The sequence below is a fragment of the Aeromonas sp. QDB31 genome, assembly GCF_027707605.1.
GTDB classification, from domain to species: domain Bacteria; phylum Pseudomonadota; class Gammaproteobacteria; order Enterobacterales; family Aeromonadaceae; genus Aeromonas; species Aeromonas media.
Map to the genome: position 1 here is coordinate 1 of NZ_JAPCIX010000018.1, position 57,671 is coordinate 57,671.

The following is a 57,671-nucleotide window of genomic DNA, read 5'->3' on the forward strand; positions in this document are numbered from 1 at the left end:
TTGGTGCCCAGAGACGGAATCGAACCGCCGACACGGGGATTTTCAATCCCCTGCTCTACCGACTGAGCTATCTGGGCGTGGGCGCTATTAAACGGATTTTAGGGCAGGTGGTCAACGGGAAATTTCACTTTTCGTCTCGTTCGTCTCTTTTTTGCGCAGCATCACTCATTTTTATCACTTCTGTGGGGGAAGCCGCTCCCCGGCGGCCCCAGAGCCGGGATTCCTCGCCCCTGAGCAGGCGGGTGATGTTCTCGTGATGGCGAACCAGAATGAGGCAGGAGAGCAGGGAGACCGGCAGGGTATATTCCGGTTTGAGCAGGTAGGTAAAGAGTGGCGTCAGCAGCACGGTAACGATGGAGGCCAGTGAAGAGTAGCCGCTCACCAGCAGCACCAGCAACCAGGTGGCGATCGCGGCGCCCCCCATGGCAAAGCCGATGGGCAGCATGGTGCCGAGCGCCGTGGCGACCCCCTTGCCGCCCCGAAAGTGGAAGAAGATGGGATACATGTGACCCAGACAGGCGGCGACACCGATGAAACCGAGATAGACGGGCTTGATCTGCAGATACCAAGCGAGATAGACGGGAGCCATGCCCTTGAGCACGTCGAGCAACAGGACGATGAGTGCCGCCATGCGCCCACCGAGGCGCAGCACATTGGTCGCCCCCGGGTTGTGGGAGCCATGGTCGCGGGGATCCGGCAGACCCGTGAGGCGGGAAACCAGCACGGCACTGGACAGCGAGCCGCCCAGATAGGCCAGAATAATCATCAAAATCGTCAGGGCCGTCATCTTGGTCGTTTTTACCACGATATGAATGGGGTATGATGTGGGCCACATTCTCTGGTCTGGGCTTGCCCGAAAGCGTGTCGCCCAAACCGGCCGCCAGCGGCAATCGGCTTGCCAGGCCTGCATCCCTGCGCTGTTTTCACAGCTCATCAAGAGTAAAGAAGAAGTACTGTCATGGACAAGGTGTTTATTCGCGGACTCGAGGTTTTGACCACCATTGGGGTATATGAGTGGGAGAAGGGCATTCGCCAGAAGCTCTGTTTCGATCTCGAGATGGGGTTCGACAACCGACCCGCCGCCGCAACCGACGATATCAATCTGGCGCTGGATTACGCCACCCTCTCCCGCAAGATCTGTGATCACGCCCAGAGCAAGGTAGTGGAGCTGGTCGAAACCATGGCCGAGCAAGTGGCCGCCCTGGTGCTGGACGACGAGCGGGTGCAGTGGGTCAAGGTCACCCTGACCAAGCCGGGCGCTGTACCCAATGCCGCCGGGGTCGGGGTCGAGATCCTGCGTCACCGCACCCCGGCCGCGAGCGCCAGCTGATGACCCGCATCTATATCAGCCTGGGGTCGAACATAGAACGGGAGCACCACATCCGAGCCGGACTCGACGCCCTGCAGGCGGAGTTTGGGCAACTTGCTGTCTCCAGGGTATTCGAGAGCGAGGCGGTGGGCTTCAATGGCCGCCCCTTCTATAACCTGGTGGTCGGCGCCGACACTGACCTGCCGCTGGCGACCCTGTGCCAGCGTCTGCGTGCCATGGAGTTCGCCCACGGCCGCGAGCCGGATGCCAAGAAGTTCGCCCCCCGCACCCTGGATCTCGATCTGCTGCTCTATGGCGATCTGGTCTGCGAGGCACCCCTGGTACTGCCCCGCGGCGAGATCCTCACCAACGCCTTCGTGCTCTGGCCGCTGGCGGAGCTGGCCCCCGCCCTGCGCCATCCCGTCGATGGCCGCCCCCTGGGCGAGCTGTGGCATATCTACGACAAGGCCTCCCAGCGGCTCAGCCCCATTCCCTTCCACTGGGATGCGGTCGAACTGCAGCCGCACTGATCGACAAGGGCACCTCGGTGCCCTTGTCGCTTATCCGCCATCAGAAAGGATGATTGGGCCCGGGCCGGAGCGGCTGGCAGCATGACCCTGACACAGGAGACCCCCATGCCACTCGACACTATCCATGACTTCAATTGCCGGCTGCTGGCCGAGCTGCCCCACCAGCGCTATGAGCACGAACCCATCCTCGATTACGCCACCGACGAGCGGGTCAAGGCCCGCCTCGGCTGGCAGGCGGAGTTCAGCAAGACCCTGTTTCTCAAGTTCAAGGATGGCCGCTTCGCCCTGTTGCTGACCCACAGGGAGGGGCGGCTCGACAGCAAGGCGGTCAAGGCTATCCTCGGTGCCAAGCCCTCCATCTGCAGCGCCGAGGAGATGCAGGCGCAGATCGGCTGCCTGCCGGGGGCCGTCTGCCCCTTCCTGCCCCACGCCGATATCCCGCTGCTGGTGGATCCGGCCCTGTTGGCCCATCACGCTTTCACCTGGACCCCGGGCCACCCCGAGCTGACCTTGCTGCTGGCTACCGAACATCTTGCCAGCCTGCTGGCGCGTCTGCCCTGCCAGGTCAGCTACCTGCCCGCCCAGGCCTGACATCTACCTCTGGCTTTTACTCCCTGCTCTCCTTCCTCGCCAGTTGGGCAAAGATCAGCACCGCCAGCATGGACATCAGACCGATGCACAGATAAGTGAGGTGGAAGCCGCCGAGCCAGCGCTCGCTATCCTGGGCCGGCAGTCCGGCGGAAAAGAGCCCGAGCAGGCTGGCGGCGATGGCCACCCCAAGACTCATGGAGAGCTGCATTACAACCGACAACAGGCCGTTGCCACTGCTGGCGTGCTCGGCGCTCAAGTCTTGCAGTGTAAGCGTGTTCATGGCGGAGAACTGCAGCGAGTTGATGGCGCCGAACACCGCCAGCCAACCCAGCAACACCCCGTAGGGCACCTGGTTGTCGATGAGGGAGAAGCTGGCGATCATGGCCCCGAGTGCCATGGTATTGCCGATCAGGATGCGGCGATAGCCGATGCGCGGGATCAACCTGTTCACCAGCGTCTTGGTCAGCATGGCCCCCAACACGGTGGGGATCATGGTCATCCCCGCCTTGCTCGGCGAGAAGCCGAGCCCCAGTTGCAGAAACAGCGGGGTGAGGAAGGGCATGGCACCGCTGCCGAGGCGGGCAAACAGGTTGCCCCAGATGCCGATGGCGAAGGTGCTGGTCTTGAACAGCGCCAGACTGAACAGCGGCTCCTCGGCATTGGCGGCATAGAGCCAGTAGCTGGCCATGGCGGCCAGACCGAACAGCAGGGCAAACAGCGCCCAGCCGGTGGAGATGCTGTGCTCCCCCAGCCCCTGCAAACCCACCGACACCAGCACCATGCCGGCGCTGAACATCACAAATCCCTGCCAGTCGAACGTGGCCGTGCCTTGCCGCAAGTCCGGCATGAAGTACCAGCTCGCGATAAAGCCGAGTATTCCCACCGGCAGATTGATGAGAAACACCCAGTGCCAGCTCGCCACTTCCACCAGCCAGCCCCCCAGGGCCGGGCCGATCAGCGGCCCCACCAGGCCGGGAATGGTGACGAAGGACATCACCCGCAGCAGTTCGTGCTTGCTGTAGACCCGCAGCACGGCAAGGCGTCCTATGGGCATCAGCAGGGCGCCGCCCACCCCTTGCAGCACCCGGGCAGCCACCAGCATCGGCAGGGTGTTCGCGGCCGCACAGGCGAGCGACCCCAGGGTAAACAGCAGGATGGCGGCCAGATAGATGCGGCGAGTGCCGAATCGGTCCGCCAGCCAGCCGGAAGCGGGAATGAGCAGGGCCACTGTCAGCATGTAGGCGATCACCACCGACTGCATCTGCAGCGGGCTCTCCCCCAGGGTCTCGGCCATGTTGGGCAAGGCGGTGTTGAGGATGGTGCCATCCAGCGTCTGCATGAAGAAACCGACCGCAGTCAACCAGGGCAGCCATTTGCGTTGGGCAGGGGTCACCATCTGTGCGCTTTCAGGCATGAGCTGTCACCTCTTCTTCAGATAGAAAAAGACCCGCACTCAGGTTTGCAGACTGGGCGGGTCAGATCAGCATATCAGGCATCCGGCTGGCCGAGCATGGCCCTGAGTTGCTCTTCCAGGCTGGGCTCCGGGGCCTTGAGAGTCTCCATGAAGAGTCGCTCTATGCCCGCCTTGTCCTGACTCTTCACGATGAACACCAGCCTGGACTGGGCTTTGCCCTCCGGCCACTCCCCCAGCGCCTGCAACGGATAGAGCTGGCCGTGGACGCCGTGGATCACCACCGGCTGGCTCTCTCCCTCCAGCTGCAAAATCCCCTTGAGCCGCAGCAGGGCGTCGCCATACCGCCCCTGCACCGCATCGATGGCAGCCAGCAGGCGGGACGGCTTGAGCGGCTCGCCGATGCGCAGGGAGAAGCTCTCGATGTTGCCATGCTCGAAATGGGTCGGCGCAGCGGTACCCACCTTGGCAGCGAACGGCTTCATCTTTGGCTGCATCGGCGAGGCCAGCCCCTGCTTGGGGGCTTCTGTGCGCAGCCAGGCCAGCAGCTGGCGCATGTCACGCCCCGCCGCCTCGTTGTAGGCGCCAAGCTTATCCAGCACCGCTGGCGACAGCTCGCCATTGGTTACCTGCTGGATGGGGGCCGCCGGGTTGAGGGCCGCCAGCTGGCTTTCGACCCGAGCCAGCTGCTCGCCGTCCACCAGATCCCCCTTGCTCACCACCAGCAGATCCGCCAGCGCCACCTGCTTGACCGCCTCGTATTGCTGGCCGAGCTGCTGCTCGATATGACCGGCATCCACTACTGTGACGGTGCCATCGAAGCGGTAGCGCTGGGCGATAAAGCCCTCTTCGCGCAGGGTAAAGAGCACGGGAGCCGGATCCGCCAGACCGGTGGTCTCTATGATGAGTCGTTTGAAAGGCTTAATTTTCCGTTGGATAGCCTTCATAAACAGCCCCTGCAGCGCCTCCACCAGGGAGCCCTGCACCGAGCAGCAGATGCAGCCGGAATCGAGCAACACCACCTGCTCATCCACCTGTTGTACCAGGTGATGATCCAGCCCCACCGAGCCGAACTCGTTGATCAGCACCGCGCACTCGCCGAGCTCCGGCTGCTTGACCCAGTAATTGAGCAAGGTGGTCTTGCCGCTGCCGAGAAAGCCGGTCAGCAGGGTCACGGGGATTCGGGTGTCTTGCATATCTGTCATCTCGATGACTCCCTTCTGAGCGGCAGGGTGATGAGTACGCGGGTGTCTTGCATGTCGGTCATGTTCAATCCTTACCGGTTGGCAAACAGCTCGCCGAGCCAGCGATTCTCGAAGCGGCCGAGGGGGTCGAGCTCGGCCTTGAGGGCCAGGAAGTCGTGCCAGCGCGGCAGCAGGGCCGGGAAGTCATAGAGATCCATCGCCAGGTGCTTGCCAAAATGCGGCGTACCGCCGAGCGGCACCAGCAGTTGTTGCAGCTCGCGCATCTGCTCCATGGAGCCCCCCACGAAGGTGCCGTCCGCCGCCAGATAGACCAGGAACCCTATCCAGCAAACCGACTTGCCATAGGCGGCGCTGAGCCAGGCCTCGGAGGGGCCGGTGCAGCGCAGGATAAAGGGGTAGTGCAGCGCCCCCGGGTTGCGCTCCTGCCAGTGCTGCAGGATCGCCAGCGCCTCCTGCATGCGCTCGAGGGGCACGGCTACCTCGCAGTTGATCTGGGGCGCCGGTATCCCCTTGCAGAGGATCTGGTAGACGTTGCCCACCAAATCAGAGGCATCCTTGAAGCGGCGCACCGTCTCGAAATGCTCACCGCAACGCCCCTCGTCCTTGGTGTCCAGCGCCATCTTCTGCAGGGTGGCGTCTATGGTGTCATTGAGTGCGGCGCTCATGGCGCTGTCAACGTCTCCCTCCAGCAGCAGCGGCTCGCTGCCACCCGCCCGATAACGGGCCACCTCCTCCTCGGAGGCGGGATCCACCAGCCAGATGTGGCTCTCGCCGGTCCAGGCGAACCACCAGCTCTTCACGAAGCCGTGCTCGCGGTTCAGCCGCTCGTTGTGTTCCAGCAGGAAGGGATAGTCGGTGGTGAACTTGGTGCAGCGCATGATGCGGTTTGGCACTGTGCGAAGGCGCACATCGAGCAGCACGCCAAGCATGCCCATGCCCATCACGAAGGCACCGAAGCGTGGATCCGTGCGATCCACGCCAATGATCTCCCCGTTGGCCAGCATCACCGTCATCGCCTCCACCGCATCGCACAGGGCGGACTGGTGCAGCCCCTGGCCGTGAGTGCCGGTGCTGAGCGCCCCCCCCAGGGTCTGGATGCCGATGACGCCGGGGGACGCGGGCAGCATGCGATCCATGGCGATGAGATCCCCATAGACGGTATCGAGGGGCGTACCCGCCTGATAGGTCACCGTATCGGCGGTTTTGTCCAACTGGCCGCGCAGGTGGTGCAAGTCCACCAGCAGCGCCTGGCTGCCCTCGGCATAGACGCTGTGGATGGGTTCGAAGGAGAGGCCGGAGCCGATGAGCCGCAGCTTGCGCTCGGGGTTTTCCCGCAGCAGTTGCTGCAGTTCGTCACGGCTCTTCGGGCGCCACACCTGATCCAGAGCGCCGAGGGGATTGGTCCTGGACCAGTTGAACAGCACCTCCCGATTGCCAATCGCCTTGATGCTGTGAAATGTCTGGAACCTGACCGTCATACCGCGCCTCATCTGACTTCAAAATGAGCGGCAATTCTACCGAAAAGCGAGCGCCAAGGCATGAAAAACAAGCCCCTACAGTCGAGGGTGGATAAGGGAGCCAGCCCCCTCCCCCTCAGCGCGAGGGCTGGGTCAGCGCCAGCAGCATGCCGAATCCCACCAGCAGACCACCAAAGATCCGATCGATCCAGTGGCGCACCGCCAACAGGCGGGACCGTACCGACGCGCTGGAGAAGAAGAGCGCCACCGCGCTGAACCAGAGGGCGTGGGCCAGCACGATGAAGGCGCCGTAGCCGAGCTGGACCGCCAGTGGCGTCTGCGGCTGCACCACCTGCATGAAGAGGCTAACGATGAAGATGGTGGTCTTGGGGTTGAGCACATTGGTCAGAAAGCCGGTACGCAGCGCCCCCAGGCTGGAGAGGGCTGGCTGACTGGCCAGCTCCTCCCCGGTCTCGGGCTGGGCCCGCAGCATCTTGATGCCGAGGAAGATGAGGTAGGCCGCCCCCGCCAGCTTGATGAGGTTGAACAGCCAGAGGGACTGCTGGATCAACAGACCCACCCCCAGCAGGGTGTAGCTCACGTGGACACAGACCCCGGCCGCGATGCCGAGCGCCGTCAGCACGCCGGTACGACGGGAGAGCAGCAGGCTGTTGCGCGACACCATGGCAAAATCCGGGCCCGGGCTGATGACGGCAAAGAAGGTAATGGCCACTACGGCTAACAGTTCGGTCATGAAAATAGTCCTGATCACATGGGATATCGGCTATTTTATTTGGAAATAACCCCCATGACGAACGATGATTTCTGACATGAACGGTGAGAAAAATTCACATAAAACCCTCTCGCTTCCCTCCCTGACGGCCCTGCGCTGCTTCGAGGTGGCTGCCCGCACCGAGCACTTCGGTCGCGCCGCCGACGAGCTGCACCTCACCCATGGCGCCATCAGCCGGGCGGTGCGCCTGCTGGAGGAAGACCTGGGAGTCAGTTTGTTCGAGCGGCGCCAGCGCCGGGTCTTCCTGACCGAGGCGGGCGACCGGCTCTATCAGGCGGTCAGAGAGGGGCTGGGCCAGATCCGGGAGACGGCCCAGGCGCTGCGCCAGCAAAGCCGCCACCAGTCGCTGGTGCTCTCCTGCGAGCCGACCCTGCTGATGCGCTGGCTAATCCCGCGCTGGCCCGCATTTCAGGCCCTGCACCCCGAGCTGGACGTCCATCTGATGGCGGGGGGCGGCGCCCTCAGCTTTGGCAGCGGCATCGATCTCGCCATCCGCCGCAATGACTTCGACTGGCCCGAGGATCTGCACAGCCAGCTGCTGTTCGAGGAGCTGACCGGGCCTGTCTGCCAGCCGGGCAAGGTGGCGCAGTTCTTCGCGCAAGAGGAGGCCGGCCTCGCCCTGCACCATGCAGCCCCCCGCCTGCACACCAAGACGCGCCCGGACGCCTGGCAGGCGTGGCTGCAACATGCTGGCCAACCGGCAAGCGACGAGGGGGCCGGGCAAACCTTCGAGCACTTCTACTTCAGCCTGCAGGCAGCGGTGGCGGGCCTTGGCGTCGCCATCGGCCCTTACCGGCAGGTGTGTGATGACCTCGAGGCCGGCCTGTTGGCGGCCCCGCTCGGCTTCATTCAGGACGGCACCGGCTACCATCTGCTCGCCCCCGCGCCGCCCGAACCCGGCAGCGCCCACGAGACCCTGGCGAACTGGTTGCACGGTCTGGTGCGCTGAGCTGCATCAAGCCTGGGTGGCGCGCTCGACGGCGGGAGTGTATCTCTCCGCCGTCGTCAGTTTCCGGCAGAACTGGCGCAGTGGCATGGGGCGGGCGAACAGGAACCCCTGCAGATACTGAACCCCCTTGCCCCTGAGGTAGGCGGCCTGTTGCTCCGTCTCCACTCCTTCGGCTACCAGGGAGAGGCCCAGCCGCCGACCGAGGTCGATGACGTTGTCGACGATATGCTCGGACAGCGACTCGGTCCCGATGCGACCGATGAAGGAACGATCGATCTTGAGATAGTCCACGTGGAACTGTTGCAGGTAGTGAAGGCTGGAGTGACCGGTGCCGAAGTCATCGATGGAGAGCCGCACGCCCATCTCGTCGAGCTGGCGGAACAGGGAGAGCGTCTGCGGATTGGTCACCAGCAGCTCCCGCTCGGTGAGTTCCAGCACCAGCACCACCCGCCCCGGCACAAAGTGCGCGAGGAAGGCGCGACACTCCGCCAGCAGGGAAAGATCCCGGCAGTGGGCGGCGCTGATGTTGAAGCTGATGTGAAAAGCGTCAGGCAGCCGGGTTTGCACCTGCTTCAGACGCTGGGCCACGACCTTCATGAGATGAGTGGTCATGGGCACGATCAGCCCAGACTCTTCCGCCTGGGGGATGAAGAGATCGGGGCGGATCAAGCCAGATCTCGGGTGGCGCCAGCGCATCAGCACCTCCGCTCCTACCATCCTGCCGTCGTCGCTGGCCATCAGGGGTTGCAGGTAGGGGACAAACTCCCCCGCCAGCAGCCCGCGCCTCAGCTCATCCGTCTGGGAACCCGGACGACCCAGCACCCACCATACCAGCAGTGCGAGCAACACCGAGGTCCCTGCCAGCCACAGCAGGGCCAGATGACGAGCCTCCCACAGGGTGTGCCAGTAGAGCGGCATGGCATAGCCTGCATGGATGGCGAAGGGGTAGCGGTGAGAGGAGAGTTCAAGGCTGATCTTGCTGTACAGCCTGGGGGGCTGGTTCTGGTGATGTCCGGATTCATCGATCCAGTCCGACTCCACCTGCAGGAACAGCTCGCTGGTATCACTGCTCATGGCGAGCATGAAGCTGAGCTGGGTGCTGTCGATGGCGCTCAGCGCCACATCGTGCCCGCGCTCATGGCGCACCACCAGCAGCGGATGATCCAGGCGCACCTTGTTGCCGTTCATCAGCAGCAGCTTGTTTCCGGTGTAGATAGTGCCGTCATCCACTTCATGGACGGGGCCAAACAATGAAGAACAACGGATCACACCACCGCGCGCCAGGTTGACTGAGCGCAGGAAAGGCTCGAGGGCCACTCTCTTGCGCAGCAACAGCAGATTGTCGACGCAGGGGCGGTTCACCAGCGACAATGCCTCCAGATTGGCCTGTTCGGCCTGATCCAACATGCGCTCCAACAAGGTCTTGGCCTTGTGGGCAGAGGCGCTGGCGTCCGCCTTCAACTCCTGCTCGTAGCTGCCGTGTACCATCCAGCCTCCCGCCAGCAATGGCAGAGTCAATACCAGCAGGGTGCAGCCAAGGCGCCATCTCGTACGGGCCAGATCAATCCGGAACAGAAACATAGAAACCACGCCGCAATTCGCAGGCTTGCCCCGGCAAGCGCCACAGTGAAATAACGCCCACTTCACACAGAAGACAATGGGACCATCCAGGCCAGACAACCTAACGCAGCGCACTGGTAAATGCATCGACGACGCAGTGGCGGGAGATTGGCTGCCCATTATTGCGCAACCGCCATAAATGGAAAATGCCGCGTAGAGACGCGGCATTGTTTATATCGGGTGGAGAGTCCAACCAGTCAGTCCTTAGACCGCCTGTTGCAAAATCACCGCATCGGCTTTCTTGGTGTAAGAAGCGATCTCGTTGAAGTTGAGGTAGCGGTAAGTATCTGCCGCCGTGGCATCCAGGGTCTTGGCGTACTGCAGGTACTCCGCCACGGTCGGGATCTTGCCGATGATGGCGGCAACCGCAGCCAGCTCGGCGGAGGCCAGATAGACGTTGGCGCCCTTGCCCAGACGGTTCGGGAAGTTGCGGGTGGAGGTGGAGACCACGGAGGCCCCTTCCGCCACGCGCGCCTGGTTGCCCATGCACAGGGAGCAGCCCGGGATCTCGATGCGGGCACCGACCCGGCCGAAGATGCCGTAGTAGCCCTCTTCGGTCAGCTGATCCTTGTCCATCTTGGTGGGCGGGGCGATCCACATACGGGTCGGCAGCTCACCCTGATACTTCTCGAGCAGCTTGCCGGCGGCGCGGAAGTGGCCGATGTTGGTCATGCAGGAACCGATGAATACCTCATCGATCTGGCTGCCAGCCACGTCGCTCAGCAGGCGAGCGTCATCAGGATCGTTCGGCGCACAGAGGATGGGCTCCTTGATGGTGGCCAGATCGATCTCGATGATTTCGGCGTACTCGGCATCCTTGTCCGCTTCCATCAGCACCGGGTTGGCCAGCCACTCTTCCATCCCCTTGATACGACGGGTGATGGTGCGCACGTCGCCGTAGCCTTCGGACAGCATCCATTTCAGCATCACGATGTTGGACTTCAGGTACTCGATGATCGGCGCCTGATCCAGCTTGATGGTGCAACCGGCGGCGGAGCGCTCGGCGCTGGCATCGGCCAGCTCGAACGCCTGCTCCACCTTCAGGGTCGGTAGACCTTCGATCTCGAGGATGCGGCCGGAGAAGATGTTCTTCTTGCCTGCCTTCTCGACGGTCAGCAGCCCCTTCTGGATGGCGGCGTAGGGGATGGCATGAACCAGGTCACGCAGGGTGATGCCCGGCTGCAGCTCGCCCTTGAAGCGCACCAGCACGGATTCCGGCATGTCCAGCGGCATCACGCCGGTGGCGGCGGCAAAGGCCACCAGACCGGAGCCCGCCGGGAAAGAGATCCCGATGGGGAAGCGGGTGTGGGAGTCACCACCGGTACCCACGGTATCCGGCAACAGCATGCGGTTCAGCCAGGAGTGGATGACACCGTCACCCGGACGCAGGCTCACACCGCCGCGGTTCATGATGAAGTCCGGCAGGGTGTGGTGGGTCTGCACGTCGATGGGCTTGGGATAGGCCGCGGTGTGGCAGAAGGACTGCATGGTCAGATCGGCGGAGAAACCGAGGCAAGCCAGATCTTTGAGCTCGTCGCGGGTCATGGGGCCAGTGGTGTCCTGGGAGCCGACCGTGGTCATGCGAGGCTCGCAGTAGGTGCCGGGGCGAATGCCCTGCACGCCGCACGCCTTGCCCACCATCTTCTGGGCCAGGGTGTAACCCTTGCCGGTGTCGGCCACCGGTTGCGGGCGACGGAACACGGTAGAGAACGGCAGGCCCAGGGCCTCGCGGGCCTTGTCGGTCAGGCCGCGGCCGATGATCAGCGGAATACGGCCACCGGCGCGCACTTCGTCGATCAGCACCTCGGTTTTCAGTTCAAAGCGGGCCAGCACCTCGTCGGTGCCGTGACGGGTGATCTTGCCCTCATAGGGGAAGATGTCGATGACATCGCCCATCTCCAGTTTGGAGACGTCCACTTCGATGGGCAGGGCGCCGGCATCTTCCATGGTGTTGAAGAAGATGGGGGCAATCTTGCCGCCGAGGCAGACGCCGCCGGCGCGCTTGTTCGGCACGAACGGAATGTCGTCGCCCATGAACCAGAGCACCGAGTTGGTGGCAGATTTGCGGGAGGAGCCGGTACCGACCACGTCACCGACGTACGCCAGCGGGAAACCGGTCTGCTTGAGCTCTTCGATGGCCTTGACGGGGCCGATGACGCCGTCCTTGTCCGGGGTGATGCCGGGACGGGCGTTCTTCAACATCGCCAGGGCATGGAGCGGGATATCGGGACGGGACCAGGCATCCGGTGCAGGGGACAGATCGTCGGTGTTGGTCTCACCGGTCACCTTGAACACGGTGACGGTGATCTTCTCGGCCAGGGCGGGGCGGTTCAGGAACCACTCGGCATCGGCCCAGGATTGCAGCACCTGCTGGGCGTGGGCATTGCCCGCCTTCGCCTTCTCTTCCACGTCGTGGAAGGAGTCAAACATCAGCAGGGTGTGGGAGAGGCCCTTGGCAGCAAGAGGAGCCAGCTCGGCGTCGTCCAGCAGATCGATCAGCGGCTGGATGTTGTAACCACCCTGCATGGTGCCGAGCAGCTCGACCGCTTCGGCCGCAGTCAGGATGGGAGAGTGAGCCTCGCCCTTGGCGACGGCGGTGAGGAAGCCGGCTTTGACATAGGCCGCTTCATCAACACCCGGGGGAATGCGGGAGGACAACAGTTCTTTCAGAAAATCATGTTCACCGGCGGGGGGGTTCTTGAGCAGTTCAACCAGGGCGGCGACCTGCTCTGCATCCAGAGGTTTGGCAACCACGCCCTCGGCGGCACGTTCTGCGACGTGTTTACGGTATGTTTCAAGCACGACTAATTCCTCTTTGGTCTTTTTTTGGGGTTCGCCCAAGCTCGCGGCGATCGTCCTTGCGGGACACCCGTAGGGTGCCCCCCACTATATAAGTTTTAACGACTAATTAAAATCCAAACCCTGTGCAGTTATTCATCAAAGCAGCATAACCATATAAGCCAGTTAGATTTTTTTAAACTGACAAGACACACAACACAGACAAGTTAACAAAAAGTCAGCATTTCACCCTTATTGGAACGTAGTGCCCAATTGCAGATAGAACATGTCATGCCCCCCCTCCGCCACGCCATAGCCGAGGAAGATGGGGCCGAGGAAGCTCTCCACCCCCACATAGACGGAGCCGGCAGTGTAGGAGGACTCCAGGCTGATGTCGGCTCCCTTGTCCCAGACTCCGCCCTGTTCGAGAGATCCCCCGAGGAACAAGGGTGCCTTGATGGCACCGAAGTCGTTGTCCGCCACCCGGTAGATGTAGCGCAGACCGCTGAACAGACTGTAGCGGCCGCTCAACTGGTAGTGCTGGAAGCCGGATAGCCGGAACAGGCCGCCGAGATCCTGCACGAACAGCGGCACCTCTTCCTCCGAGGAAGAGCCGCCCCCTTCCAGCATCAGGTTGAGGCTGTGCCGTCCCCATGACCAGGGCTTGATCATCGCCAGGTGGTAATTGAGCCCCTCGGTGTTCTCCGTCGGCTCGCCGGTCGGCTCAATCTTGATATGGGAGTAGCCTCCCTTGATGTCCCAGTAGATTCCCTCGTAGGGGAAGTAGCGGCTGTCGAGGGTGTCGTGCTCGAAGCGAATATAGGGCCCCCAGGCGGTGGCATCCGCACTCGCGTCGGACAGGTTCTGGACATCGACGCTGCCCACCTGGCCTTCCAACCCCAGGGACACCCTGCTCCAGGGCTGCCGATTCCAACCGACGGCGAGATCCACGCTGGTGAAGCTGTACTCCGAGTCCAGGTAACGGACTCCGGACAGCTGCACATCTTCCTCCGGGAAGAAGACCCGGCGCTCGGTCTTGTCATAGGCCAGGCTCGCCTCGCCATAGAAAGTCTGAGAGGGCTCGAGTGGCGTATAGAAGTCGGTCTTGAGGTGCTTGGCCGTGCCGAGCGACGCCTCGGTCAGCCACTCGGCGCCCCAGTCGTTGACGTTGGTCAGGGTATAGGACATGCCGACGTTGTAGTTGGAGCTGCTCTCGAAGTCATCGGAGAAGCCGAGCTGGAAGTTGAGATAGCCAGGTCCCCAGTTCTTCTCGCTGGCATCCACCACCAGCACGTTCTCGCCGTCCCGCTCCACCACCTCGTAGGTAATGCGGTCGAACGACTCCAGGGCGTAGAGTCGGCGAATGCCGGCCTCCAGGCTCTCATAGGTCTGCACCTTATCCGGGCGCACCTTGAGCATGGCCCGCACCGTCTCGTCGGAGAGGCGCGACTTGTTGAGGATCTCCACCTTGTCGATGTAGTAGGCCGGTTGACCGCTACGCTCGGCGCGGCGACTCAGCTTCTTGTTGCGGTAATCCGCGTAAGCGTCGGGGGAGAGTGACAGGGCATCGAGCTGGGCAGCGGCGCGATTGGCCACCGCCTCCCCCTGCTTGATCCCCTCCGGCATCCGGGCAAAATCGGCGATCCCCATGTCTCCGAACTCAGGGCTGAGCAGCACATCCTTGGGCCCCAGCAGCGCCTTCTGCTTCTCGGTGCCGACCTGGGTCATGTAGGTGGTGAGCTGGTCGATCATGGCCAGCCCGGATTTGAGCGACTCCCGGGTGCGCAGCTTGGCGCCGATGTCCACCGCGATCACCACATCGGCCCCCATGGCCTTGGCCACGTCAACCGGCATGTTGTTGACTGTGCCGCCGTCGGCCAGGATGTGCCCCTCCCACTCCACGGGCTTGAGGGCGCCGGGGATGGACATGGAGGCCTGCATGGCCTTGGCCAGGCTGCCATGGTCGAGCACGAAGGGGGTCACCGTCTCCATGTCGGTGGCCATGGCGCGGTAGGGAATGGGCAGATCGTCGAAGCTCTTCTGCGCCGGCAGGTTGGAGGTGGCATGGCGCAACAGGCTGGCCATGGATTGGCCCTGGAAGAAGCCGTCCGGCAGCTGGGTCTGGTCACCGTTGACCCCGATGTCGGTGCGCAGCTGGTACTTCTCGCTCTGCTGCTTCTTGCGCAGGGAGAGCTCGTCACGACCGACCTTGTCCTGATAACCCTTGTTCCAGTCGATGGCGAGGGTCATCCGCTCCACCTCCTCGGCACTGAGCCCCATGGCGTACATGCCCGCCACGTAGGAACCCATGCTGGTGCCCACCACGATGTCGACCGGGATGCGCTTCTCTTCCAGCACCTTGAGCACCCCGATGTGGGCCGCCCCCTTGGCGCCGCCGCCGCTCAACACCAGGGCTATCCTGGGCCGATCCGCCTTGGTGCCACCGCCTTGCACCTGAGCGGCATCGCTGGCCTGGGCCGCCCCCGTCCATGGCAGGGTCGCCATCAGAAGCATTAGCAGTTGGGTCCATCCCCAATGAAAGATGCGCATATGAGTGTCCATTGATCCGTGCGAGTCGAGTGAGCTGTCCGCCGACGTGAGTGCCGCCAGCTATGAGTTGAAGAACTTTAACTGCAACCGGCCGCGCTGGCGAGATGTCATCGTCCCGTGGTTGCACTGCAGAGCCAGGGAGGAATAGTGTCAATCCAGTCCCGGCCTGATGTGAGCGCAAACGTTAATCGGCAATAAACGCCACCACCACCTCAAGAGCCCGCTCGGTCAGCCGTTAATATGTACTCAACCTTAGGCCCACACTCCCGAGTCACCCTTATGTTCGCAAGCCTGACACTCAAACAGAAAATTCTGGCCACCGTCATCCTCGCCGTGGCTCTCTCCTGTCTGCTGGTGGGCTATTTCAGCCAGCGCTCGGCCCAACAGCTGATCGAGACCCGCATGTTCGAACAGGAGCTGCCCAACCTCACCCAGCGCATCGGCAAGGAGATCGAGAAAGACCTCACCTCGGTCGCAAGCGCCGCCAGGCAACTGGCCAATGACCGCTTCGTGCTGGACTGGGTGGCCCGCGGCATGCCCAAGGAACAGGAATCCATCCTCATCGATCAGCTCAAGGACATGACCAGCCAGTATGGCCTGGTCACCGCCTCCTTCGCCGATCGCCAGAGTGCCGCCTACTACAACCAGGACGGCTTCCTGCGCATCCTGAACCATGAACAGGACAACTGGTTCTACGACTACACCAAGAGCGGCCAGGACCTGATGCTCAGCATCTTTCGCGAGAGCAATGGCGAGGTGAAGCTGTTCGTCAACTTCCAGCAGCTAGACGGGCGCGGCCTGGCCGGCCTCGCCAAGTCTCTCGACAGCATGGTCAGCATGCTCGCCAACTTTCGCATCGGCGACAGCGGCTTCGTCTTCATGACCGATGGCAGCGGCAAGGTGAAGCTACACCCGGACGCCGCCCGCATCGACAGAGACAGCCTGGGTCAACTGGCTGGCCCGGGCGCAGGCGCGCTGATGACCAAGCAAGCGTTCGCCGCCACTCATGCCGAGATCGATGGCCAGCCGGTGGTACTCGCCACCAGCTATATTCCCCTGCTCGACTGGTATCTGGTGGCCCAGGTGCCGGAGGCCGAGATCTATGCCGAACTGGACAAGGCGCGGCTGCACATAGTGCTGGTGAGCCTGCTCATCGCCGTAGGCATGGGGCTGCTCAGCGTGCTGCTGGCCGGCTCCGTCAGTCGCCCCCTCAACGAACTGGCTCGCCTGTTCCGGGAACTGGGCAGTGGTGACGGGGATCTGACCCAACGCCTCAAGGTGGAAGGACGGGACGAACTGAGCCAGGTCGCCACCGGCTTCAACAACTTCGTCGCCAAGATCCACGGTTCCATCGAGCAGGTGGCGAGCAACTCCCGCCAGCTCGCCGCCACCGCCAACGAGGTGGCCGCCAAGGCCCAGCTGACCCAGCACAACTGCACCGCCCAGCGGGATCGCACCGTCCAGGTCGCCACCGCCATCCACGAGATGGGCGCCACCGTCAGCGAGATCGCCGGCAATGCGTCCCTGGCCGCCGACGTCGCCAGGCAGGCCAACGATCAGGCCGATGCGGGGGCTCAGGTAGTGGCCCAGGCCCGCCACGGCATCGTCGGCCTCTCCGGCGAGATCGAGCAGGTCGCCGGGGTCATCGAGTCCCTGGCCAGCCAGACCGACTCCATCGGCAGCATCCTCGACACCATCCGCAGTATCTCCGAGCAGACCAACCTGCTGGCCCTCAACGCCGCCATCGAGGCCGCCCGCGCCGGTGAGCAGGGCCGCGGCTTCGCCGTGGTGGCCGACGAGGTGCGCAACCTCGCCAGCCGCTCCGCCGCCTCCACCGCCGAGATCCAGGGCATGATCAACCGGCTGCAGGAGCAGAGCGCCCGCGCCGTCAGCGCCATGGCCCAGGGCCGCAACCAGAGCCTGGAAGTGGTCACCCAGGCCGATGCGGCCGACGGGGCGCTCGGCCAGATCACCGCCCACATCACCCAGATCAGCGACATGAATATCCAGGTCGCCACCGCCACCGAGGAGCAGTCCAGCGTGGTGGGCGAGATCAACCGCAACGTAGAGGACATCAACCAGCTCACCATGGAGACCGCCGACATCGCCCACCAGCTGACCGAGTCCAGCCGCAGTCTGCAGCAGCTCTCCGGCGAGCTCGACAAGCTGGTCGGCAACTTCCGGCTCTGAGCCTTTTAGCCCTCCCACTCACTCAGGGAGCGCAGCCGCGCTCCCTGTTCTTCGACAACGGCAAGCCATGACGCAGCGGCGCCAACTCGACTCAGGATCTCGGCCGAAATGCCGCATAATCAGAGGAGAACCAAGGAGAACGGAAATGGGCAAACTGATGATGGTAATGGTACTGGGGGCGCTGTTGTCGGCCTGCAGCAGCGGTCCGGTGCGAGTGCACGGCGCCGATGTCAGTGTGGATGACACCCGGATCCGGGTCTACGATGGCCATCATGATGGCTATTACGATGATGACTATCATGGCGGCCAGCGGGGTCGTTTCTGTCCCCCGGGACAGGCCAAGAAAGGGCGCTGCTAGCGCCTTTTTTTATGGTCGCCATCTGCCCGCCGCAACCGGGTCTACTGCGAGGGACAGCTCCGGGTCACGCAGGCTCCCATTCCGGTATCGACCACCACCTCAGCCAGAATACACCTCTCCTCCTGTGCCTTGAGCGCCGCCATGGACTGCTCCTTTGATGCCAGGCCCGCTCAGGCCCGGCATATAAGCCATTCCATCATGCGGTGACGCCAACGTGTGGCGCGGCAATGAAACGACAGCGCCAGCAAGGGCACATCGCTGCAGAGCACGGTCCTCGCAGCACGCGTTCTACCCCATACTTGAGGGAACACCGCATGTTCCCGGTTATGTCAGCGGCAAGTCATGACGCAACGCCACCAACTTCCCCCGATGTCCAGGGGGAACGGCAGCATAATCAGGGGAAACCCTAGGAGGTTGTTATGGACAAGCGGATTCTGATGGTACTGCTTGGCGCCTTGCTCACCGCCTGCACCAGTGGCCCGGTACGGGTACACGACGCAGATTTCAGCGTGGACGATGCCCATATCCGGGTCACTGACGGCTACTACCGCTATCATGGGGGCCATTACTATCGCTATTACGATGACCACCATCACCACGATGGCTATTACCGCCGCTATTACGATGACCGCTACCCTGGTCGCTATTACTACCGCTATGACGATCACCACCATCGCCAGGGCGGCTATCGCACCTTCTGCCCGCCAGGGCAGGCGAAAAAAGGGCGCTGCTAGTACCTTTTTTGCGGTCGTACATCTGCTTGTCCGCCTGTTGCAACAGCAGTTCCAGATCGGGCGGCAGCAGCGGATCATAGTGGGCGACGCCGGTGGAGCAAAACAGTTGGTAGGGCTTGCCCTGCTCCCGGTTGAAGGTCGCCAGCGCCTTCTCGAAACGGGCCAGCACCCGGGACACCAGCGCCGATCCTATGCCCGGCAGCAGCACCACGAACTCGTCCCCGCCAAGCCGGGCGAAGATATCCGCATTGCGAAACACCCGGGAGAGCAGCAATGCCACCTGGCGCAGGGCATCATCCCCCACCTCGTGTCCCAGGGTGTCGTTAATCTCCTTGAAACGGTCGAGGTCGAGGAACAGCAGACTCGCCTCCCGCCCCTGCCGATGGGAGAGCTGCAGGCACTTCTGCCCCAACATGATGAAGCCACGACGGTTGGTGATGCCGGTCAGCTCGTCCAGGATAGCCAGTTGAATGGCGGCCAGCTCATGCTCCACCATGCCCGCCAGATCCATCAACAAGGCCCGCTGACGCTCATCCAGCTGGCGCGGCCTGCGATCGATAAGGCAGAGGGTACCCACCTTGTAGCCACCGGCGATATGCAAAGGCGTTCCTGCATAGAAACGGATGTGGGGGTCCCCCAGCACCAGGGGATTGTCGGCGAAGCGTGGATCCCGGGTCGCATCCTCCACCACGAAGATCTCTTCGCCGAGGATGGCATGGCCACAGAAGGAGACGTCGCGTGGAGTCTCCTGCGCATCCAGACCGCAGCGGGACTTGAACCACTGCCGCTCCTCATCCACCAGGGAGATGAGCGAGATGGGCACCTCGAACATGTTGCGCGCCATCCGGGTAATGCGATCGAAACGCTCCTCCGCCGTGCTATCCAGAATGGCGAGACGGCGCAGGCCATCGAGTCGCTGTCGTTCGTGTTCGGGTATGGCAGGTGCTTGCATGGGAAGAGCCGGCGGTTGATGACAGAAGCCTCAGCATAGCAAATGGCCTCGAGCAAATCTCATCCATCGTCGGGCAACAAAAAAGCCGCTCCTGAGAGCGGCTTTTCATCATGGCAAGAAGAAGAGGCTTACTTCTTCTTCTTGGCCTTGGCGTTCGGCAGGTCGGTGATGGAGCCTTCGAACACTTCGGCAGCCAGACCCACGGACTCGTGCAGAGTCGGGTGAGCGTGGATGGTCAGCGCCAGATCTTCGGCGTCGGCACCCATCTCGATGGCCAGACCGATCTCGCCCAGCAGCTCACCACCGTTGGTACCGACGATGGCACCACCGATGACGCGGTTGCTGTCCTTGTCGAAGATCAGCTTGGTCATGCCGTCGGCGCAGTCGGAGGCGATGGCACGGCCGGAAGCAGCCCAAGGGAAGGTAGCGACTTCGAAGTTCAGGCCCTGTTGCTTGGCTTCCTTCTCGGTCAGACCGACCCAGGCCATCTCTGGCTCTGTGTAGGCGATGGACGGGATCACTTTCGGGTCGAAGTAGTGCTTCTTACCGGCGATGACTTCGGCCGCCACGTGGCCTTCGTGCACACCCTTGTGAGCCAGCATCGGCTGGCCGACGATGTCACCGATGGCGTGGATGTGCGGAACGTTGGTACGCAGTTGCTTGTCCACTTCGATGAAACCGCGCTCGTTGACGGCAACACCGGCTTTCTCGGCGTCCATCAGCTTGCCGTTCGGCACACGACCGACCGCGACCAGCACGTTGTCGTAGCGAACCGGCTCGGCCGGGGCGTGCTTGCCTTCGTAGGAGACGTACAGGCCGTCCTCACGGGCTTCAACTGCGGTGACCTTGGTCTCCAGCATGATGTTGAATTTCTTGGCAACGCGCTTGGTGTAGATCTTGACGATGTCTTTGTCGGCAGCAGGTACCAGCTGATCGGCAAATTCCACCACGTCGATCTCGGAGCCCAGGGAGGAGTAAACGGTACCCATCTCCAGACCGATGATGCCGCCACCGATAACCAGCAGCTTGCCCGGTACTGTGGTCAGTTCCAGCGCATCAGTTGAATCCCATACGCGGGGGTCATCGTGGGGGATGAAGGGCAGCTTCACCGGACGGGAACCGGCCGCGATGATGGCGTTGTCGAAGGTCACTGTGGTCTTGCCGTCGGCACCTTCCACTTCGAGGGTGTTCGGGCCGGTGAACTTGCCGAAGCCGTTCACAACCTGGACTTTACGCATCTTGGCCATGCCGGCCAGACCGCCGGTCAGCTGGTTGATGACCTTCTCTTTCCACAGACGCACCTTGTCGATGTCGGTCTGCGGGGCACCGAAGACGATGCCGTGCTCGGCCAGCGCCTTGGCTTCTTCGATCACTTTGGCAACGTGCAGCAGCGCCTTGGAGGGGATGCAGCCCACGTTCAGGCAGACGCCACCCAGGGTGGAGTAACGCTCGACGATAACGGTATCCAGACCCAAATCGGCAGCGCGGAAAGCAGCGGAATAACCGGCAGGGCCAGCACCCAGTACTACGACCTGGGTTTTGATCTCTTTACTCATCATGACCTCTTTGTCGTTCTATATCCCCGGACAGCACAGTCTTATGCCAAAGAAGGCGGCTGCAGCCGTGAAAAAAACGGGGCAAGTTTATAATTTTGTTAATGAAATGAGAAGTGAAAAGGGCGAGCTCTGTGCTCGCCCTCTCATTTACATTTACAGAACCAGTCGACGAATGTCGGACAGCACGCCACTCAGGGTGGTGATGAAGCGAGCCCCGTCGGCGCCGTCGATGACGCGGTGGTCATAGCTCAGGGCCAGCGGCAGCATCAGGCGAGGCACAAACTCCTTGCCGTTCCACTTCGGCTTCATCTCGGACTTGGAGACGCCCAGGATGGCCACTTCCGGCGCGTTGACGATCGGGGTAAAGCTGGTACCGCCGATGCCACCCAGGCTGGAGATGGTGAAGCAACCGCCCTGCATGTCGGCAGCGGTCAGCTTGCCGGCACGGGCCTTCTTGGAGATCTCGGCCAGATCGCGGGACAGCTCATGGATGCCCTTCTTGTTGACGTCGCGAACGACCGGCACAACCAGGCCACCCGGGGTGTCAACCGCCACACCGATGTGGATGTACTTCTTCATGATCAGCTTGCTGCCGTCTTCGGACAGAGCGCTGCAGAAGCGCGGGTGCGCTTCCAGCGCCTTGGCGGCCGCCTTCAGGATGAACACCAGCGGGGTGATCTTCACGTCCAGCTTCTGCTTCTCGGCCAGGATGTTCTGCTCTTTGCGGAACGCTTCCAGATCCGTGGTATCTGCTTCGTCAAACTGGGTGACATGAGGGATCATGGCCCAGTTGCGGTGCAGGGCAGGACCGGAGATCTTCTGGATCCGGGTCAGTTCCAGCTCTTCGACCGGGCCGAACTTGCTGAAATCAACCTTGGGCCAGGCCACGACGCTCATGCCGTTGCCAGTGCCTTGACCCGCAGCCGGGGCGGACTCGGCACGCTTGACCGCATCCTTCACGTAAGCCTGCACGTCTTCTTTGACGATGCGGCCCTTGCGACCCGAGGCCTTCACCTTGGCCAGGTTGACACCGAACTCGCGCGCCAGACGGCGTACCGCCGGGGAGGCGTGGACGTAGGCATCGTTGGCCACGAAGTCGGAAGAAGCGGCAGCCGGGGCAGCAGCCTGAGCAACCGGGGCGGCGGCAGGAGCAGCGGCAACGGGGGCAGCAGCTTGCGCAACCGGAGCGGCGGCAGGGGCAGCACCAGCCACTTCGAATACCATGATCAGGGAACCGGTAGAGACCTTGTCACCGGCCTTCACCTTGATTTCCTTGACCACACCGGCGAACGGCGCTGGCACTTCCATGGAGGCCTTGTCACCTTCCACCGCGATCAGGGACTGGTCGGCTTCGACCTTGTCACCCACGGCCACCATGATCTCGGTGACTTCCACTTCATCGCCGCCGATGTCAGGTACGTTGACCTCTTTGGCACCGGCAGCAACCGGGGCAGCAGCAGCCACAGGGGCGGCAGCAGGAGCCGGAGCAGCCACGGTAGCGGTCGCGGCGCCCGCCACTTCGAACACCATCACCAGGGAGCCGGTGGAAACCTTGGCGCCGGCGGCAACCTTGATCTCGACCACGCGGCCCGCGAACGGCGCCGGTACTTCCATGGAGGCCTTGTCACCTTCCACAGCGATGATGGACTGGTCGGCTTCAACCATGTCGCCCACGGCAACCATGATCTCGGTCACTTCGACTTCGTCGTCACCGATGTCAGGTACGTGCACGTCTTTGGCAGCGGCAGCAACAGGGGCAGCCGGTGCGGCGGCAACCGGGGCGGCAGCCTGAGCCGGAGCGGCGGCAGCGCCTTCCGCTTCGAAGATCATGATCTGGGAACCGGTGGCAACCTTGTCGCCCACCTTGATCAGGATCTCTTTGACGATACCGGCGGCCGGAGCCGGGACTTCCATGGAGGCCTTGTCACCTTCCACGGCGATCAGGGACTGGTCCAGTTCGACCTTGTCACCCACGGCGACCATGATCTCGGTCACTTCCACTTCATCGGCACCGATATCCGGCACCATAATCTGTTTGGACATTGTGCTTTATCCTCTTACGCGTACGTTTATCGCGTTAACCTTGGCAAGAGCAGGTTCCGGCTCGTTGTTGCCGTCCGGACCCTGTGTGTCCTCTTACTCTTATGTCGCATTAACCTGGGCAAGGCCCTGTCCGGCACGCAAGTCCGGACAGGGCGCTCAATCCTCTTACGCGTACAGCGGGTTAACCTTGTCGGCATCGATGCCGTATTTAGCGATGGCGTCGGCCACAACCTGCTTGTCGATCTCGCCGCGCTTGGCCAGTTCGGTCAGGGCAGCAACGACGACGTAGAACTCGTTCACTTCGAAGTGACGACGCAGGTTGGCACGGCTGTCGGAACGGCCATAACCGTCGGTACCCAGTACACGGTAGTTCTCGGTCGGCACGAAGGCACGCACCTGCTCGGCGAAGGACTTCATGTAGTCGGTCGCGGCGATAGTCGCTTCGGAACCCAGTACGGAGGTGATATAGGGCACACGGGCGGCCGCAGTCGGGTGCAGCATGTTCCAGCGATCGGCGTCCTGACCATCACGAGCCAGCTCGTTGAAGGAGGTAACGCTGAACACGTCGGAACCCACGCCGTATTCACTCGCCAGGATCTGGGCGGCGGTACGGACGTGACCCAGGATGGAGCCACAACCCAGCAGCTGTACCTTGGCCTTGTTGCCGGCCACGGATTCCAGCTTGTAGATACCCTTGCGGATGCCTTCCTCGGCGCCTTCCGGCATGGCCGGCATGGCATAGTTCTCGTTCAGGGTGGTGATGTAGTAGAAGACGTTCTCCGGCTTCTCACCGTACATGCGACGCAGGCCGTCCTGTACGATCACCGCCACTTCATAGGCGTAGGACGGATCGTAGGAGATGCAGTTCGGGATGGTACCGGCCAGGATGTGGCTGTGACCATCTTCGTGCTGCAGACCTTCACCGTTCAGGGTAGTACGACCGGAGGTCGCGCCCAGCAGGAAGCCACGGGCTTGCTGGTCACCGGCTGCCCACGCCATGTCGCCGATCCGCTGGAAGCCGAACATGGAGTAGTAGATGTAGAACGGGATCATCGGGCAGTCGTTGGTGCTGTAAGAGGTCGCAGCAGCCAGCCAGGAGGACATGGCCCCCAGCTCGTTGATGCCGTCTTGCAGAACCTGACCCTGCTTGTCTTCCTTGTAGTAGGAGACGATGTCGCGGTCTTGCGGGGTGTACTGCTGACCGTGCGGGCTGTAGATGCCGATCTGACGGAACAGACCTTCCATACCGAAGGTACGGGCTTCGTCGGCCAGGATCGGCACGATGCGCTTGCCGATGGACTTGTCTTTCAGCAGCACGTTCAGGGAACGCACGAACGCCATTGTGGTGGAGATCTCGCGCGCCTGCTCACCCAGCAGCGGGCCAAAGGCATCCAGCGCCGGGATTTCCAGCTTGGTAGTGCTCTCGCGCAGACGGGTCGGTACATAGCCCTTCAACGCGGCACGACGGGCGTGCAGGTACTTGTGCTCTTCGGTACCCTCTTCGATCTTCAGGTACGGCAGGTTTTCCAGCTGCTCGTCGGTGACCGGCAGGCTGAAACGATCGCGCAGGTGACGCACCGAGCCCAGATCCATCTTCTTGACCTGGTGAGCGATGTTCTTGCCTTCGGCCGCTTCGCCCATGCCATAACCCTTGATGGTCTTGGCCAGGATGACGGTCGGCTTGCCCTTGGTCGCTGCAGCCTTGGAGAAGGCGGCGAACAGTTTGCGAGGATCGTGACCACCGCGGTTCAGGGCGAAGATCTCCTCGTCGGTCATGTCTTTGACCAGGGCGGCGGTTTCCGGGTAACGGTTGAAGAAGTGCTCACGCACGTAGCCGCCGTCACGGGACTTCATGGTCTGATAGTCACCATCCACGGTCTCGTTCATCAGCTGGATCAGCTTGCCGGAAGTGTCTTTCTTCAGCAGCTCATCCCACTTGCGACCCCAGATGACCTTGGTGACATCCCAACCAGCGCCGGCAAACAGGCCTTCCAGTTCGTTGATGACCTTGCCGTTGCCGACAACAGGACCGTCCAGACGCTGCAGGTTGCAGTTGACCACGAACACCAGGTTGTCGAGCTTTTCACGCACGGCAACGGTCAGGGCACCCTTGGCTTCCGGCTCGTCCATCTCGCCGTCACCCAGGAAGGCGTACACGGTCTGCTCGGAGCAATCCTTGATACCACGGTCGGTCAGGTACTTCAGGAAGCGAGCCTGATAGATGGCGGCGATGGGGCCCAGACCCATGGAAACGGTCGGGAACTGCCAGAAGTCCGGCATCAGTTTCGGGTGCGGGTAGGAAGGAATGCCCTTGCCGTCCACTTCCTGACGGAAGTTGTCCAGCTGCTCTTCGGTCAGACGACCTTCGGCGAATGCACGGGCGTAGATGCCCGGGGAGATGTGACCCTGGAAGTAGACCAGATCGCCACCGTCCTTCTCGCTGCGAGCGCGGAAGAAGTGGTTGTAGCAGACTTCGTAGATGGTTGCGGAAGAGGCGAAGGAAGACATGTGACCACCGAGGTCCAGGTCTTTCTTGGAGGCGCGCAGCACTATCATCATGGCATTCCAGCGGATGATGGCGCGGATGCGACGTTCCATCTCCAGGTCGCCCGGGTAAGCCGGTTCGTCGCTGGCAGGAATGGTGTTGATGTAGTCGCGATTCGCCTTCTCAGCCACGTCAACACCGCTGATGCGGGCTTTCTCGGCCAGTTGTTCAAGGATGAACTGAGCGCGTTGCGGACCCTCTTCACGCAGCAGGGATTCCAGAGAGGCAAGCCACTCCAGCGTTTCTATCGGGTCCACATCGTTCTTCAGGATATCAGACATGGCTGGTTCCTATTTTGTTGTGATTGCACGGCATTGCACGGCGAAGGGCGCAAGCATTCGACAATAAAGCCTTGTGGGATTAGTTTTCCTGCTGACGGATCCGACGCATGGATCGCTGGATCCGGCTGTCTTCCCTCTGCATATCCAACAAGGTGTCCTCGATAAAGGCCAGGTGCTCATGACAAGCAGCCCTGGCCCGCTCCGGAGCCCCCGACAGGATAGCCTCGATCAGGCTCGCACGATGGCGACGGATCTTGGCTACCACTCCCGGACGGCGATTCAAAATCTCGTTATTTCGTAAAATGTTCTGTTCGAGCATGGGGCCCATGGCCCGTAGCAGGTGCAGCAGCACCACGTTGTGGGACGCCTCAGCCACCGCCAGATAGAACTGGGTGACGGCGGTCGACTCGACCACCAGCGACCCCTGCTGACCTGCCTCTTCGATGGCGGACTGCGCCAGGCGGATCCGTTCGAAATCAGCCTCAGTCCCCCGCAGCGCGGCATAGTAGGCACAGATGCCTTCCAGCGCGTGACGAAACTCCAGCAGATCATACTGGGCTTCCGGGTGGGTACTGAGCAGTTCGAACAGGGGATCGGCGATCCCCTTGCTCAAGGCATTCTGCACATAGGTGCCGCCGCCCTGACGGCGATACAAGAGTCCCCTCGCTTCCAGGCGCTGGATGGCTTCGCGCAGAGACGGCCGCGACACCTGAAACTGGATGGCGAGTTCCCGCTCGGGGGGCAGCTTCTGCCCCGGCTGCAAGCTGCCTTCCAGAATCATGCTTTCCAGCTCGGCGACGATGGCGTCGGCCAGCTTGGGCTGAGTTATCTTGATATAGGGCATGAGGCTACTTTGTTAAATTGGTATTACCAATTCTATGGTTGGGGCGAAAATTAGCAGAGGGCTTGGAAAAAGTCCACCCAAAATATGATCTGCATCAAGAAGGAAGCTTGCCACTTTAGGGGTAAAAGAGCGGAATCATGATATAGCTCATAGAAAATGGTCTGACCAATATTATTGAGCTTGTTCACAGATAACATTTGGCCAACAGCATGAAAAACGGCCAGCCAAAAAAGGCAAGCCATTGATTCTAAATATACAAACTAATGTTTGGATTTTTTACTCAAAGTTGAGCATTCCGCGATAACGCTGCCATTCGAAACTGGTACCGGGATCCGTCTTGCGACCCGGCGCTATGTCGCAATGGCCGACGATGCGTGCTGCCGTCACCTCGGGATACTGGCTGGAAATGGCCCGACTGAGGCCTGCCAGCACCTCATACTGTACATCGCTGTACGGCAGCTCGTCGGTTCCTTCCAGCTCGATGCCGATGGAGAAGTCGTTGCACGCCTCCCGCCCCTCCCAGCTCGATACCCCCGCATGCCAGGCTCGCGCAGTGAACGGCACATACTGCACCAGTTCACCATCGCGGCGGATCAGGCAGTGGGCAGAGACCCGCAGCTGATGAATGCCGGCAAAGTAAGGATGAGCGTCGGGATCGAGGCGACCGAGAAACAGATCGTCGATCCAGGGGCCGCCAAACTCGCCTGGTGGCAGACTGATGCCATGTATCACCAGCAGAGAGATGTCGTCCGGACTGCTCCGCTCATTGTGATGGGGAGAAGGCACCTTGCGGGCCTGCTCACACCAGCCTGCGCGATCGATGGAAAAAATGGTTGTGGGTTCAGTCATCATCTACTCGACTCACAATGGGAAGAGGGACGCCATGGACAGTGCTAGCCGTAGCAAAAAACCGGAACCAAGCCTCTGAATCCATGGGTAAAGCTGTGTTAGGCTGAGCCATCACTTGCAAGGCACTGGATCCCATATGCACCCGATGGCACGCCGTCTCTGGCTGCTGGCCTGGCTCTCACTGCTGGGTCTGCTGACCCTCTACTTCTACTCCAGCGCCAAACCCAGCGTGACCGCCAGCGGCGAGCTGCTGCTCAAGGCCGATGCCAGCGGTCATTATCGTCTGGAGGGTGCCATCAACGACCAGCCGGTGCAACTGCTGCTGGACACGGGGGCCACCCGCGTCACCATCCCGCAACAGGTTGCCGATCGGCTCGGTCTGATCGCCCATGGCAGCAGCCAGGTCAATACCGCTGCGGGTCAGATCCGGGTCGGCAACGGTACTATCGAAACGCTGGCGATGGGGCCATTGACCTTGTACGATCTGGCCATCTTTATTAACCCGGCGGCAGACGGTGACGAAGTGCTGGTTGGCATGAACGCCCTCGGTCGGCTGGAGCTGGTTCAAAAAGAGCGGCAGTTGCTTCTCAGACCCTTGCAGGAATAAGGCATGTTACAACAGGACATCAGCCGCGCCGTGCGCGCCGCACTACTCGAAGACTTGGGCGATGCCCTCACCGCACTGGATCAACCGGATGCCAGCGCCGATATCACCGCCCAGTTGATCCCGGCCGATCGCATCTCGACGGCCCGGGTCATCACCCGCGAGGCCGGTGTATTCTGCGGTCAACCCTGGGTCGATGAGGTGTTTGCCCAGCTCGGTGGCGAGGTCAAGGTGGAGTGGAAGGTGCAGGATGGCGAGCGCCTCTCCCCCAATCAGGAGCTGTTCCGCCTCCACGGCCCGGCCCGGGTGCTGCTGACCGGCGAACGCAATGCCCTGAACTTCGTGCAGACCCTCTCCGGGGTCGCCACCCTGACCGCCCGTTACGTGGCCGAGCTGGAAGGGACCGAGTGTCGACTGCTCGATACCCGCAAGACCCTGCCCGGCCTGCGCAGCGCCCAGAAATATGCCGTCACCTGCGGTGGCGGCAAAAACCACCGCATCGGCCTCTATGACGCCTATCTCATCAAAGAGAACCATATCCTCGCCTGTGGCGGCATTGCCGAAGCCATCGCCGAGGCGCGCCGCCTCAACCCGGGCAAACCGGTGGAGGTGGAGGTGGAGTCCCTGGCCGAGCTGGAGCAGGCACTGACCGCCCGGGCTGACATCGTGATGCTGGACAACTTCGACGTGCCCATGATGCAAGAGGCCGTTCGCCTCAATCAGGGCCGCGCCAGGCTGGAGGTCTCCGGCAACGTCACATTGGAGACGCTGGCCGACTATGCGGCCACCGGCGTCGACTTTATCTCGGTGGGAGCCCTGACCAAGCACGTACGGGCGCTGGACCTCTCGATGCGCTTTATCGAAAGCTGAGCGAGTAGAACGAGTCCGTCTACCCCAAAAATATTGCGGGGCTCGAAACTTGCAAAAGGCGCCATAGGCGCCTTTTCTTTATGCAGGATCCCACGACATAAGGAGTGTGAAGATGGGCCCTCCCCAATCTTGAGAAGCCTCATTGGAAACCGATTAATCTTTGATTTTGCTATGATTTTCACTAAATGACAGAAAAGTGGCTAACAAGGGTGCTGCCTCTGTTGCCAACCCGAAGCGCTCGGATAAGATGCTGGAGTGTGGATAGAATTCCACCGGCACTGTTCAGGAACCATGGAAAAAAGGAAATTTGACATGAAAAGCAACATGAAAAAACAATCAGGGTTTACGCTAATCGAATTGATGATAGTGGTTGCGATCGTTGCCATTCTGGCCGCCATCGCCTTGCCGGCGTATCAGACCTATACCAAACGCGCAAAATTTTCTGAAGTAATTGCAGCTATAGGCCCAGCAAAAACAGCCATAGAGGTATGTGTTCAAGGAGCAAGTAATAACGCTGAAATTATGAATGCAACCACTGGCTGTGGGGCAAGGGCTTTTGCTGCTCTTTCTGCAGCGATAGACAATCAAGAGTACGTTAAGGCTCCCGTCTCAACCGATGTAACAACAGCTGGAGCAATTACAGTTAGATCCTCAGCTATTTTTGATTCTGCCAAAGAATCCACCTATACCCTGAGTGCAAGCCCTGCATTAACAACTTCTACAGTACCCGGAGAACAAATTAACTGGGTTACAACCGGATCTTGCAAGCAAGATGGTTATTGCTAACGCATGACCTCTAGCCTCAATAGCGGCCTGGCCACCAGCCTGGCCGCCTCTTCCCTCCTCAGTGAGCCGGACTCACAGCGCTATCTGAGCCAGGCCAGGGCGCAGCGCAAGCCCTTTGTCACCTTCCTGATCGAAAATGACATCCTCGACAGCAAGGCCCTAGCGGATTTCTGCGAGCTGGAGTATGGGGTACCTCTGCTGGATCTTGCCGCCTTCGATCTCTCCGAGATCCCGCAGAAGTACCTCAATCAGAAGCTTATCGAGAAACACCATGTGCTGCCCATCTACACCCAGGGCCACACCCTCTATATCGCCATGTCGGACCCGACCAATGTGTCGGCTCTGGAGGACTTTGGCTTCAGCTTCGGTCTGCATACCGAAGCCTTGCTGGTCGAAGAGGGCAAGCTGACCGCCGCCATCGGCAAGCTGATGGAAAGCGAGCAGGACACCCTGGGCATGGATCACATCGACGAGGCCGAAATCTCGGAACTCGAGGTCTCTGATGAGAGTTCGCGGCTCGACGACAACGTCAATACCGCCGACGACGATGCCCCCATCGTCAAATACATTCACAAGATCATGATGGACGCCATCAAGCGTGGCGCATCCGACCTGCATTTCGAACCCTATGAGACCAAGTACCGGATCCGCTTCCGGATCGACGGCATACTGCACGAAATCGCCACCCCGCCGGTCAATCTGGCGAACCGTTTCGCGGCTCGCTTAAAGGTAATGGCGCGGCTCGATATCGCCGAGCGGCGCCTGCCCCAGGATGGACGGATCAAGCTGAAGATCTCCCGCAACCGGTCCATGGATATGCGGGTCAACACCCTGCCCACCATGTGGGGAGAAAAGGTCGTCATTCGCCTGCTGGACTCGTCAGTATCTCGCCTCAACCTAGACCAACTCGGCTTCGACGAACGCCAGAAGGCGCAATATCTGCATGCGCTCTCCAAGCCACAGGGCATGATACTGGTCACGGGCCCCACGGGATCGGGCAAGACAGTATCACTCTATACCGGTCTCAACATCCTCAATACCAGCGAGGTCAACATCTCCACCGCCGAGGATCCAGTGGAGATCAACCTGCCCGGCGTCAACCAGGTGCAGATCAATCCCAAGGCGGGGCTCACCTTCGCCAGTGCCCTGCGCTCCTTCCTGCGCCAGGATCCTGACATCGTCATGGTGGGGGAGATCCGGGATCTGGAAACCGCCGAGATTGCCATCAAGGCCGCTCAGACCGGACACCTGGTGCTGTCAACCCTGCACACCAACTCGGCGGCCGAGACCCTGACCCGGATGATGAACATGGGGGTGCCCGCCTTCAACATCGCCTCCTCGGTGACCCTGATCATGGCCCAGCGCCTCGCACGCAAGCTGTGCGATCACTGCAAGGTGCCCGAGGCAGTGCCGGAAGCCGAATTGCTGGAGTTCGGTTTTACCCAGCAACAGCTGGCCGCCGGTTTGCGGCTGTTCAAACCGGTCGGTTGCAAGGAGTGTTCGGGAGGATACAGAGGACGGGTCGGCATCTATGAAATCATGCTGATGTCGGAGAACATCGCCAAGCTGATCATGCAGGGAGCAAACTCGCTGCAGATCGCTGCCATCGCCCAGAAGGAGGGTATGCGTACCCTGCGCATTTCCGGCCTGGAGAAGGCCCGTCTGGGGGTCACCAGCCTGGCCGAGATCAACAGGATCACGACCAACTGAATACATAATGTTCCAGTCATCAAGCCGGGTGAAGCCGATACAGTCACCCCGATGATGTTCTTCAAGCCAAGATGAACCGGACGGGCAGTGCCTCATCCGGCCACCGTCGCCCAATTGCAGGATGCAGTGATGGCAACATTAGCGCAAAAACGTAACACACCTAAAAAGGTCTTCTCCTTCCGCTGGCATGGATTCAATCGCAAGGGACAAAAGGTTTCCGGTGAGTTCCAGGCCGACAGCATCAACACCGTCAAGGCGGAGCTGCGCAAGCAGGGCGTCAATGTCACCAAGGTCAGCAAGCAGGGCCAGGGCCTGTTTTCCAAGGGGGGTGCTCGGATCAAGCCGATGGACATCGCCGTCATCTCCCGTCAGATCACCACCATGCTCTCGGCCGGTGTGCCGCTGGTGCAAAGCTTGCAGATCATCGCCCGCGGTCATGAGAAGGCAGCAGTACGCGAACTCATCGGCCAGATCGCCACCGATGTGGAAACCGGCACCCCGCTGTCAGAGGCGCTGCGCCGCCATCCCCGCCACTTCGATGCGCTCTACTGCGACCTGGTAGACGCGGGGGAGCAGTCCGGCGCGCTGGAAACCATCTACGACCGGATTGCCACATACCGCGAGAAGAGTGAGGCGCTGAAGTCCAAGATCAAGAAAGCCATGTTCTATCCCGCCATGGTCATCCTGGTCGCCATCATCGTAACCTCCATCCTGCTGCTGTTCGTCATTCCCCAGTTCGAGGAGATCTTCAAGAGCTTCGGGGCAGAGCTGCCAGTCTTCACCCAATTCGTCATCGGTATCTCCCGCTTCATGCAAGCTTGGTGGTATATCATCTTTGGTGGCACTGCCTTGGCCATCTTCCTCTATGTGCGCGCCTGGCGAAAATCCCAGAAGGTGCGGGACAACACCGACAGATTCATCCTCACCATTCCTGTCGTGGGCAACATATTGCACAAGGCGGCCATGGCCCGCTTCGCCCGTACCCTCTCCACCACCTTCTCCGCCGGGATACCTCTGGTGGATGCCCTGGTGTCAGCGGCCGGCGCCTCTGGCAACTATGTCTATCGCACGGCCATCCTGGCCATTCGCAACGAAGTGGTGGCCGGCATGCAGATCAACGTCGCCATGCGTACCGTGGATCTCTTCCCAGACATGGTGATCCAGATGGTGATGATTGGTGAAGAGTCAGGCGCCATCGATGACATGCTCTCCAAGGTTGCCGCCATCTTCGAGCAGGAGGTGGACGACATGGTCGATGGCCTCACCAGCCTGCTCGAACCCATCATCATGGTGGTGCTCGGGGTGCTGGTCGGTGGCATGGTCGTCGCCATGTACCTCCCCATCTTCAAGCTGGGCTCTGTGATACACTGAGCCCCTTCGGCAGAGTGACCAGCGGGCATGGCTCGTTCTGGTCCTCTGCCATCCTGATTCTCCACACAAGCGGTTGATTTATGGTGCCTCTGATCGAACTGGCCCAGGGCCTGCCCTGGCTCTATCTCTCCCTGATTTTTCTCTTCTCCCTGATGATTGGCAGCTTCCTTAACGTGGTGATCCATCGCCTGCCCATCATGCTGGAGCGGGAGTGGCATGCAGACTACCGTGATTACTTCGGCAGCGAGGTTGCCACTTCCCCCGCCGAACCTTACAACCTGATGGTACCGCGCTCTCGCTGCCCCCACTGCGATCACCCCATAAGCGCGCTGGAGAACATCCCCCTGCTGAGCTGGCTCTGGCTCAAGGGACGTTGCCGACAATGCAAGGCGCCAATTTCGGCCCGCTATCCCCTGGTCGAGCTGCTGACCGCCCTGTTGTCGGTCACCGTTGCGGCGACCCTCACTCCCGGCTGGGGAGCCCTGGCAGCCCTCGCACTGACCTGGGTACTGGTGGCCCTCACCTTCATCGATCTGGACAAGATGCTGCTGCCGGACCAGCTCACACTGCCGCTGCTGTGGGGCGGTCTGTTGTTCAATCTGGCAGGCGGCTTTGTGCCGCTGGCCGATGCGGTGATCGGCGCCATGGCTGGCTATCTGGTGCTCTGGAGTCTCTACTGGGCGTTCAAGCTGCTGACCGGCAAGGAGGGGATGGGTCATGGCGACTTCAAGCTGCTGGCGGCACTCGGTGCCTGGCTGGGCTGGCAGGCGCTGCCCATAGTGCTGCTGCTCTCTTCACTGGTCGGCGCCATCATCGGGATCGGACTTATCCTGCTGCGCAACCATCATCAGGGCAAACCCATCCCCTTTGGCCCCTATCTCGCCATCGCGGGCTGGATAGCACTGCTGTGGGGGGATAACATCACCCGCTGGTATCTGGACATCGTTCTCTAGCAAGGGGATCACAAATCTATGTATGTGGTAGCCATCACCGGCGGAATAGGCAGCGGCAAGACGACCATCGCCAACCAGTTTGCGGCCCTGGGGATAGAGGTGGTCGATGCCGACCTGATTGCCCGCGAAGTGGTGGCACCCGGAACTCCGGCGCTGGCCGCCATCGTCAACCACTTCGGCCCAGAGATCTTGACCGAGCAGGGACTGCTGGACAGGCGAGTCCTGCGCGAGCGGATCTTCAGCGATCCGGCGGCCAAGTCCTGGCTCAATGCCCTTCTCCATCCGATCATTCGCAGCGAGATGCTGCGCCAGTGCGCGGCAGTCAGTTCCCCCTACTGTCTGCTGGTGGTGCCCCTGCTGGTGGAAAACCGGCTCACCGAACTGGCCGATAGAGTACTGGTCATCGACGTGGATGAGGCGACCCAGATCGAGCGAACCTGCCGCCGGGACGGAGTCAGCCGAGAGCAGGCCGAAGCCATACTGGCATCCCAGGCGAACCGCAGCGAGCGCCTGGCGATGGCCGATGACGTGCTGGACAACCAGAGTGGCACGACTGAGACCATACGGGAGCGAATTTTAGCGCTGCACGAGACATATCTGGCATTTGCCTCTCAACAAGCCCCCCAAGTGTGAGTACACTAGGCCGGTTTATGGCTGGCCAGGATTAGGCATGATTTACGATTTTCCCCTCAACGAAAAAAGCCGGACCTATCTTCGTCTGGAGTCCCTGTTTTCCCAGATCCGCGACAATCTGGAGAGTGACCAGTCCTGGGCACACATCGCCTTCTTCAAGGGGTTGTTCGATTTGCAGGAGTTGCTGGAGCGCGGTGATCTGCGCGCCGATCTGATCAAGGATCTCGAGCGTCTCGGCCAGCGTCTGAGCCATTGGGCCAGCCTGCCGGACGTTGACCTCGAGCAGATCCAGCGGATGCAGCAGGAGAGCACCCAGCTTTCCCGCAGCCTGCTCAGCTCCCCTCGTCCTGGCGCCCGCCTGAAAGAGGATCGTCTGCTCGGCTCCATCCGCCAGCGCTTCTCCATTCCTGGTGGTCTATGCGCCTTCGACGTGCCACAACTGCACCACTGGCTGGTGACGCCGGCCGTTGCTCGCCATCAACAGATGCAGCAATGGCTCAGCGACATCAACCTGCTGATGAACGCCATCTCCCTGCTGCTGAGGCTGTGGCGTGAATCTGGCCACTTCAGCGATCAGGTAGCCACCAATGGCTTCTTCCAGGATACCGCCGAGGGGGCCGAGCTGATCCGCATCCGCCTGACCGGTTCCCAGTCCTGCTACCCGACCCTGAGTGGCCACAAGAACCGCTTCGCCCTGCGTTTTCTGCCCACAACAGAACAAGCGATTGGCGATGTACCCTTCCAGCTTGCCTGCTGCTAAGGAGCTCCCATGGTCACCAAGGTAAAATGTCCGACCTGTCAGAACGAAGTGGAATGGGGCCCACAGAGCCCGTTTCGCCCCTTCTGCAGCAAGCGCTGCCAGCTGATCGATCTCGGCGAATGGGCGGATGAAGAGAAGCGGATCCCAGGGGAGATCAACCCGGATCTGCTGCCGGAGCCGGAAGAGGGCGACCAGTGGCTATAAGCCAGTGGCGGTCACTCACCTCTGCAAAATGAAAAAGGGCCGCTTGGCCCTTTTTCATTTTATTTTGCTACCGGCTCAAGCCAGCACGGCCTGCAGCCGCGCCACTATGGGGCCATTGGCATCGGGGAACTGGTAGTTGTGCAGCTCTGCCAGCGGCACCCAGCGGCACTCCTGCCCTTCCTTGCCAAAGGGTTCGCCATGGAAGCGGGTCACCTTCCAGATATCTAGCAGCACCTGCTTGTCCGGGTAGTCGTGATGCAGCTCCATGAAAGGTGTGCAATCCTGCACCCGGATGCCGATCTCCTCCCACAGCTCCCTGTCGAGCGCGGTGAGCAAGTCTTCCCCCGACTCCACCTTGCCCCCGGGAAACTCCCAGCGATCCCCCTGATGGCGATCGGAGGAGCGCTTGGCGATGAAGATATCGCCCCGTTCATTCTCGATGACGCCGACCGCCACCCAGATCCGCTTTTTCTGTTCCATCTTGTTACCTTTGTACTCTCTGCCTGCTCGGATCGCTCTATGACCCCAGCACCCGGCTGGGTGAGCTGCCGATGATGCCCAACATCCGATTTTGCGTCGCCATGTGACAAAAACAAGGCGGGCACCGGGCCCGCCTTGTCATGGCATTAGGTCACTCAGGTCAACTGACCGTGACAATGCTTGTACTTCTTGCCGGATCCGCAGGGGCAAGGATCGTTGCGACCGACCTTCTGCTCGTCGCGCACGAAGGTCACCGGCGCCGCGTCGGCCTGGGTCTCTTCGTCGGCCAGCTGGTTCTCGGCGGCGGCATGGGTATAGGTGCGGGGAGCCGCTTCCGCCTGCTGGCGCTGCTGCTCTTCCATCGCTTCCACGTCGCGCTCCTGGACCTGTACCCGGCTCAGGATGCTGACCACGTCGCGCTTGAGGGTTTCCAGCATCTGGGTGAACAGATCGAAGGACTCACGCTTGTACTCCTGCTTGGGGTTCTTCTGGGCGTAGCCGCGCAGATGGATGCCCTGACGCAGGTGATCCATGGCCGCCAGATGCTCCTTCCACAGACCATCCAGGGTCTGCAGCATCACCGCCTTCTCGAAGTTGCGCAATACGTCCTTGCCGACCAGCTCTTCCTTGTGGGCGTAGAGCTTGGTGGCTTCTTCCAGGATGCGCTCGCGCAGCTTCTCTTCATACAGCTTGTCGTCTTCCGCCAGCCACTGCTGCAGCGGCAGGTCCAGCGCGAAATCAGACTTCAGGCGCGCTTCCAGACCAGGCACGTCCCACATTTCTTCCAGGGACTGGGGCGGAATGTACTCGTCGATCACGGCGCCATAAACGTCATCCCGGATGACGTGGATGGTGTCGGAGATGTCGTTGGTGTCCAGCAGCTCGTTGCGCTGTTCGTAGACCACCTTGCGCTGGTCGTTCGCCACATCATCGAACTCGAGCAGGTTTTTACGGATGTCGAAGTTGCGACCCTCTACCTTGCGCTGGGCGTTCTCGATGGCCTTGGTCACCCAGGGGTGTTCGATGGCCTCGCCCTCTTCCATGCCCAGCTTCTTCATCATGCCGGTCACGCGATCGGAGGCGAAGATCCGCATCAGGGTATCTTCCATGGAGAGGTAGAAGCGGGAGGAACCCGGGTCACCCTGACGACCGGAACGGCCACGCAGCTGGTTGTCGATACGGCGGGATTCGTGACGCTCGGTGCCGATGATGTGCAGACCGCCAGCGGCCAGCACCTCATCGTGACGGATCTGCCAGGCCGCCTTGATGGTTTTAATCTGCTCGTCGGTCGGGTTTTCCAGCGCTGCAATCTCGGCCTGCCAGTTGCCACCGAGCACTATGTCGGTACCGCGACCGGCCATGTTGGTGGCAATGGTGACTGCGCCAGTCTGACCGGCCTGGGCAACAATTTCCGCTTCCATGGCGTGGAACTTGGCGTTCAGCACCTTATGCGGGATGTTTTCCTTGGTCAGGATGCCGGACAGCAGTTCGGAGTTCTCGATGGAGACGGTACCGACCAGTACAGGTTGGCCACGCTCGACGCAGCCACGGATATCTTCGACGATGGCGACGTACTTCTCCTGGGCGGTCAGGTAGACCAGATCACCCATGTCCTTGCGCACCATCGGCTTGTTGGTCGGAATGACCACGGTATCCAGGCCATAAATCTGCTGGAATTCAAAGGCTTCGGTGTCTGCAGTCCCGGTCATCCCCGCCAGCTTGTCATACAGGCGGAAGTAGTTCTGGAAGGTGATGGAGGCCAGAGTCTGGTTCTCGTTCTGGATCTTGACCCCTTCCTTCGCCTCGACCGCCTGGTGCAGGCCGTCAGACCAGCGACGACCCGGCATGGTACGGCCGGTGTGCTCGTCGACGATGACGATCTCGTCCTTCTGGACGATGTAGTCGACGTTGCGTTCGAACAGGGTGTGAGCACGCAGGCCGGCATTGACGTGGTGCAGCAGGCTGATGTTGGTGGCGGAGAACAGGGAGTCCTCTTCCGCCAGCAGCCCCTCTTTCTTGAGCAGCTCTTCCACGAAGATCTGGCCGTTTTCGGTCAGCAGCGCCTGGCGGTTCTTCTCGTCCACGGTGTAGTGGCCGTCGCCGGTATACTCTTCCGAGTCTTCCTTGTCCTGCTTGACCAGCAGCGGGATCAGTTTGTTGATCTGGGTATACATGGCGGAGCTGTCTTCCGCCGGGCCGGAGATGATGAGCGGGGTACGGGCTTCATCGATGAGCACCGAATCCACCTCATCCACCAGCGCGTAGTTGAGCGGACGCTGCACGCGCTGCTCGGGCGAGAACGCCATGTTGTCGCGCAAGTAGTCGAAACCGAATTCGTTGTTGGTACCGTAGGTAATATCTGCAGCATAAGCGTCACGCTTCTGGGACGCATCCATGCCGGGCACGTTGCAGTCGACCGTCATGCCGAGGAAGGTGAACAGCGGGCGGTTCGCCTCCGCATCACGCTTGGCCAGATAGTCGTTCACTGTCACCACGTGCACACCGCGACCGGTCAGCGCGTTCAGATAGGCAGGCAAGGTTGCAGTCAGCGTCTTGCCTTCGCCCGTCTTCATCTCGGCGATGCGGTTGGAGTTCAGCACCATGCCGCCGATCAGCTGCACGTCGAAGTGACGCATGCCGAACACCCGGCGGGAGGCCTCACGTACGGTGGCGAACGCTTCCGGCAACAGCTGCTCAAGCGTCTCGCCCTGCTCCAGGCGCTGACGGTACTCGGCGGTCTTCGCCTGCAGCTCGCCATCGGACAAGGCCTCGAACTGAGGCTCCATCGCATTGATCTGTTTAACAATTTTGCGCAAAGCCTTGAGCGTTCTGTCGTTCCGGCTGCCGATAATCTTGGTGAGCAGTGTGCTAATCATGTGTACCAACTGTTTTGGTTATATAAGCGTTCCGTCACTGGAACCTGAAGAAAAAACCTAACCCCGTCTGGCATTCAGAAAGCGCGCGGGGTTGACCTGACGACCATCTTTCAACACTTCGTAATGCAGATGGACCCCGGTCGCACGACCGGTACGCCCCATCAAGGCAATCTTCTGGCCCTCATCGACCAGGGTGCCCACATCCACCAACAACTTGGAGTTGTGGGCATAACGGGTCACCAGACCATTGCCATGGTCTATCTCCACCATGTTGCCAAATTCCGGGTGGCGGCCTGCCCAGCTGATGATCCCCTTGCCGGTCGCCAGGATGGGAGTGCCGGGCTTGCCACGAAAATCCACCCCCTTGTGCATCTTGGCGCGGCCGTTGAACGGATCGACTCGTCCACCGAACCCGGAGGAGATCCAGACGCGCTCCTGCTTCACCGGTGAACCCGAGATGAAACCGGCATCGGTGATATGGTGATTCATGATGAAAGATTCAAGTACCGACAGCTGTTCTTCACGGCTGCTGAGCTGCTGGCTGAGGTGTTTCATGGAGGCTTGCAGCTCGCCCAAGCTCACTTCCAGCTCTTCGTCATAGGAAGGGCCACCCATGGGGGGCAGCTCCTTGAAATTGAATTCGTCGGGATCGAGGTCTGCCTTCTCGGTCAGACGCTCGCCGAGCGCATTGAGGCGACCGAGCTGCCCCTGCATGGTGCCCACCTGGGCGGCCAGCATGGCAAGCTGTTCACGGGCTTCATCTGCCCCTTGCGTGGATTTTTGCTGTTCGGCCATGGCCAGCGCGACTTCCAGCGCCTCCATTTTCTGGTGCCAGCTCTGCCAGAGCCAACCACCACTCAGTGCCAATACAGTGAAGAGGATACCGCCGACCCAGGCCAGACGTTGTTTGGGTAAGTGCAACTTGCGGCGCTGCTTACCGTTGAGGATCAGGGTAATGCTCATAGAAATCTGTCTTCTCGGTCAGGTGAGGCCAGGAGCCAACACGGGCAATAAAACCGGGAGATAATCGGTATTAAAGGATGGAATAAACAAATGACAGGACGTCGGTGCGGAGAGATGACCGACGTCCTGTTGCACAGCTATCAGGCCAGAACCAGACCGTTATCGTAGTAAGCGATGGGCGCTTTGTCGCCCTCCGCCTCGAAGGTCACCAGTTCCCAGGCCTCCTGCTTGGCCAGCAAGGCACGCAGCAGTTTGTTGTTCAGGGCATGGCCCGTCTTGTAGGCACGGAATTCACCGATGATGCTGCGGTTGCACATATACAGATCACCGATCGCATCCAGCATCTTGTGCTTGACGAACTCGTCCTCGTAACGCAGACCATCTTCGTTCAGCACCCGGTAGTCATCCAGCACCACGGCGTTTTCCAGGCTTCCGCCCAGGGCCAGGTTCTGGGAACGCAGGTACTCGATGTCGCGCATGAAGCCGAAGGTACGGGCACGGCTGATCTCTTTCACGAAAGAAGCACCGGAGAAGTCCAGCACGCAACGCTGGTTGCGGCCTTCAAATACCGGATGCTGGAAATCGATCTCGAGATCCATCTTGAAGCCGTTGCGATAGGGGTGGAATTCCGCCCACTTGTCGCCGTCTTCAACCCGCACGCTCTGCTTGATCCGCACGAACTGCTTGGGCGCATTCTGCTCACGGATACCCACTTCTTGCAGTAGGTAGATGAACGGGTGCGCACTGCCATCCATCACCGGGATCTCGGGGGCATCAACCTCGACATAGAGGTTGTCGATCCCCATCCCGGCCAGGGCGGCAGAGAGGTGTTCGATGGTTGACACGCGGACACCGGCTTCGTTTACCAGAGCGGTACAAAGCACGGTATCACGCACCTGATCGGCGTTGGCTGGCAGCGCGACCACAGGATTCAGATCGGTACGCAAGTAAACGATCCCTGTGTTAACAGGCGCCGGACGGAATGTCATTGTGACTTTCCGACCCGAATGCAGGCCCACACCGGTGGCCTGGACACTCGTTTTCAAGGTTCTTTGTCTAATCATGGGCGTATCCGCTTAACAGCTCAAATTCCTGACCAGATGGTCGTTGCCGGGCCATCTTAGCACAATCCTTAAGCAACAAACAAACCAAGGCCATACGAGGCTTAGTCAGCTTGCTTGCGCAGGAACGCAGGAATATCGAGATAATCCGGTTCGCGACGAGCTTGCGGCTCGGCGTTCACCACCTTGGCCGGGGCCTCTTCCATCACGCGAGACTGCAGGGCTTCGCTGATCAGGGGCTGACGGGCCGGACGTTCCTGAACCATGTTGTTCTTGACGAGGGTGATGTCGGGCTTGCGCTCGGCACCGATACCGGTGGCCACCACGGTCACACGCAGTTCGTCGTGCATCTCCGGGTCGATTACGGTACCCACCACCACAGTGGCGTTCTCGGAGGCGAAGGCCTTGACCGCGTTACCCACGGTTTCGAACTCTTCGATGGTCATGTCCATGCCGGCGGTGATGTTGACCAGGATGCCACGGGCACCGGCCAGATCCACGTCTTCCAGCAGCGGGCTGGAGATGGCCTTCTCGGCCGCTTCTTCGGCACGGTCATCACCGGAGGCGGAACCAGTCCCCATCATGGCGGTACCCATTTCACGCATCACGGTACGCACGTCCGCGAAGTCGACGTTGATCAAGCCCGGACGGGTGATCAGCTCGGCGATGCCCTGTACCGCACCCAGCAGCACGTCGTTGGCCGCCTTGAAGGCGTCCAGCAGGGAGATGCCGCGACCCAGTACCTTCAGCAACTTGTCGTTGGGGATGGTGATCAGGGAATCGACATTCTTGGACAGCTCCTCGATGCCGTGGGCGGCGAAGCCCATCCGCTTCTTCCCTTCGAAGGAGAACGGCTTGGTCACGACGGCGACGGTCAGGATGCCCATCTCCCGGGCCACTTCGGCCACGATAGGTGCGGCACCCGTACCTGTACCACCGCCCATGCCGGCTGCGATGAACACCATGTCTGAACCGGTCAGCAGCTCACGCAGCGCTTCCCTGTCTTCCATGGCGGCATCACGGCCCACTTCCGGATTGGCTCCGGCCCCCAGACCCTTGGTGATGCCACCGCCGATCTGCAAGGTAGTGTTGGCACTGGAGTTGCGCAGTGCCTGGGCGTCGGTGTTGACGGTAATGAACTCAACACCCTCGATGTTTTGACGAACCATGTGCTCGACTGCGTTGCCGCCGCCGCCACCCACACCTATCACCTTGATGACGGCTTCGTCAGTGTGGCTATCCATAAATTCAAACATGTTGTCTCTCCGCTTTATTTGCCTGACTCAGCAAAATCTTTAGAACTCGCCACGCAACCAGTTGCTGACCCGTTTGACCAGCCCACCTACGCTTGCCTTGGCGGCATATTCCTTGCTACTGCCGGTGGATTGATTGGTACGGCCGTACTGCAGTAGCCCGACCGCAGTCGAGTACACAGGTGCCTGCACGTAATCGCTCAATCCCCGAATGTTCATGGGTTCGCCCACCCGGACCTGGCTCTGGAAGATCTGCTCTGCGCACTCCACAATGCCTTCGATCTGGGCAGCGCCACCGGTCAATACCACACCGGCCGCCAGCTGATGCTTGACCCCCTGTGCCTTCAATTCGCTCTGCACCCGTACCAGCTCGTCATTCACCATGGAGAGCAATTCCGTGTAGCGGGGTTCAATCACTTCAGCCAGTGTCTGCCGTTGCAGGCTGCGCGCCGGGCGACCGCCGACACTGGGGACTTCAATATTGTCTTCCTTGCTGACCAGGCGGCCGAGGGCGCAACCGTAGCGCACCTTGATCGCTTCCGCGTCCAGTGGCGGTGTGCCAAAGGCGTAGGCGATGTCGCTGGTCACAGTGCTGCCAGCATACGGGATCACCTTGGTGTGGCGCAGGGCGCCGCCGGTAAACAGCGACATGTCCATGGTCCCGCCACCGATGTCCACCACGCAGACACCCAGCTCCTTCTCGTCTTCGGTCAGCACGGCATAGCTGGAAGCCAGGGCCGAAAAGATCAGCTGATCCACCCGCAAACCCACCTTCTCCACACATTTCTCGATGTTGCGAGCCATGTCGTTGTGGCAGGTGATCAGGTGCACCTTGGCCGCCATCCGCACGCCGGAGAGACCAACCGGATTCTTGATCCCTTCCTGATAGTCGATGGCAAACTCCTGAGGCAGCACGTGCAGCACCCGCAGCTCATCGGACAGTCGTACCGACTTGGCGGTGTGGATGACGTTGTCCACGTCCTCCTGGGTCACCTCTTCGTCGGAGATGGGCACCATGCCGGTCTCGTTGCGGCAATCGATGTGCTTGCCGGACAGCCCCAGATAGACGGAGCTGATCTGGCAGTCGGCCATCATCTCGGCTTCTTCCACCGCGCGGCGCAGGGACTTGACCACGGAGTCGAGATCATTGACCCCGCCCTTCTCCATCCCGCGAGAAGCGTGGCTGCCCATGCCGATGACATTGAGCTCGCCATCGGGCAATACTTCGCCAACCAGTACCGCCACCTTGGTCGTGCCGATATCCAGTCCGACAATCAAATTTCTATCTGCGGTGTTGGTCATTCACTTTCTCTTCGTTCTTCTTCCAGCCAACCGCCATTCCGGTGTCGTATCGAAGATCCACGTAAGCAACCCGCTCACGGGGTTCGATGACCGGAAAGGCATCGATAAACCGCTGCAGGCGAAGCGCGATATCCGAGCGCCCCACGAACAGCTGAATGTTGCCATCCAGGGTCAGTTCCCAGGCATGGCGGGGGGTCAGATTCACCCCCAACAACTTGTATCCCCTGGCCGCCAGCAGCGTCTCGTACTGATGGCTGGCTTCCAGCACCTTGGCGGCCTGATCATCGGGCCCGGACAACTGCATCAGGGGTTTCTTCACCCTGTCCGGCGCACTGAACACCTCACCCTTGGTGTTGACGAAGCGGTTGCCGTTCCAGCGTGCCGCCACATCCTGTTCGGTGAGGTAGACCTTGATCTTGTTCGGCCACTTCTTGCGTACCGAGACCTGGGCCACCCAAGGCAGGGCGTTCAAACGCCCCTGCAATTCGTTCACGTCCAACTCGAAGAAGTTGCGCAACTCGGCGCCATCCAGCACGGCCGCGCGCAACTCATCGGCTTTCAAATATTCGTGTTGCCCCTGCAGCAACAGCTCGCTCATGGGCAACCGACTGGCATCCGTCAGCCAGTCTTTAACATCCAGCGCAGTCTGGTAGAGCCCCCACATGACCAGGATGAAAAATGCCACCCCGGCGATGAAGCCCCCCTTGGTGCGCCCTTGTGCCCTTGCCTCCACCCGATCGATCCCCGTATAACGCGCCATGCCGGCCACTTGCAGACCGGTTCGCCATTATATAGGCCCCGGCTTGGCGGTCAAAATACTCATTGGGCCCTCAGGCACCGGATTTCATGCTATCTACGCTCAATTTCATCTCACCGAGACGGCGGGCCAGTGCCCCGACGTTACCGGCGCCCTGAGTCAGCACCAGATCCCCCTCGCCAATCAGGTCGGCCAGCACCGCCGGCACATCGTCAGGCGTTGCGACAAAGATGGGTTCCAGGGTGCCGCGAGAGCGGATGGAGCGACACAGGGCACGGCCATCGGCACCCGGAATAGGCTCTTCACCGGCGGCATACACCTCCAGCATCACCAGCACATCCACCTTGGAGAGCACGTCGGCGAAATCTTCGTAGAGATCCCGGGTCCGGCTGTAACGGTGTGGCTGGAACACCATGACCAGTCGCTTCTCGGGCCAGCCGGCGCGAGCGGCATTGATGGTCACCTTGACCTCGCTCGGGTGGTGACCGTAGTCATCCACCAGCATGGCCTTGCCACGGCCGGTCTCGAACTCGCCATATTGCTGGAAGCGGCGGCCCACACCTTCAAACTTGGCGAGCGCCTGGATGATGGCCTCGTCACCAATGCCGTCTTCGGTCGCAACCGCGATGGCAGCGGCGGCGTTGAGCGCATTGTGGATGCCCGGCAGATTCAGGGTGACGGTCAGCTCGCCGGCATCCTTGCGGCGCACCCGGAAGCGACTGCGGTTGCTGGTCTGCACGAAGTCCAGCACCTGCACATCGGCATCCTCACTGAGGCCGTAGGTCAGGGTCGGACGGGCGATCTCCGGCAGCATGCCACGGATCACGGGATCATCCACGCACACCACGGCCAGGCCGTAGAACGGCAAGTTGTGCAGGAAGTCGATGAAGGTGGCTTTGAGCCTGGAGAAGTCGCCGCCATAGGTGTCCATGTGATCCGCTTCGATGTTGGTCACGATGGAAACCATGGGTTGCAGATGCAGGAAAGAGGCATCGCTCTCGTCCGCTTCGGCGATCAGATAGCGGCTGCTGCCCAGGCGGGCGTTGGTGCCGGCGCTGTTGAGCAGACCGCCGATGACGAAGGTCGGGTCGCGATCGGCTTCGGCATAGATGCTCGCCACCAGACTGGTAGTGGTGGTCTTGCCGTGAGTGCCGGCGACGGCAACTCCGTGGCGGAAGCGCATCAGCTCGGCCAGCATCTCGGCACGGCGCACCACGGGAATGCGCAGCTCGCGGGCGGCCAGCAACTCGGGGTTGTCCTGCTTGATGGCGGTGGACACCACCACCACGCTCGCCTCGTTCACGTGCTCGGCACTGTGTCCCACGAAGATATGAGCCCCCAGGGATGCGAGCCGTTCGGTCACCGCATTGCGGGACAGATCGGAGCCGGAAATCTGATAGCCCTCGTTGGCAAGCACCTCGGCGATCCCCCCCATGCCGGCACCACCTATGCCGATGAAGTGGATGCGACGCACGCGGCGCATTTCGGGGATTACGGTACGCAGTTTTGCCAGTTCAACCTTGGTCATAGCTCTCTCTTCATGTCTGCCGCCAGCCGCTTGCCCACATCGGCAACCTGCTCGGCGGCATCAATATATACGGGGACAAGACTGCACGGCCTGGCCTGTGCAATCTTGCTCAACATGCTTTCTCATTCTGCCCGGTGGCGAGCCGCTTGCACTCATCGGCCACCCGCTCGGCGGCATCGATGATGGCGACGCGGCGCGCGGCCTGGGCCATGTTCAACAAGGTTTCCCTGCGCCCGGCGAGCCAGGAGAGACGCGCCGCCAGGGAGGCCGGGGTCAGCTCTGATTGGGGCAGGAACTCCGCAGCCCCGCCATCGACCAGGGTCAGGGCGTTGCGGGTCTGGTGATCATCCACAGCATGGGGCAGCGGCACGAAGATGGCGGCCACACCAGCGGCAGCCACTTCGGAGACGGTCAGCGCCCCCGCCCGGCACACCACCAGGTCGGCCCAGGCGTAGGCATCGGCCATGTCCTTGATAAACTCGCTCACCTCGGCCTCGACGCCCTGCACGGCATAGGCCTGCGCGACAGCCTCCCGGTTGCCCTTGCCGCACTGGTGGCGCACTGCGATGGGCACACCGGCGGCCGCGACCGCTGGCGGCACCTGTTCGTTGAGCACCCGGGCCCCCAGGCTACCGCCGACGATCAGCAGGCGCAGCGGCTCGCTGCTGCTGCGCAACTGGGGATCCGGCAGGGCCACCACTTCGGGGCGCACCGGATTGCCCACCACGGCGGTACGGGCATTGGGGGCGAAGGCGCCGGGGAAGGCCATCAGCACCCGCTTGGCAAGGCGCGCCAGCAGCTTGTTGGTCATGCCGGCCGCCGCGTTCTGCTCGTGCAGCAGCAGCGGAATGCCGGAGAGCCAGGCGGCAACACCACCCGGACCGGAGGCGAAGCCCCCCATGCCGAGCACGACGTCGGGCTGGATGGTCTTGATCACCTGGCGGGCCTGCAGCACGGATTTGACGATCCGGTAGGGCGCCGCCAGCAGCCGCTTGATGCCGTTGCCACGCACCCCCTGGATGTCGATGAAGGAGATGGGGTAGCCATGGGCGGGCACCAGCTCGGCCTCCATCCGGTCGGCGGTACCGAGCCAGTGAATGGTCCAGCCCTGTGCCTTGAGGCGATCGGCCACGGCCAGCCCGGGGAACACATGGCCCCCGGTACCGCCCGCCATCACCAGTAACGTTTTGCTCACGCAACCTCCCGCACGCGCGCCTGGGCACTGGCCTGGCGCAACTCGAAATCGATACGAATCAACATGCTCACCGCCACCATCATGATGATGAGACTGGAGCCGCCGTAGCTGACCAGCGGCAGGGTCAGGCCCTTGGTCGGCATCATGCCGCTGGCGGCGCCGACGTTGACGAAGGTCTGGAAGCTGAACCAGATGCCGATGCCGATGGCCAGATAGCCTTCATACAGGCGCTCTGATACCAGCGCCTGATGACCGAGCTTGAGCGCCTTCACCGCCAGCGCAAAGATGAGGAAGAGCGCACCCAGTACGCCCACATACCCCAGCTCCTCGCCCAGGATGGCAAACACGAAGTCGGTGTGGGCCTCCGGCAGGTACTCCATCTTCTGGATGGAATTGCCGAGCCCCTCGCCAAACCAGCTGCCACGACCGAACGCCATCAGGGACTGGGTCAGCTGGTAGCCGCTGCCGAACGGATCGGCCCAGGGATCCAGGAAAGAGGTGACCCGCCGCATCCGGTAGGGCTCGGCGATGATCAGGGTCACCACGGCGCTCACCCCCACCAGGATAAGACCGATGAACTGCACCATGCGGGCCCCCGCCAAGAACAGCATGCCGAGGGAGGTGACGAACATCACCACCACGGAGCCGAGGTCGGGCTGGGCCAGCAGCAGGATGGCCACCACGAACAGCACCGCCATGGGTTTCATGAAACCGATGAAGCGCTCGCGCACCTCACTCTGACGGCGCACCAGATAACCCGCCAGATAGACGAACAGCGCCAGCTTGCCGAACTCGGCCGGCTGCAGGTTGAAGGGGCCAAGCGGCAGCCAACGCACCGAACCGTTGACGCTGCGGCCCACCAGCAACACCATCACCAGCAGCACGATGGCCAGCAGCAGCATGGGGCCGTTGTACTGCTGCCAGCGCGCCATGGGCACCTGCAGCACGAACCAGGAGATGCCAAGCGCCATCACCAGAAACATCCCGTGACGCTTCACGAACATGAAGGGGTCATCGCCGAGGGCTATCCCTTCGGGGATGGAGGCGGAGGCCACGATCACCAACCCGACCGACATCAACGCCAGCGCCAGCACCACCAGCTGCCTGTCGTAGAGGCCGGCAGGGCGCGCAGGCAACAGCCAGCGCTGCAAAAAGCCTGCGACGACGCGAAGGGCGTTCATAGCGTCATCACCAGTTCGGTGAAACGATCACCGCGCGCTTCGAAAGACGTGAACTGATCCAGGCTGGCACAGGCCGGCGCCAGCAGCACCCAGTCACCGGGCCTGGCGTCGACTGCGGCCTTGGCCACGGCGGCGTCGATGGAGGCGACCTTCTCAGTCTGCTCACCCAGCGCGAGCAGGATGTCCGCATCCTGGCCGAAGCAATACATGTGATCGATCTGGTTGCCGAGCAGCGCCTGCACCGGACCGAAATCCTGGCCCTTGCCTTGGCCGCCAGCCAGTAGCAGCAGCCGGCCCTTCACCGATTCACGCACGCCGGCCACGGCGGCCAGGGTGGCCCCCACATTGGTGGCCTTGGAGTCGTTGATCCAGCGCACCCCGTTTACCTCCCGCACGAAGCGGGCACGGTGGGGCAGGCCTTCGAAGCGGCGCAGCACGGCGAGTTGCGGCTCACGGGGAATGCCGACCGCATCGCACAGAGCCATGGCCGCCAGGGCGTTGGCCTGATTGTGGGCGCCGACTATCTTCATCTCGTCCACGGCGAGCAGCGGCTCCCCGTGCAGGGTCAGCCAGTGGCGGCCATCCAGCTCGCAGCGACCATAGCCGTTGCAATCGAGCCCGAAGCTCTGCCACACCTGACCCACGTCGGGCAGGGTCTGAGGATCGTCCCGGTTGACCAGGATGTGCTGGGAGTGCTGATGGATCTCCTGCTTGGCGGCGCGGTAATCCGCCATGCCCTCATAGCGATCCATGTGATCCTCGGAGAGGTTCAGCACCACGGACGCCGCGGCACGCAGGCTGTAGGTGGTCTCGAGCTGGAAGCTGGAGAGCTCCAGCACGCAGAGATCCATGGGCTGCTTGAGCAGCTCGAGCGCCGGGGTGCCGATGTTGCCACCCACGCCCACCTTGAGGCCGGCCTCGGCGATCATCTCGCCGACCAGGGTGGTGACGGTGCTCTTGCCGTTGGAGCCGGTGATGGCGATGACGGGGGTCTGGGTCTCGCGCACGAACAGTTCGATGTCGCCGACGATGCGCACCCCGAACTCCGCTGCGGCTTTCAGTTCGGGGGTCGCCAGGGCGATACCCGGACTAGCCACTATCATGTGCGCCTGCTTGAGCAGATCGCCGTCCAGCCCGTGAACGAGCTCCACCTCGGGGGGAAGTTGCTCCTTGCCAGGCGGATTGGCGCGGGTATCCATCACCAGGGGCGTGACACCACGACCGAGGAAGTAGTCGACGCAGGAAAGTCCGGTTTTGCCGAGTCCGATGATGATGACCATGGCTTACCTCACCTTCAGGGTGGCGAGGCCGAGCAGCACCAGCATGAGGGTGATGATCCAGAAGCGCACGATGACGCGCGGCTCCGGCCAGCCCTTCTTCTCATAGTGGTGATGGATGGGCGCCATGCGGAAGATGCGCACGCCGCGCAGCTTGTAGGACCCCACCTGCAGGATCACCGAGACGGTTTCCATCACGAAGACGCCCCCCATGATCACCAGCAGGAACTCCTGACGCACCAGCACGGCGATGGTGCCGAGCGCGCCGCCCAGCGCCAGGGAGCCGACGTCCCCCATGAAGACCTGGGCCGGATAGGTGTTGAACCAGAGGAACCCCAGACCCGCCCCGACGATGGCGGTACAGACGATCACCAGCTCGGAGGTGTAGGGCACGTAGGGAATGTGCAGGTAGTTCGCGAAGTTCACGTTGCCGGTGGCCCAGGCGACAAAGGCGAAGCCCCCCGCCACCATCACGGTCGGCATGATGGCCAGCCCATCCAGGCCGTCGGTCAGGTTGACCGCGTTGGAGGTACCGACGATGACGAAATAGGTCAGCACGATGAACATCAGGCCAAGCTGCGGCATCACATCCTTGAGGAAGGGCACCACCAGCTGGGTCTGGCCGTCATGGGTCGCGGTGGCATAGAGGAACACCGCCACGGCCAGGGCAACGGCGGATTGCCAGAAGTACTTCCAGCGGGCGATCAGGCCGTCGGTGTTCTTGCGCACCACCTTGAGGTAGTCGTCGGCAAAGCCGATGGCGCCGTAGGCACCGAGCACGAACAGCACCAGCCAGACATAGGGATTGTCGAGGCGGCTCCAGAGCAGCACGGAGATGAAGATGGCCGCAATGATCATCAGCCCCCCCATGGTCGGGGTGCCCTTCTTGCTGAGGTGTGACTCAGGGCCGTCGTTGCGGATCACCTGACCGAATTTCAGGATCTGCAGGCGACGGATGAGGCGCGGCCCCATCCAGAGCGCCACCACCAGACCGGTGATGATCGACAGGATGGCGCGGAACGTCAGGTAGGAGAAGACGTTGAAGAAGGTGAAGTGCGGGGTGAGCAGTTCCGCCAGCCAGACTAGCATGTGGCTGACTCCTGACGGTCAACGACCATCTTGACGATATCTTCCATGCGGGACCCGCGAGCACCCTTGACCAGGATCGAGATTTCTTGATGTGTATTTATCATTTGCGCAAGCACTTCAAACAACGACGCCTTGTTATCGAAATGTCGACCCGCCGCGGCATCTGCGGTGTGACGACTCTGTTCCCCTACCGTCAGCACGGCGTCGAGGCTCTGTTCGCGGGCGTGGTGTCCGACCCGGGCGTGCTGGGCCTCGGACTCCTCCCCCAACTCCTTCATGTCACCAAACACCAGCACCTTGTAGCCACCCATGGCGGTCAGGGCATCGATGCCCGCCAGCACGGACTCCACGCTGGCGTTGTAGGTGTCATCCACCAGGGTGAGGCCACCCCAGCGTTGCACGCAGAAGCGGCCCTTGACCGGTGCCATCTGCTCCAGCCCGGCCTTGACCGAGGCGAGCGAGGCGCCCAGCGCCAGGGTACCGGCAGCGGCAGCCAGGGCGTTGGCCACGTTGTGGCGGCCCGGGATGGCCAGGGTCAGGGTCAATTCCCCCTGAGGGGTCACCATCACGAATTCGGCGCAGCCATGCCCGTTGAGTACGATGTCACGGGCGTGGAACGGCTGGCTCTGATCCTCGAGGGAGAAGGCGCAATGAATGCCCTTCGCCTGCCACTTCGGCCAGAACTCGTTGTCGGCATTGACGATGGCGGTGCCACCCTCGCTCAGACCCTCAAAAATTTCGCTCTTGGCGTGGAACACCCCTTCCAGGGAGCCGAACCCCTCCAGATGGGCGGCGGCCACGTTGTTGATGATGGCGGCATCGGGTTGGGCCAGCGACGTGGTCCAGGCGATCTCCCCCGGGTGGTTGGCACCCAGCTCCATCACCGCAAACTGGTGCTGCGCCTCGAGGCGCAGCAGGGTGAGCGGCACCCCCACCTCGTTGTTGAAGTTGCCGGCGGTGGCCAGCACCTCCCCTTCCTGGCGCAGGATGGCGGTCGCCATCTCCTTCACCGTGGTCTTGCCACAACTGCCGGTGATGGCCAGCACTTTCGGGTTGATCCGCTCGCGCACCAGCTTGCCGAGGCGACCCAGCCCCTTGAGGGTATCGGCCACCACCAGTTGCGGAATGGCCAGCGGCAGCTCGCGCTCCACCAGCAGGGCAGAGGCCCCTGCCTGAAGGGCCTGGTCGCAAAAATCGTGGGCGTCGAAACGCTCGCCACGCAGCGCGACGAACAGCGCCCCCTTGCCCAGAGTGCGGGTGTCGGTACTGACTGCCGTGATCTCGTGATCGCCACCGATCAGACGGGCATCGAGCACCTGCGCCAGGTCGGCAAGCCTGAGGGTCATCATGTGAATGACTCCATTAATGTGTGCAACGCGGCCGCGACGGTTTCCCGATCGCTGTAGTGCCGCTTGTCGGTTCCAATGATCTGATAATCCTCGTGGCCCTTACCGGCCACCAGGATGATGTCCTGCTTGCTCGCCTGGCTCAGCGCCAGCTGGATTGCCTTGACCCTGTCGTGCTCGATCTGCACCAGACCGGGATCGCGAAGGCCCGCCACCATGTCCGCCATTATCTGCTCCGGCGCCTCGGTACGGGGATTGTCGTCGGTCAGGATCACGCAGTCCGCATGTTGCTCCGCCATGGCGGCCATCATGGGCCGCTTGCCGCGATCCCGGTCGCCACCACAGCCCACCAGACACCAGAGCCGGCCTTCGCAGTGCACCCGCAGGGCCTGCAATGCCTTCTCCAGCGCATCCGGGGTATGGGCATAATCGACCACCGCCAGCGGCGCCTTGCCACCGCCGAAGCACTCCATACGACCGGTCACTGGTTGCAGTTTCGGGGCGCTGGCCAACAGTGCATCGAAGTCATAACCCAGTACCAGCATGGCGCCCATGGCGGCCAACACATTGCTGACGTTGAAGCGGCCGAGCAAGGGGGCGGATAATACACCATTCCCCCAGCTGGAGTTAATGCGCGTGTCAAATCCTTGTTGGTGGAAATGGGGGTCCTGCGCCGTCAACTGTCGCCCGGCATGGTTTTCAATCGGGCCATGCACGCCGAAGGCTACCGCGCCGGGGTAGGCTGCCAGCCACTGGCGCCCCAGACGGTCGTCGGCATTGATGACGGCGCAGGGCTCGTCCACCAGTTTCAGCAACTCTTCCTTGGCGGCACCATAGGCCTCCATGGTGCCGTGATAATCCAGGTGATCACGGCTCAGGTTGGTGAACACAGCCGCGGAAAACGGCAGAGCGGCAACGCGATGCTGCACCAGACCATGGCTGGAGACCTCCATCGCCACCAGATCGGCTCCCTGCTGTTGCAGCGCCGCCAGATTGGCCTGTACCTGGACGGCGCTGCCTGTGGTGTTTTCCGCTTCGATCAGATTGCCAAACAGGCCGTTGCCTATGGTACCCATCACCCCGGCCTTGCCTCCCAGCAGGGTGCGCCAGTTGGCGACCAGCAGGGCCGTGGTGCTCTTGCCGTTGGTGCCAGTGATGCCCACCAGTTGCAGTTGCTGCGCCGGGTGGTCATAGAAATGGCCAGCCAGTTCGGAGAGGCGAGCGGGCAGATCCTTGAGCCCGAAACAGGGGATGGAAGTGACGGGTGCAACGAATTCCCCATCCTCCTCAAACAGGACGGCGGTCGCTCCCTGAGCCACCGCCTGTTCGATGAAACGCCTGCCATCCATCTGGTGGCCCCGGATTGCCACGAAGAGAGAACCGGGCCCGACTCGCCGGCTGTCGAGCTGGATGTCGGTGAGGGGAAGCGCCGGGGCAGTGATGCCGAAATGGCTCATGAGTTGATCAAGTGCGCGGGGCGGCAACATGGGAAGCCTCCGAATGGACAGGAATGCAGGCGCTCAGGGGACGGGGCGCCATGGAAAACACCCCGACAGTCGCGGGGTCGACATAGAAACGCGGATGCCTGTCAGGTACGAGGTGCGCCATTGGCGGTCTCCGTACGGGCAAGCTTCGCCGGCACCTCAGGGGGGATGGCGTCGGGGCGAATATTGAAGAGCTGCAGCACGCCACCCATGGCCTCGGCGAATGGCGGGGTCGCCACGGCACCACCGTAATAGGCATCGCCCTTGGGCTCGTTGATCACCACCACCATGACGAAGCGGGGGTTGCTGGCCGGTGCGAAGCCGGCAAACCAGGCCATGTAATCCTTGCCGTAGCCACCGGCGACGGCGACCTTGGCGGTCCCACTCTTGCCACCGACCCGATAACCCGGGATCTGCGCCTTGGGAATGGCATTGCTGACCACGTACTCCAGCGCCTGCAGCATGGCTGTGGCGTTGTTATGGTCGATGACCTGCTCACCCTTGGGCGGCGTGGTCACCTTGATGATGGAGAGCGGCACCCGCTTGCCCTTGTTGGCCAGGGTGGCATAGGCAGAAGCCAGCTGCAGCGGGGTGACCCGCAGGCCATAGCCGAACGACAGGGTCGCCCGCTCGATGTCGGACCAACGGCGGCGCTGGGGCAGCATGCCACCGCTCTCTCCCATCAGGCCGCTACCGGTATCCATCCCGAAGCCAACCATGCTGAGGGTATTGATCATCTCCTGGGCCGGCATCCGCAGCGCGATCCGCGACATGCCGATGTTGGAGGAGTAGCGCAGTATGTCGTACAGGTTGGTCGCCTTGTGAATGCTCACGTCGCGGATCTGCTTTGCCCCGATGAACAGGGGACCACCGGGTATGGTGTCCTTCCAGCTGGTGACACCCGCCTGCAGGGCACTGAGCAGGATCAGGGGCTTGACGGTCGAACCCGGCTCGTAGGTGTCGGTCACCACCCGGTTGCGCACCCGGAAGCTCTGGTACTGGCCCCGGTTGTTCGGGTTGTAGGAGGGGGTGTTGACCATGGCGAGCACTTCGCCCGTCTTGACATCCAGCATCACCATGGAGCCGGAGGTCGCCTTGTTCTCGTCGGTGGCGCGCTTGAGGGCACGGTAGGCCAGCGCCTGCACCCGCTGATCGATACTGAGCTGCAGATCGTTGGCGTGCTTGCCCTCCTTGACCAGGCCGAGTCGCTCGATGACCCTGCCCTGCCTGTCCTTGCGCACCCGCATCTCGCCCGGGGTCGCGGTCAGCCATTCGTTGTAGCTGCGCTCTATCCCCTCGATGCCGCTGCCGTCGATGTTGGTTACCCCCACCAGGTGGGCGCTGATCTCGCCGGTCGGATAGAAACGGCGCGCCTCGGGGCGCAGGTAGATGCCCCCCAGCTTCAAACCTTTGATGTATTCCGCTACGGCAGGAGTCACCTGACGCTGCAGATAGACGAAGCGCTTGCTGGGGTTGGAGATGCGGTGCTTGAGGGTGTTGATGTCGAGCTTGAGCACGGCGGAGAGCGCCAGCCAGGCGCGTTCGTTGTGGATGGCACCGGACTCATGCACCGTCTTGGGATCGGCCCAGACCGCCTCGACCGGCACCGAGACCGCCAGCTGCTCGCCGTTGCGGTCGGTGATCATGCCACGCACCGCCTGGGTGGAGGTGGTACGCAGGGAGCGCATGTCCCCCTCCTGGCGCAGTCTGTCCGGGTCTATCACCTGGATCCAGGCCAGCCGCAAGATCAGCCCCGCAAACGCGATGCCGATGAAAAACACCAGCGTGCGAAAGCGCCACGGGTAGAGTGACGGTGCTTTAACCTTGGCTTTGTCCTTTGCCGGAGCCTTGGTGGCGGCCTTGCGTGTCATGGTTGTGTAATTACCTTTTCGGTGGTCACCAACGGGCGAGCCATCTGCAATTTATCCATGGCCAGACTCGCCACCCGGGAGTGTTCGGCCAAGGTACCCTGCTCCAGCAGCAGGTGCCGCCACTCGATGTTGAGCCTGTCCTCTTCCGCCATCAGGTCATTCTGCTTGGCCGTCAACCCACGAGTCATGTTGGTCACCAGGATCACCGCAAAGGCGGTGATCAGTACGGCCAGGGTCAACACGACCTGCAGCTTGTGGCGCCAGAGATCGCTGATGATCTCCCTGGACAGATGAATCCGTACCTCACTCATGACTCAATCCGCCAGGCGCTGGGCGACTCGCAGCACCGAGCTGCGAGACCGGCTGTTTTCGGTGACTTCATGTTCGGAAGGTTTGAGCGCCTTGCCGACCGACTTCAACTTGCGGCCACCGGCCAGCTGAGCCTCGGTCAACGGGATGCCATGGGGCACTTCCGGCCCCTTCTCGTGCTTGCGAATGAAGTGCTTCACCAGCCGGTCTTCCAGGGAGTGGAAGCTGATGACGGAGAGACGACCATCGGTCGCCAGCGCCTGCAACGCACCGTTCAGCGCAGTCTCGATCTCGTCCAGCTCGCTGTTGATGTAGATGCGGATGGCCTGGAAGCTTCGGGTTGCCGCATGCTTGCCCTTCTCCTTGCTCGGATTGACACGGGCAATCATCTCCGCCAGCTGACGGGTGCGCACGTAGGGCTCGGTCACCCGATCATGGACGATGGCGCGGGCAATCTTCTTGGCAAAGCGCTCCTCGCCGAAGGTCTTCAGCACCCAGGCGATGTCATCCACATCGGCGCGAGCCAGCCACTGCGCGGCACTCTGGCCCGTGGTCGGGTCCATGCGCATGTCGAGGGGGCCGTCTTTCATGAAGCTGAAACCGCGCTCGGCGTCGTCGAGTTGGGGGGAAGAGACTCCCAGATCCAGCAGGAAGCCGTCGACCTTGCCCAGCAAACCGCGATCGCTCAGGTAGCTGGTGATGCCGGAGAAGGGACCGTGCACGATCTCGAAGCGGGGATCCTGGATCTTGGCCGCCTCGGCAATGGCCTGGGGATCCCGGTCGATGGCGATCAACCGGCCGTTGGGACCCAGTTGCTGGAGAATGAGACGAGAGTGACCACCCCGGCCAAAGGTACCGTCGACGTAGATACCGTCCGGCTTGATGGCCAGCCCTTCGACGGCTTCGTGCAACAGCACTGTGATGTGTTCAGCGGCTTGGGTCATTTATAAAGAAAAGTCCTGTAGTCGTGGTGAACTTGCCCAATCGTCCTCGGGCAGGCCCAGAATGTCGTCATTGATCTGTTGTTGCCAGCGGGCTTCATCCCACAACTCAAACTTGTTGAGCTGGCCCACCAGCATGATCTTCTTGTCCAGCCCGGCGTGGCTACGCAGTGGCTGGCTCAGCAGCAGACGGCCATTGCCGTCTAGTTCGCACTCGGTCGCGTGTCCGAGCAACATGCGCTGCAGGCGGCGTTCAGCCGGGTTGGTACTGGAAAGTGTCTTGAGCTTGCGCTCTATCTCTTCCCATTCACTCAGGGGGTAAAGCAGCAAACAGGGGTGGGCAATGTCGATGGTGCAGACCAGCTGGCCGTCGCGCTCGGAGCGCAGCCAATCTCGATATTTGGTCGGAATCGCCAGTCGCCCTTTGCTGTCCAGGCTGATGGCGTGAGCGCCACGCAACAAATTGCAGTCCCTGAAAATGAGTTAAGGGGGCAAATCGCCCGATAAAAACCACTTTGATCCACTTTTCTCCACCATGAAGTTTAAGGACGAGCAAGGGGCTTTTCAAGCAAGGATCTCGGGCAGGGGGAACATATTGACGCAGCGCAGGGAGGCTACAGATTAAATGAGTTGATTTTCCACAAGTTATTTGTGTTAACGGCCATAGGATTAATTGCGAACATTTTTAAAATGAACAATATGAAAGAAGTAACGCATGCTGGAGTCTCCCCTCTTTTTACACAGTAATGCATGACAATCGTATGCAAACAAAAATGCAATTAATTGATTTACATGTAATTTTTATGATACCTCTCTATGTCGGCCAGTATCTCCATCCAATCTTTTGCTATTTTCTACCGCTATAAAAAAGAGCCTCGCGATAAATCGCAAGGCTCTTCAGGAATAGGTCGGAGTCGGCCTGTAAGCCGGGTTCTGTACCGGGTTGCCCCGGGTAGCAATCATTCCTCTAGGCCAGCAATCGCTCACTGGCTCAAGCAACCTACCCGCCCCCAACGCGGGCCGCGCCAATAGGGGCCTATTTGGTCTTGCTTCGGGTGGAGTTTACCGTGCCACGAACTGTTGCCAGTCGCGCGGTGCGCTCTTACCGCACCCTTTCACCCTTACCTGATCCCTTGCGGGCCATCGGCGGTTTGCTCTCTGTTGCACTGGTCGTAGGCTCGCGCCTCCCAGGCGTTACCTGGCACCCTGCCCTATGAAGCCCGGACTTTCCTCCCCTCCGCCCGTCTGTCCCGAGGGACACAACGACGAAGCAGCGATTGCCCAGCCGACTCCGAGGCGCGGATTATAGCCTCGTGACACAG

At 61.5% G+C, this 57,671-nt stretch carries 46 protein-coding genes, 1 tRNA gene, 1 other RNA gene and 1 pseudogene; 15 read left to right on the plus strand and 34 right to left on the minus strand.

What is annotated here, in order from left to right; translation table 11 throughout:
- Position 1: 1 nt before the first annotated feature.
- Both PG898_RS16030 and plsY read right to left on the minus strand, forming a co-directional pair.
- Positions 2 to 77, minus strand: a tRNA-Phe gene (locus tag PG898_RS16030).
- 47 nt (positions 78 to 124) lie between these two features.
- A complete protein-coding gene (plsY, locus tag PG898_RS16035) occupies positions 125 to 787 on the minus strand; it encodes a glycerol-3-phosphate 1-O-acyltransferase PlsY (protein WP_041204917.1) in 663 nt (220 codons plus the stop codon).
- 171 nt (positions 788 to 958) lie between these two features.
- Here plsY and folB point away from each other — a divergent pair, with 171 nt between their 5' ends.
- The 3 genes from folB to PG898_RS16050 all read left to right on the plus strand — a co-directional run bounded on the left by folB (position 959) and on the right by PG898_RS16050 (position 2,430).
- A complete protein-coding gene (gene folB / locus PG898_RS16040; protein ID WP_042648152.1) occupies positions 959 to 1,330 on the plus strand; it encodes a dihydroneopterin aldolase in 372 nt (123 codons plus the stop codon).
- A complete protein-coding gene (folK, locus tag PG898_RS16045) occupies positions 1,330 to 1,839 on the plus strand; it encodes a 2-amino-4-hydroxy-6-hydroxymethyldihydropteridine diphosphokinase (RefSeq protein WP_043128600.1) in 510 nt (169 codons plus the stop codon). The genes folB and folK overlap by 1 nt, the downstream gene beginning before the upstream one ends.
- A gap of 105 nt (positions 1,840 to 1,944) precedes the next feature.
- A complete protein-coding gene (locus PG898_RS16050) occupies positions 1,945 to 2,430 on the plus strand; it encodes a YbaK/EbsC family protein (protein ID WP_041206799.1) in 486 nt (161 codons plus the stop codon).
- A gap of 16 nt (positions 2,431 to 2,446) precedes the next feature.
- On the opposite strand, the gene mdtD is transcribed toward PG898_RS16050, so the two are convergent.
- The 4 genes from mdtD to PG898_RS16070 form a co-directional block, all read right to left on the minus strand.
- Entirely contained in the window at positions 2,447 to 3,844 is a 1,398-nt protein-coding gene (mdtD, locus tag PG898_RS16055; protein ID WP_270824593.1) for a multidrug transporter subunit MdtD, read from the minus strand.
- 74 nt (positions 3,845 to 3,918) lie between these two features.
- Entirely contained in the window at positions 3,919 to 5,046 is a 1,128-nt protein-coding gene (locus tag PG898_RS16060; protein WP_270824594.1) for a CobW family GTP-binding protein, read from the minus strand.
- 71 nt (positions 5,047 to 5,117) lie between these two features.
- Positions 5,118 to 6,524 carry a D-arabinono-1,4-lactone oxidase gene (locus tag PG898_RS16065; protein WP_270824595.1) on the minus strand — a complete coding sequence of 469 codons (1,407 nt, stop codon included), beginning with the start codon at positions 6,522 to 6,524 and terminating at the stop codon, positions 5,118 to 5,120.
- A 115-nt stretch (positions 6,525 to 6,639) separates the two neighbouring features.
- A complete protein-coding gene (locus PG898_RS16070; protein ID WP_161507554.1) occupies positions 6,640 to 7,257 on the minus strand; it encodes a LysE family transporter in 618 nt (205 codons plus the stop codon).
- 76 nt (positions 7,258 to 7,333) lie between these two features.
- Between PG898_RS16070 and PG898_RS16075 the strand changes: the two genes are divergently transcribed.
- Positions 7,334 to 8,245, plus strand: a complete 912-nt coding sequence (locus PG898_RS16075) for a LysR family transcriptional regulator (RefSeq protein ID WP_161507555.1) — start codon at positions 7,334 to 7,336, stop codon at positions 8,243 to 8,245.
- A gap of 6 nt (positions 8,246 to 8,251) precedes the next feature.
- Here the strand turns inward: PG898_RS16075 and PG898_RS16080 are convergent, their stop codons facing one another.
- From PG898_RS16080 to PG898_RS16090, 3 genes are all read right to left on the minus strand, one after another.
- On the minus strand, positions 8,252 to 9,826 hold the full coding sequence (locus tag PG898_RS16080; protein ID WP_270824596.1) for a cyclic diguanylate phosphodiesterase: 1,575 nt from the start codon (positions 9,824 to 9,826) through the stop codon (positions 8,252 to 8,254).
- A 243-nt stretch (positions 9,827 to 10,069) separates the two neighbouring features.
- Positions 10,070 to 12,667, minus strand: a complete 2,598-nt coding sequence (gene acnB / locus PG898_RS16085; RefSeq protein WP_042648144.1) for a bifunctional aconitate hydratase 2/2-methylisocitrate dehydratase — start codon at positions 12,665 to 12,667, stop codon at positions 10,070 to 10,072.
- Positions 12,668 to 12,895: 228 nt separating this feature from the next.
- Positions 12,896 to 15,193, minus strand: a complete 2,298-nt coding sequence (locus PG898_RS16090; protein ID WP_161507557.1) for a patatin-like phospholipase family protein — start codon at positions 15,191 to 15,193, stop codon at positions 12,896 to 12,898.
- Positions 15,194 to 15,472: 279 nt separating this feature from the next.
- On the opposite strand from PG898_RS16090, the gene PG898_RS16095 reads away from it, so the two are divergent.
- Positions 15,473 to 17,383, plus strand: a complete 1,911-nt coding sequence (locus PG898_RS16095; RefSeq protein ID WP_042648142.1) for a methyl-accepting chemotaxis protein — start codon at positions 15,473 to 15,475, stop codon at positions 17,381 to 17,383.
- 145 nt (positions 17,384 to 17,528) lie between these two features.
- On the plus strand, positions 17,529 to 17,741 hold the full coding sequence (locus PG898_RS16100) for a hypothetical protein (protein ID WP_005329196.1): 213 nt from the start codon (positions 17,529 to 17,531) through the stop codon (positions 17,739 to 17,741).
- A 735-nt stretch (positions 17,742 to 18,476) separates the two neighbouring features.
- Here PG898_RS16100 and PG898_RS16105 read toward each other — a convergent pair.
- The 6 genes and pseudogenes from PG898_RS16105 to ampD form a co-directional block, all read right to left on the minus strand.
- Positions 18,477 to 19,427 (minus strand): annotated as a pseudogene (locus PG898_RS16105) (diguanylate cyclase domain-containing protein); the annotation flags it as partial.
- Positions 19,428 to 19,555: 128 nt separating this feature from the next.
- On the minus strand, positions 19,556 to 20,983 hold the full coding sequence (gene lpdA, locus PG898_RS16110) for a dihydrolipoyl dehydrogenase (protein WP_025328438.1): 1,428 nt from the start codon (positions 20,981 to 20,983) through the stop codon (positions 19,556 to 19,558).
- A gap of 153 nt (positions 20,984 to 21,136) precedes the next feature.
- Positions 21,137 to 23,026 carry a pyruvate dehydrogenase complex dihydrolipoyllysine-residue acetyltransferase gene (gene aceF, locus PG898_RS16115; RefSeq protein ID WP_270824597.1) on the minus strand — a complete coding sequence of 630 codons (1,890 nt, stop codon included), beginning with the start codon at positions 23,024 to 23,026 and terminating at the stop codon, positions 21,137 to 21,139.
- A gap of 165 nt (positions 23,027 to 23,191) precedes the next feature.
- The gene (aceE, locus tag PG898_RS16120) at positions 23,192 to 25,852 is read right to left on the minus strand and encodes a pyruvate dehydrogenase (acetyl-transferring), homodimeric type (RefSeq protein ID WP_005329209.1); all 2,661 of its coding nucleotides are present in this window, start codon (positions 25,850 to 25,852) and stop codon (positions 23,192 to 23,194) included.
- A 79-nt stretch (positions 25,853 to 25,931) separates the two neighbouring features.
- A complete protein-coding gene (gene pdhR / locus PG898_RS16125; protein WP_005329211.1) occupies positions 25,932 to 26,696 on the minus strand; it encodes a pyruvate dehydrogenase complex transcriptional repressor PdhR in 765 nt (254 codons plus the stop codon).
- A 276-nt stretch (positions 26,697 to 26,972) separates the two neighbouring features.
- Positions 26,973 to 27,545, minus strand: coding sequence for a 1,6-anhydro-N-acetylmuramyl-L-alanine amidase AmpD (gene ampD, locus PG898_RS16130; RefSeq protein ID WP_182787467.1), 573 nt, complete (start codon positions 27,543 to 27,545; stop codon positions 26,973 to 26,975).
- 145 nt (positions 27,546 to 27,690) lie between these two features.
- Between ampD and PG898_RS16135 the strand changes: the two genes are divergently transcribed.
- From PG898_RS16135 to yacG, 9 genes are all read left to right on the plus strand, one after another.
- Complete coding sequence (locus PG898_RS16135; RefSeq protein ID WP_371316622.1) at positions 27,691 to 28,152, plus strand: retropepsin-like aspartic protease family protein; 462 nt, start codon at positions 27,691 to 27,693, stop codon at positions 28,150 to 28,152.
- 3 nt (positions 28,153 to 28,155) lie between these two features.
- Positions 28,156 to 29,019: a carboxylating nicotinate-nucleotide diphosphorylase gene (nadC, locus tag PG898_RS16140; protein ID WP_270824598.1), complete on the plus strand. Its 864-nt coding sequence runs from the start codon at positions 28,156 to 28,158 to the stop codon at positions 29,017 to 29,019.
- A 324-nt stretch (positions 29,020 to 29,343) separates the two neighbouring features.
- Positions 29,344 to 29,805: a pilin gene (locus PG898_RS21370; RefSeq protein ID WP_082030008.1), complete on the plus strand. Its 462-nt coding sequence runs from the start codon at positions 29,344 to 29,346 to the stop codon at positions 29,803 to 29,805.
- Between the two features lie 3 nt (positions 29,806 to 29,808).
- Positions 29,809 to 31,515, plus strand: coding sequence for a PilB family type IVa pilus assembly ATPase TapB (tapB, locus tag PG898_RS16150; RefSeq protein WP_042649025.1), 1,707 nt, complete (start codon positions 29,809 to 29,811; stop codon positions 31,513 to 31,515).
- A 129-nt stretch (positions 31,516 to 31,644) separates the two neighbouring features.
- Complete coding sequence (locus PG898_RS16155) at positions 31,645 to 32,886, plus strand: type II secretion system F family protein (RefSeq protein WP_042649026.1); 1,242 nt, start codon at positions 31,645 to 31,647, stop codon at positions 32,884 to 32,886.
- An 80-nt stretch (positions 32,887 to 32,966) separates the two neighbouring features.
- Complete coding sequence (locus tag PG898_RS16160; RefSeq protein ID WP_042649027.1) at positions 32,967 to 33,839, plus strand: prepilin peptidase; 873 nt, start codon at positions 32,967 to 32,969, stop codon at positions 33,837 to 33,839.
- A gap of 18 nt (positions 33,840 to 33,857) precedes the next feature.
- Positions 33,858 to 34,472 (plus strand): dephospho-CoA kinase, encoded by a 615-nt coding sequence (gene coaE, locus PG898_RS16165; RefSeq protein WP_042649028.1) that lies wholly within the window; start codon positions 33,858 to 33,860, stop codon positions 34,470 to 34,472.
- A gap of 37 nt (positions 34,473 to 34,509) precedes the next feature.
- Positions 34,510 to 35,232 (plus strand): cell division protein ZapD, encoded by a 723-nt coding sequence (zapD, locus tag PG898_RS16170; RefSeq protein ID WP_042649029.1) that lies wholly within the window; start codon positions 34,510 to 34,512, stop codon positions 35,230 to 35,232.
- A 9-nt stretch (positions 35,233 to 35,241) separates the two neighbouring features.
- Positions 35,242 to 35,436 (plus strand): DNA gyrase inhibitor YacG, encoded by a 195-nt coding sequence (gene yacG, locus PG898_RS16175; RefSeq protein ID WP_042649030.1) that lies wholly within the window; start codon positions 35,242 to 35,244, stop codon positions 35,434 to 35,436.
- Positions 35,437 to 35,511: 75 nt separating this feature from the next.
- Here yacG and mutT read toward each other — a convergent pair whose 3' ends face one another.
- The 19 genes from mutT to rnpB all read right to left on the minus strand — a co-directional run bounded on the left by mutT (position 35,512) and on the right by rnpB (position 57,642).
- Complete coding sequence (gene mutT, locus PG898_RS16180) at positions 35,512 to 35,916, minus strand: 8-oxo-dGTP diphosphatase MutT (RefSeq protein ID WP_005332118.1); 405 nt, start codon at positions 35,914 to 35,916, stop codon at positions 35,512 to 35,514.
- A gap of 155 nt (positions 35,917 to 36,071) precedes the next feature.
- Positions 36,072 to 38,792 (minus strand): preprotein translocase subunit SecA, encoded by a 2,721-nt coding sequence (gene secA / locus PG898_RS16185; protein ID WP_042649031.1) that lies wholly within the window; start codon positions 38,790 to 38,792, stop codon positions 36,072 to 36,074.
- 57 nt (positions 38,793 to 38,849) lie between these two features.
- A complete protein-coding gene (locus tag PG898_RS16190) occupies positions 38,850 to 39,755 on the minus strand; it encodes a M23 family metallopeptidase (protein WP_042649032.1) in 906 nt (301 codons plus the stop codon).
- A 140-nt stretch (positions 39,756 to 39,895) separates the two neighbouring features.
- Positions 39,896 to 40,819, minus strand: a complete 924-nt coding sequence (lpxC, locus tag PG898_RS16195; RefSeq protein WP_042649033.1) for a UDP-3-O-acyl-N-acetylglucosamine deacetylase — start codon at positions 40,817 to 40,819, stop codon at positions 39,896 to 39,898.
- Positions 40,820 to 40,920: 101 nt separating this feature from the next.
- Positions 40,921 to 42,072, minus strand: a complete 1,152-nt coding sequence (gene ftsZ, locus PG898_RS16200) for a cell division protein FtsZ (RefSeq protein WP_005305686.1) — start codon at positions 42,070 to 42,072, stop codon at positions 40,921 to 40,923.
- 39 nt (positions 42,073 to 42,111) lie between these two features.
- Positions 42,112 to 43,371 (minus strand): cell division protein FtsA, encoded by a 1,260-nt coding sequence (ftsA, locus tag PG898_RS16205; protein WP_025328454.1) that lies wholly within the window; start codon positions 43,369 to 43,371, stop codon positions 42,112 to 42,114.
- Positions 43,352 to 44,104: a cell division protein FtsQ/DivIB gene (locus PG898_RS16210; RefSeq protein WP_041206795.1), complete on the minus strand. Its 753-nt coding sequence runs from the start codon at positions 44,102 to 44,104 to the stop codon at positions 43,352 to 43,354. Before PG898_RS16210 ends, ftsA begins: the two co-directional genes overlap by 20 nt.
- Before the next feature lie 97 nt (positions 44,105 to 44,201).
- On the minus strand, positions 44,202 to 45,656 hold the full coding sequence (gene murC / locus PG898_RS16215; protein WP_041204901.1) for a UDP-N-acetylmuramate--L-alanine ligase: 1,455 nt from the start codon (positions 45,654 to 45,656) through the stop codon (positions 44,202 to 44,204).
- Positions 45,657 to 45,765: 109 nt separating this feature from the next.
- Positions 45,766 to 46,851 (minus strand): undecaprenyldiphospho-muramoylpentapeptide beta-N-acetylglucosaminyltransferase, encoded by a 1,086-nt coding sequence (gene murG / locus PG898_RS16220; protein ID WP_042649034.1) that lies wholly within the window; start codon positions 46,849 to 46,851, stop codon positions 45,766 to 45,768.
- A complete protein-coding gene (ftsW, locus tag PG898_RS16225; RefSeq protein WP_042649035.1) occupies positions 46,848 to 48,032 on the minus strand; it encodes a cell division protein FtsW in 1,185 nt (394 codons plus the stop codon). Before ftsW ends, murG begins: the two co-directional genes overlap by 4 nt.
- Complete coding sequence (gene murD / locus PG898_RS16230) at positions 48,029 to 49,312, minus strand: UDP-N-acetylmuramoyl-L-alanine--D-glutamate ligase (RefSeq protein WP_042649036.1); 1,284 nt, start codon at positions 49,310 to 49,312, stop codon at positions 48,029 to 48,031. Before murD ends, ftsW begins: the two co-directional genes overlap by 4 nt.
- A gap of 3 nt (positions 49,313 to 49,315) precedes the next feature.
- A complete protein-coding gene (mraY, locus tag PG898_RS16235; RefSeq protein WP_005332102.1) occupies positions 49,316 to 50,398 on the minus strand; it encodes a phospho-N-acetylmuramoyl-pentapeptide-transferase in 1,083 nt (360 codons plus the stop codon).
- The gene (murF, locus tag PG898_RS16240; RefSeq protein WP_270824599.1) at positions 50,392 to 51,747 is read right to left on the minus strand and encodes a UDP-N-acetylmuramoyl-tripeptide--D-alanyl-D-alanine ligase; all 1,356 of its coding nucleotides are present in this window, start codon (positions 51,745 to 51,747) and stop codon (positions 50,392 to 50,394) included. Before murF ends, mraY begins: the two co-directional genes overlap by 7 nt.
- The gene (gene murE / locus PG898_RS16245) at positions 51,744 to 53,228 is read right to left on the minus strand and encodes a UDP-N-acetylmuramoyl-L-alanyl-D-glutamate--2,6-diaminopimelate ligase (RefSeq protein WP_270824608.1); all 1,485 of its coding nucleotides are present in this window, start codon (positions 53,226 to 53,228) and stop codon (positions 51,744 to 51,746) included. Before murE ends, murF begins: the two co-directional genes overlap by 4 nt.
- A 104-nt stretch (positions 53,229 to 53,332) precedes the next feature.
- Positions 53,333 to 55,099 carry a penicillin-binding transpeptidase domain-containing protein gene (locus PG898_RS16250; protein ID WP_042649039.1) on the minus strand — a complete coding sequence of 589 codons (1,767 nt, stop codon included), beginning with the start codon at positions 55,097 to 55,099 and terminating at the stop codon, positions 53,333 to 53,335.
- A complete protein-coding gene (gene ftsL / locus PG898_RS16255) occupies positions 55,096 to 55,410 on the minus strand; it encodes a cell division protein FtsL (protein ID WP_005332094.1) in 315 nt (104 codons plus the stop codon). The genes PG898_RS16250 and ftsL overlap by 4 nt, the downstream gene beginning before the upstream one ends.
- Positions 55,411 to 55,413: 3 nt before the next feature.
- Entirely contained in the window at positions 55,414 to 56,352 is a 939-nt protein-coding gene (rsmH, locus tag PG898_RS16260; RefSeq protein WP_005332093.1) for a 16S rRNA (cytosine(1402)-N(4))-methyltransferase RsmH, read from the minus strand.
- Positions 56,353 to 56,811: a division/cell wall cluster transcriptional repressor MraZ gene (gene mraZ / locus PG898_RS16265; protein ID WP_005332092.1), complete on the minus strand. Its 459-nt coding sequence runs from the start codon at positions 56,809 to 56,811 to the stop codon at positions 56,353 to 56,355.
- 444 nt (positions 56,812 to 57,255) lie between these two features.
- Positions 57,256 to 57,642, minus strand: an RNA gene (gene rnpB / locus PG898_RS16270) — RNase P RNA component class A.
- Positions 57,643 to 57,671: the final 29 nt, after the last annotated feature.

What these genes read in the sequence shown, in the direction of transcription:
- PG898_RS21370 (WP_082030008.1), top strand. Translation starts at nt 29,344, where the DNA reads ATGAAAAAACAATCAGGGTTTACGCTAATCGAATTGATGATAGTGGTT.
- PG898_RS16160 (WP_042649027.1), top strand. Translation starts at nt 32,967, where the DNA reads ATGGTGCCTCTGATCGAACTGGCCCAGGGCCTGCCCTGGCTCTATCTC.
- PG898_RS16065 (WP_270824595.1), bottom strand. Translation starts at nt 6,524, where the DNA reads ATGACGGTCAGGTTCCAGACATTTCACAGCATCAAGGCGATTGGCAAT.
- tapB (WP_042649025.1), top strand. Translation starts at nt 29,809, where the DNA reads ATGACCTCTAGCCTCAATAGCGGCCTGGCCACCAGCCTGGCCGCCTCT.
- secA (WP_042649031.1), bottom strand. Translation starts at nt 38,792, where the DNA reads ATGATTAGCACACTGCTCACCAAGATTATCGGCAGCCGGAACGACAGA.
- PG898_RS16095 (WP_042648142.1), top strand. Translation starts at nt 15,473, where the DNA reads ATGTTCGCAAGCCTGACACTCAAACAGAAAATTCTGGCCACCGTCATC.
- PG898_RS16250 (WP_042649039.1), bottom strand. Translation starts at nt 55,099, where the DNA reads ATGACACGCAAGGCCGCCACCAAGGCTCCGGCAAAGGACAAAGCCAAG.
- PG898_RS16190 (WP_042649032.1), bottom strand. Translation starts at nt 39,755, where the DNA reads ATGAGCATTACCCTGATCCTCAACGGTAAGCAGCGCCGCAAGTTGCAC.
- PG898_RS16050 (WP_041206799.1), top strand. Translation starts at nt 1,945, where the DNA reads ATGCCACTCGACACTATCCATGACTTCAATTGCCGGCTGCTGGCCGAG.
- lpxC (WP_042649033.1), bottom strand. Translation starts at nt 40,819, where the DNA reads ATGATTAGACAAAGAACCTTGAAAACGAGTGTCCAGGCCACCGGTGTG.
- murC (WP_041204901.1), bottom strand. Translation starts at nt 45,656, where the DNA reads ATGACCAAGGTTGAACTGGCAAAACTGCGTACCGTAATCCCCGAAATG.
- mraY (WP_005332102.1), bottom strand. Translation starts at nt 50,398, where the DNA reads ATGCTAGTCTGGCTGGCGGAACTGCTCACCCCGCACTTCACCTTCTTC.
- murF (WP_270824599.1), bottom strand. Translation starts at nt 51,747, where the DNA reads ATGATGACCCTCAGGCTTGCCGACCTGGCGCAGGTGCTCGATGCCCGT.
- folB (WP_042648152.1), top strand. Translation starts at nt 959, where the DNA reads ATGGACAAGGTGTTTATTCGCGGACTCGAGGTTTTGACCACCATTGGG.
- ftsA (WP_025328454.1), bottom strand. Translation starts at nt 43,371, where the DNA reads ATGACCAACACCGCAGATAGAAATTTGATTGTCGGACTGGATATCGGC.
- ftsW (WP_042649035.1), bottom strand. Translation starts at nt 48,032, where the DNA reads ATGAACGCCCTTCGCGTCGTCGCAGGCTTTTTGCAGCGCTGGCTGTTG.
- murD (WP_042649036.1), bottom strand. Translation starts at nt 49,312, where the DNA reads ATGGTCATCATCATCGGACTCGGCAAAACCGGACTTTCCTGCGTCGAC.
- nadC (WP_270824598.1), top strand. Translation starts at nt 28,156, where the DNA reads ATGTTACAACAGGACATCAGCCGCGCCGTGCGCGCCGCACTACTCGAA.
- aceF (WP_270824597.1), bottom strand. Translation starts at nt 23,026, where the DNA reads ATGTCCAAACAGATTATGGTGCCGGATATCGGTGCCGATGAAGTGGAA.
- ftsL (WP_005332094.1), bottom strand. Translation starts at nt 55,410, where the DNA reads ATGAGTGAGGTACGGATTCATCTGTCCAGGGAGATCATCAGCGATCTC.
- mdtD (WP_270824593.1), bottom strand. Translation starts at nt 3,844, where the DNA reads ATGCCTGAAAGCGCACAGATGGTGACCCCTGCCCAACGCAAATGGCTG.
- plsY (WP_041204917.1), bottom strand. Translation starts at nt 787, where the DNA reads ATGACGGCCCTGACGATTTTGATGATTATTCTGGCCTATCTGGGCGGC.
- PG898_RS16090 (WP_161507557.1), bottom strand. Translation starts at nt 15,193, where the DNA reads ATGCGCATCTTTCATTGGGGATGGACCCAACTGCTAATGCTTCTGATG.
- PG898_RS16100 (WP_005329196.1), top strand. Translation starts at nt 17,529, where the DNA reads ATGGGCAAACTGATGATGGTAATGGTACTGGGGGCGCTGTTGTCGGCC.
- folK (WP_043128600.1), top strand. Translation starts at nt 1,330, where the DNA reads ATGACCCGCATCTATATCAGCCTGGGGTCGAACATAGAACGGGAGCAC.
- PG898_RS16070 (WP_161507554.1), bottom strand. Translation starts at nt 7,257, where the DNA reads ATGACCGAACTGTTAGCCGTAGTGGCCATTACCTTCTTTGCCGTCATC.
- pdhR (WP_005329211.1), bottom strand. Translation starts at nt 26,696, where the DNA reads ATGCCCTATATCAAGATAACTCAGCCCAAGCTGGCCGACGCCATCGTC.
- lpdA (WP_025328438.1), bottom strand. Translation starts at nt 20,983, where the DNA reads ATGAGTAAAGAGATCAAAACCCAGGTCGTAGTACTGGGTGCTGGCCCT.
- zapD (WP_042649029.1), top strand. Translation starts at nt 34,510, where the DNA reads ATGATTTACGATTTTCCCCTCAACGAAAAAAGCCGGACCTATCTTCGT.
- PG898_RS16135 (WP_371316622.1), top strand. Translation starts at nt 27,691, where the DNA reads ATGGCACGCCGTCTCTGGCTGCTGGCCTGGCTCTCACTGCTGGGTCTG.
- ftsZ (WP_005305686.1), bottom strand. Translation starts at nt 42,072, where the DNA reads ATGTTTGAATTTATGGATAGCCACACTGACGAAGCCGTCATCAAGGTG.
- coaE (WP_042649028.1), top strand. Translation starts at nt 33,858, where the DNA reads ATGTATGTGGTAGCCATCACCGGCGGAATAGGCAGCGGCAAGACGACC.
- PG898_RS16155 (WP_042649026.1), top strand. Translation starts at nt 31,645, where the DNA reads ATGGCAACATTAGCGCAAAAACGTAACACACCTAAAAAGGTCTTCTCC.
- mutT (WP_005332118.1), bottom strand. Translation starts at nt 35,916, where the DNA reads ATGGAACAGAAAAAGCGGATCTGGGTGGCGGTCGGCGTCATCGAGAAT.
- rsmH (WP_005332093.1), bottom strand. Translation starts at nt 56,352, where the DNA reads ATGACCCAAGCCGCTGAACACATCACAGTGCTGTTGCACGAAGCCGTC.
- ampD (WP_182787467.1), bottom strand. Translation starts at nt 27,545, where the DNA reads ATGACTGAACCCACAACCATTTTTTCCATCGATCGCGCAGGCTGGTGT.
- yacG (WP_042649030.1), top strand. Translation starts at nt 35,242, where the DNA reads ATGGTCACCAAGGTAAAATGTCCGACCTGTCAGAACGAAGTGGAATGG.
- aceE (WP_005329209.1), bottom strand. Translation starts at nt 25,852, where the DNA reads ATGTCTGATATCCTGAAGAACGATGTGGACCCGATAGAAACGCTGGAG.
- PG898_RS16075 (WP_161507555.1), top strand. Translation starts at nt 7,334, where the DNA reads ATGAACGGTGAGAAAAATTCACATAAAACCCTCTCGCTTCCCTCCCTG.
- PG898_RS16060 (WP_270824594.1), bottom strand. Translation starts at nt 5,046, where the DNA reads ATGACAGATATGCAAGACACCCGAATCCCCGTGACCCTGCTGACCGGC.
- PG898_RS16080 (WP_270824596.1), bottom strand. Translation starts at nt 9,826, where the DNA reads ATGTTTCTGTTCCGGATTGATCTGGCCCGTACGAGATGGCGCCTTGGC.